The 57,671-nt window shown below is 70.4% G+C and carries 47 protein-coding genes (2 of these 47 only partly in view); 37 read left to right on the top strand and 10 right to left on the bottom strand.

What is annotated here, in order from left to right; translation table 11 throughout:
• Nucleotides 1–3,042: the 5' portion of an ATP-dependent helicase gene (locus QRN19_RS02410; RefSeq protein ID WP_285025016.1), read on the bottom strand. Its footprint begins 1,803 nt before the window's first position; 3,042 of the gene's 4,845 nt are visible here — the first part of the coding sequence; its start codon is at nt 3,040–3,042; its stop codon lies beyond the left edge, outside the window.
• Between the two features lie 152 nt (nt 3,043–3,194).
• Between QRN19_RS02410 and QRN19_RS02415 the strand changes: the two genes are divergently transcribed.
• Nucleotides 3,195–3,764, top strand: coding sequence for an NUDIX hydrolase family protein (locus QRN19_RS02415; RefSeq protein ID WP_064294286.1), 570 nt, complete (start codon nt 3,195–3,197; stop codon nt 3,762–3,764).
• Nucleotides 3,765–3,838: 74 nt separating this feature from the next.
• Here QRN19_RS02415 and QRN19_RS02420 read toward each other — a convergent pair whose 3' ends face one another.
• Nucleotides 3,839–4,333, bottom strand: coding sequence for a GNAT family N-acetyltransferase (locus QRN19_RS02420; RefSeq protein ID WP_285025017.1), 495 nt, complete (start codon nt 4,331–4,333; stop codon nt 3,839–3,841).
• Between the two features lie 111 nt (nt 4,334–4,444).
• Nucleotides 4,445–6,031, bottom strand: a complete 1,587-nt coding sequence (locus QRN19_RS02425; protein WP_285025019.1) for a DEAD/DEAH box helicase — start codon at nt 6,029–6,031, stop codon at nt 4,445–4,447.
• 478 nt (nt 6,032–6,509) lie between these two features.
• On the opposite strand from QRN19_RS02425, the gene QRN19_RS02430 reads away from it, so the two are divergent.
• The 15 genes from QRN19_RS02430 (at nt 6,510) to QRN19_RS02500 (ending at nt 24,290) form a co-directional block, all read left to right on the top strand.
• The gene (locus QRN19_RS02430; RefSeq protein WP_285025020.1) at nt 6,510–8,528 is read left to right on the top strand and encodes a glycoside hydrolase family 127 protein; all 2,019 of its coding nucleotides are present in this window, start codon (nt 6,510–6,512) and stop codon (nt 8,526–8,528) included.
• A 77-nt stretch (nt 8,529–8,605) separates the two neighbouring features.
• Nucleotides 8,606–10,300: an ABC transporter substrate-binding protein gene (locus QRN19_RS02435; protein WP_285025021.1), complete on the top strand. Its 1,695-nt coding sequence runs from the start codon at nt 8,606–8,608 to the stop codon at nt 10,298–10,300.
• Between the two features lie 45 nt (nt 10,301–10,345).
• Nucleotides 10,346–11,281, top strand: coding sequence for an ABC transporter permease (locus QRN19_RS02440; RefSeq protein ID WP_502928022.1), 936 nt, complete (start codon nt 10,346–10,348; stop codon nt 11,279–11,281).
• A complete protein-coding gene (locus QRN19_RS02445) occupies nt 11,278–12,273 on the top strand; it encodes an ABC transporter permease (RefSeq protein ID WP_079705218.1) in 996 nt (331 codons plus the stop codon). Before QRN19_RS02440 ends, QRN19_RS02445 begins: the two co-directional genes overlap by 4 nt.
• Nucleotides 12,270–13,151, top strand: coding sequence for an ABC transporter ATP-binding protein (locus QRN19_RS02450; protein ID WP_285025023.1), 882 nt, complete (start codon nt 12,270–12,272; stop codon nt 13,149–13,151). Before QRN19_RS02445 ends, QRN19_RS02450 begins: the two co-directional genes overlap by 4 nt.
• On the top strand, nt 13,148–14,026 hold the full coding sequence (locus tag QRN19_RS02455; RefSeq protein ID WP_285025024.1) for an ABC transporter ATP-binding protein: 879 nt from the start codon (nt 13,148–13,150) through the stop codon (nt 14,024–14,026). Before QRN19_RS02450 ends, QRN19_RS02455 begins: the two co-directional genes overlap by 4 nt.
• A complete protein-coding gene (locus tag QRN19_RS02460) occupies nt 14,023–15,336 on the top strand; it encodes an alpha/beta fold hydrolase (RefSeq protein WP_285025025.1) in 1,314 nt (437 codons plus the stop codon). The genes QRN19_RS02455 and QRN19_RS02460 overlap by 4 nt, the downstream gene beginning before the upstream one ends.
• On the top strand, nt 15,333–16,823 hold the full coding sequence (locus tag QRN19_RS02465; protein WP_350224023.1) for an aminopeptidase P family protein: 1,491 nt from the start codon (nt 15,333–15,335) through the stop codon (nt 16,821–16,823). The genes QRN19_RS02460 and QRN19_RS02465 overlap by 4 nt, the downstream gene beginning before the upstream one ends.
• A gap of 29 nt (nt 16,824–16,852) precedes the next feature.
• Nucleotides 16,853–17,542, top strand: coding sequence for a GntR family transcriptional regulator (locus QRN19_RS02470; protein WP_285025026.1), 690 nt, complete (start codon nt 16,853–16,855; stop codon nt 17,540–17,542).
• Between the two features lie 118 nt (nt 17,543–17,660).
• Nucleotides 17,661–18,857 (top strand): NAD(P)/FAD-dependent oxidoreductase, encoded by a 1,197-nt coding sequence (locus QRN19_RS02475; protein ID WP_285025027.1) that lies wholly within the window; start codon nt 17,661–17,663, stop codon nt 18,855–18,857.
• On the top strand, nt 18,857–19,207 hold the full coding sequence (locus QRN19_RS02480) for a (2Fe-2S)-binding protein (protein WP_194599211.1): 351 nt from the start codon (nt 18,857–18,859) through the stop codon (nt 19,205–19,207). The genes QRN19_RS02475 and QRN19_RS02480 overlap by 1 nt, the downstream gene beginning before the upstream one ends.
• Nucleotides 19,204–20,721 (top strand): FAD/NAD(P)-dependent oxidoreductase, encoded by a 1,518-nt coding sequence (locus QRN19_RS02485; protein WP_285025028.1) that lies wholly within the window; start codon nt 19,204–19,206, stop codon nt 20,719–20,721. Before QRN19_RS02480 ends, QRN19_RS02485 begins: the two co-directional genes overlap by 4 nt.
• 41 nt (nt 20,722–20,762) lie before the next feature.
• Complete coding sequence (locus tag QRN19_RS02490) at nt 20,763–21,677, top strand: dihydrodipicolinate synthase family protein (protein WP_064294275.1); 915 nt, start codon at nt 20,763–20,765, stop codon at nt 21,675–21,677.
• Between the two features lie 55 nt (nt 21,678–21,732).
• Nucleotides 21,733–22,734, top strand: coding sequence for a proline racemase family protein (locus tag QRN19_RS02495; protein ID WP_285025030.1), 1,002 nt, complete (start codon nt 21,733–21,735; stop codon nt 22,732–22,734).
• Nucleotides 22,735–22,760: 26 nt separating this feature from the next.
• Complete coding sequence (locus QRN19_RS02500) at nt 22,761–24,290, top strand: aldehyde dehydrogenase (NADP(+)) (RefSeq protein ID WP_285025032.1); 1,530 nt, start codon at nt 22,761–22,763, stop codon at nt 24,288–24,290.
• A gap of 34 nt (nt 24,291–24,324) precedes the next feature.
• On the opposite strand, the gene QRN19_RS02505 is transcribed toward QRN19_RS02500, so the two are convergent.
• Nucleotides 24,325–24,852, bottom strand: coding sequence for a hypothetical protein (locus tag QRN19_RS02505; protein WP_229940281.1), 528 nt, complete (start codon nt 24,850–24,852; stop codon nt 24,325–24,327).
• Nucleotides 24,853–24,925: 73 nt separating this feature from the next.
• Between QRN19_RS02505 and QRN19_RS02510 the strand changes: the two genes are divergently transcribed.
• From QRN19_RS02510 to QRN19_RS02525, 4 genes are all read left to right on the top strand, one after another.
• Nucleotides 24,926–25,399, top strand: coding sequence for an EVE domain-containing protein (locus QRN19_RS02510; protein ID WP_121289600.1), 474 nt, complete (start codon nt 24,926–24,928; stop codon nt 25,397–25,399).
• Between the two features lie 193 nt (nt 25,400–25,592).
• Entirely contained in the window at nt 25,593–26,243 is a 651-nt protein-coding gene (locus QRN19_RS02515) for a 2-phosphosulfolactate phosphatase (protein WP_285025034.1), read from the top strand.
• A 9-nt stretch (nt 26,244–26,252) separates the two neighbouring features.
• Nucleotides 26,253–26,555, top strand: a complete 303-nt coding sequence (locus QRN19_RS02520) for a DUF427 domain-containing protein (RefSeq protein WP_085510219.1) — start codon at nt 26,253–26,255, stop codon at nt 26,553–26,555.
• Nucleotides 26,555–27,058: a DinB family protein gene (locus QRN19_RS02525; protein ID WP_285025035.1), complete on the top strand. Its 504-nt coding sequence runs from the start codon at nt 26,555–26,557 to the stop codon at nt 27,056–27,058. Before QRN19_RS02520 ends, QRN19_RS02525 begins: the two co-directional genes overlap by 1 nt.
• A gap of 27 nt (nt 27,059–27,085) precedes the next feature.
• Here QRN19_RS02525 and QRN19_RS02530 read toward each other — a convergent pair whose 3' ends face one another.
• From QRN19_RS02530 to QRN19_RS02550, 5 genes are all read right to left on the bottom strand, one after another.
• Nucleotides 27,086–27,907: a TspO/MBR family protein gene (locus QRN19_RS02530; RefSeq protein WP_285025036.1), complete on the bottom strand. Its 822-nt coding sequence runs from the start codon at nt 27,905–27,907 to the stop codon at nt 27,086–27,088.
• Between the two features lie 100 nt (nt 27,908–28,007).
• Nucleotides 28,008–28,574 carry a DUF1697 domain-containing protein gene (locus QRN19_RS02535; protein WP_285025037.1) on the bottom strand — a complete coding sequence of 189 codons (567 nt, stop codon included), beginning with the start codon at nt 28,572–28,574 and terminating at the stop codon, nt 28,008–28,010.
• Entirely contained in the window at nt 28,571–29,095 is a 525-nt protein-coding gene (locus QRN19_RS02540; RefSeq protein ID WP_285025038.1) for a SprT-like domain-containing protein, read from the bottom strand. The genes QRN19_RS02535 and QRN19_RS02540 overlap by 4 nt, the downstream gene beginning before the upstream one ends.
• Before the next feature lie 73 nt (nt 29,096–29,168).
• Nucleotides 29,169–30,401 carry a PQQ-dependent sugar dehydrogenase gene (locus tag QRN19_RS02545; RefSeq protein ID WP_285025039.1) on the bottom strand — a complete coding sequence of 411 codons (1,233 nt, stop codon included), beginning with the start codon at nt 30,399–30,401 and terminating at the stop codon, nt 29,169–29,171.
• A gap of 2 nt (nt 30,402–30,403) precedes the next feature.
• A complete protein-coding gene (locus QRN19_RS02550; RefSeq protein ID WP_285025040.1) occupies nt 30,404–31,258 on the bottom strand; it encodes a spermidine synthase in 855 nt (284 codons plus the stop codon).
• Nucleotides 31,259–31,314: 56 nt separating this feature from the next.
• On the opposite strand from QRN19_RS02550, the gene QRN19_RS02555 reads away from it, so the two are divergent.
• From QRN19_RS02555 to QRN19_RS02580, 6 genes are all read left to right on the top strand, one after another.
• Nucleotides 31,315–32,103: a LamB/YcsF family protein gene (locus tag QRN19_RS02555; protein ID WP_285025041.1), complete on the top strand. Its 789-nt coding sequence runs from the start codon at nt 31,315–31,317 to the stop codon at nt 32,101–32,103.
• On the top strand, nt 32,097–32,792 hold the full coding sequence (locus QRN19_RS02560) for a 5-oxoprolinase subunit B family protein (protein WP_285025042.1): 696 nt from the start codon (nt 32,097–32,099) through the stop codon (nt 32,790–32,792). The genes QRN19_RS02555 and QRN19_RS02560 overlap by 7 nt, the downstream gene beginning before the upstream one ends.
• Nucleotides 32,789–33,658, top strand: a complete 870-nt coding sequence (locus tag QRN19_RS02565; protein ID WP_285025043.1) for a 5-oxoprolinase subunit C family protein — start codon at nt 32,789–32,791, stop codon at nt 33,656–33,658. Before QRN19_RS02560 ends, QRN19_RS02565 begins: the two co-directional genes overlap by 4 nt.
• 237 nt (nt 33,659–33,895) lie before the next feature.
• Nucleotides 33,896–37,387 (top strand): DNA-directed RNA polymerase subunit beta, encoded by a 3,492-nt coding sequence (rpoB, locus tag QRN19_RS02570; RefSeq protein ID WP_079705237.1) that lies wholly within the window; start codon nt 33,896–33,898, stop codon nt 37,385–37,387.
• A 45-nt stretch (nt 37,388–37,432) separates the two neighbouring features.
• On the top strand, nt 37,433–41,314 hold the full coding sequence (locus QRN19_RS02575) for a DNA-directed RNA polymerase subunit beta' (protein ID WP_285025044.1): 3,882 nt from the start codon (nt 37,433–37,435) through the stop codon (nt 41,312–41,314).
• Nucleotides 41,315–41,486: 172 nt separating this feature from the next.
• Entirely contained in the window at nt 41,487–42,254 is a 768-nt protein-coding gene (locus QRN19_RS02580; RefSeq protein WP_285025046.1) for a hypothetical protein, read from the top strand.
• A 222-nt stretch (nt 42,255–42,476) separates the two neighbouring features.
• Here QRN19_RS02580 and QRN19_RS02585 read toward each other — a convergent pair whose 3' ends face one another.
• The gene (locus tag QRN19_RS02585; RefSeq protein ID WP_285025047.1) at nt 42,477–43,472 is read right to left on the bottom strand and encodes an amidase domain-containing protein; all 996 of its coding nucleotides are present in this window, start codon (nt 43,470–43,472) and stop codon (nt 42,477–42,479) included.
• Between the two features lie 262 nt (nt 43,473–43,734).
• On the opposite strand from QRN19_RS02585, the gene QRN19_RS02590 reads away from it, so the two are divergent.
• The 11 genes from QRN19_RS02590 to QRN19_RS02640 form a co-directional block, all read left to right on the top strand.
• Nucleotides 43,735–44,772 (top strand): hypothetical protein, encoded by a 1,038-nt coding sequence (locus tag QRN19_RS02590; RefSeq protein WP_285025048.1) that lies wholly within the window; start codon nt 43,735–43,737, stop codon nt 44,770–44,772.
• A gap of 2 nt (nt 44,773–44,774) precedes the next feature.
• Nucleotides 44,775–45,263 carry a DUF6121 family protein gene (locus QRN19_RS02595; protein WP_285025049.1) on the top strand — a complete coding sequence of 163 codons (489 nt, stop codon included), beginning with the start codon at nt 44,775–44,777 and terminating at the stop codon, nt 45,261–45,263.
• Nucleotides 45,264–45,392: 129 nt separating this feature from the next.
• On the top strand, nt 45,393–46,706 hold the full coding sequence (locus tag QRN19_RS02600) for a hypothetical protein (RefSeq protein WP_285025050.1): 1,314 nt from the start codon (nt 45,393–45,395) through the stop codon (nt 46,704–46,706).
• A 135-nt stretch (nt 46,707–46,841) separates the two neighbouring features.
• A complete protein-coding gene (locus QRN19_RS02605) occupies nt 46,842–47,117 on the top strand; it encodes a hypothetical protein (protein ID WP_285025051.1) in 276 nt (91 codons plus the stop codon).
• Entirely contained in the window at nt 47,117–49,441 is a 2,325-nt protein-coding gene (locus QRN19_RS02610; RefSeq protein WP_285025052.1) for a hypothetical protein, read from the top strand. Before QRN19_RS02605 ends, QRN19_RS02610 begins: the two co-directional genes overlap by 1 nt.
• Nucleotides 49,441–50,124: a hypothetical protein gene (locus QRN19_RS02615; protein WP_285025053.1), complete on the top strand. Its 684-nt coding sequence runs from the start codon at nt 49,441–49,443 to the stop codon at nt 50,122–50,124. Before QRN19_RS02610 ends, QRN19_RS02615 begins: the two co-directional genes overlap by 1 nt.
• 65 nt (nt 50,125–50,189) lie before the next feature.
• Complete coding sequence (locus QRN19_RS02620; protein WP_285025055.1) at nt 50,190–54,710, top strand: type VII secretion EssC family protein; 4,521 nt, start codon at nt 50,190–50,192, stop codon at nt 54,708–54,710.
• A 121-nt stretch (nt 54,711–54,831) separates the two neighbouring features.
• Complete coding sequence (locus QRN19_RS02625; RefSeq protein ID WP_056008215.1) at nt 54,832–55,128, top strand: WXG100 family type VII secretion target; 297 nt, start codon at nt 54,832–54,834, stop codon at nt 55,126–55,128.
• 122 nt (nt 55,129–55,250) lie between these two features.
• Nucleotides 55,251–55,745: a WXG100 family type VII secretion target gene (locus QRN19_RS02630; RefSeq protein WP_285025056.1), complete on the top strand. Its 495-nt coding sequence runs from the start codon at nt 55,251–55,253 to the stop codon at nt 55,743–55,745.
• Nucleotides 55,745–56,689 carry a hypothetical protein gene (locus tag QRN19_RS02635; protein WP_285025057.1) on the top strand — a complete coding sequence of 315 codons (945 nt, stop codon included), beginning with the start codon at nt 55,745–55,747 and terminating at the stop codon, nt 56,687–56,689. Before QRN19_RS02630 ends, QRN19_RS02635 begins: the two co-directional genes overlap by 1 nt.
• Nucleotides 56,686–57,671: the 5' portion of a hypothetical protein gene (locus QRN19_RS02640; RefSeq protein ID WP_285025058.1), read on the top strand. It continues 664 nt past the right edge of the window; 986 of the gene's 1,650 nt are visible here — the first part of the coding sequence; it begins with the start codon at nt 56,686–56,688; its stop codon lies off the right edge, out of view. Before QRN19_RS02635 ends, QRN19_RS02640 begins: the two co-directional genes overlap by 4 nt.

Below are 57,671 nucleotides of genomic sequence, written 5' to 3' on the forward strand. Positions count from 1 at the left end.
ACCGTCGAAGGTCGTCCGGGCTGCGATCTCGTCGATGGTGAGTGGGCCGAGCATCCGCAGCGCGTCGGCGACGCCCTCGACCCCCTTGAGTCGACGCTCGGGGTCGAGACGCTGCAGCTCGAGCGCGGTCTGCTCGATGACGCCGGGGTCGAGGAGTTCGCGGAGTTCCACGCGGCCGAGGAGCTCGCCGAGCATGGTGCTGTCGACCGCGAGTGCGGCGGCCCGGCGCTCGGCCAGCGGGCTGTCGCCCTCGTACATGAACGCGCCGACGTAGCCGAACAGGAGCGAACGGGCGTAGGGCGAGGGCTGATCGGTCGTGGTCTCGACGATGCGGATCGCGCGCGACTGCAGCTCACGTGCGAGGTGGTCGAGGGCCGGGAGGTCGTAGACGTCCTGCAGACACTCGCGGAGCGTCTCGAGGATGATCGGGAACGTCGGGTACTGCTTCGCGACCTCGAGGAGCTGCGCCGAGCGCTGGCGCTGCTGCCAGAGCGGCGAGCGTTTCTGCGGCGAGTAGTTCGGCAGCAGCAGGGCACGGGCGGCGCACTCGCGGAACCGTGAGGCGAACAGCGCCGACCCGCCGACCTCTTGCGTCACGAGGGCGTCGAGCTCCTCCGGTTCGAAGACGAAGAGTTCGGCTCCCGGCGGCTCGCTCTCGGTGTCGGGCAGGCGGACGATGATGCCGTCGTCGCTCGCCACCGCCGAGCCGTCGACCCCGAGGCGCTCCTGTACCCGGGCGCCGACCGCGAGCGCCCAGGGGGCGTGCACCCGGAGTCCGTAGGGGGAGTGGAGGATGACCCGCCAGTCGCCGAGTTCGTCGCGCGAGCGTTCGACGACGAGGGTCGTGTCGTTGGGGACGACGCCCGTCGCCTCGCGCTGCTCGCGGACGTAGGCGACGAGGTTGCTGATGGCCCGCTCGTCGAGGCCGGCTGCTTCGAGACGTGGGGTGGAGCCCGTGCCGGTGGTGTCGAGCTCGCGCACGAAGGCGCCGATGGCGCGACCGAGCTCGGCCGGGCGACCGATGCCGTCGCCCTTCCAGAACGGCAGCCGGCCCGGCTGGCCGAACGCCGGCGTCACGAGCACGCGGTCGTGGGTGATCTCCTGGATGCGCCAGCTCGTGGCGCCGAGGGCGAAGACGTCGCCGACGCGGGACTCGTAGACCATCTCCTCGTCGAGCTCGCCGACGCGCGCGCCGGCGCCCGACTCGCCGACCATGAACACGCCGAAGAGCCCGCGGTCGGGGATGGTGCCGCCGCTCGTGACGGCCAGGCGTTGGGCCCCCGGCCGACCGGTCAGGACCCCGGCGTCGCGATCCCAGACGATCCGCGGCCGCAGCTCGGCGAAGGCGTCGGAGGGGTAGCGCCCGGCCAGGAGGTCGAGTGTCGCCTCGAAGGCCGAGCGGGGCAGGGAGGCGAACGGGGCACTGCGCTTGACCGTCTCGAACCAGTCCTCCACACCGAGTTCGTCGAGCGCGACCGCCGCGACCGTCTGCTGCGCGAGGATGTCGAGTGGGTTCGAGGGGACCTCGATCGCCTCGATGAGCCCGGCCTCCATCCGCTCGGTCGCGACCGTGGTGCTGATGAGGTCGGCGCGGTGCTTCGGGAACAGGACGCCTCGGGACACCTCGCCCACCTGGTGGCCGGCGCGGCCGACCCGCTGCAGGCCGCTCGCGACGCTCGGCGGGGACTCCACCTGGATGACGAGGTCGACCTCGCCCATGTCGATGCCGAGCTCGAGGCTCGAGGTCGCGACCACGCAGCGCAGGCGGCCGGACTTGAGGTCCTCCTCGATGCCCGCGCGCTGCTCCTTGGAGACGGATCCGTGGTGGGCGCGTGCGAGGAGGGGGATGTCGTCGTCGCTCTCCTCGGTTGCCGGCCGGGCAGCGGCGGCCGCGACGCTCGTCGAGCCGCGGGTCTGGCCGCTCTGGGCCATGAGCTGCGCGGGTGGACGCCCGGCACCCGGGGTCGTCAGGGTGGCGTCGCTGAGCCGGGCTTCGTTGATCTCGTTGAGCCGGGCCGTGAGCCGCTCCGCCAGCCGACGGGAGTTGGCGAACACGATGGTGGAGCGGTGCGCGAGCACGCGGTCGACGATCGCCTCCTCGACGTGCGGCCAGATGCTGCCGACGCGGTCCTCTCCACCGCCGTCGCTGTTCGGGGTGTAGCCGGTGAACCCACCACCGCTGCCGTCGTCGTCGGCCTCGCCGGGCGTCCGCATGCCGGCGTCGGGGTCGGTCATGTCGTCGACCGGGACGACGACGTGGAGGTCGAAGGTCTTCGCGGCCGGCGGGGCCACGATCTCGACCGGTGCGCGGCCCCCGAGGAACCGCGCGACCTCCTCGGCGGGACGCACCGTGGCGGAGAGCCCGATGCGCTGCACCGGCTTCTCGAGCATGGCGTCGAGCCGTTCGAGCGACACCGCGAGGTGCGCGCCGCGCTTCGTCGAGGCGACGGCGTGGATCTCGTCGATGATGACGGTGTCGACCGTGCGGAGGGTCTCCCGCGCCGCGCTCGTGAGCATGAGGAAGAGCGACTCGGGGGTGGTGATGAGGATGTCCGGTGGCTCTTTGGCCATCGCCCGGCGGTCGGCGGACGGGGTGTCGCCCGAGCGGACGCCGACACTGATGGTGGGTGGCTCGGTGCCGAGCCGACGCGCAGCCTGGGCGATGCCGACGAGCGGCGTGCGGAGGTTGCGCTCGACGTCGACGCCGAGGGCCTTCAGCGGCGAGATGTAGAGGACACGGGTGCCGCGGGAGCGCTCGCGCTGGGCGGCGGCGGCCTCCGCTTCGCCGGCCTCGAGTCCGGTGAGCGGGACGCCGCTGCGTGGCCGGACGGCGTGCTCGGCGATGGCTTCGGAGAGCAGACGGTCGATGGACCAGAGGAACGCCGACAGGGTCTTGCCCGAACCGGTCGGCGCGACGACGAGGGCGTTGGCGCCGCGGGAGATCGCGTCCCAGGCGCCCGCCTGCGCCGGCGTGGGCGCGACGAACGCCCCCTCGAACCAGTCGCGCGTCGCGGGGGAGAAGCGCTCGAGCACCTCGGTCATGGGTTCCATCATCCTGCACCCCACCGACACCGCGACCGACGTCGCGCGCGGTCGCATGGCCCCGTATGATCCCGCCGCGCGTCGGGTGCGGTGTCCGGTCGAACCGCCGCCCACCTGGATCGCCGCTCGGCTCCATACGGTATGAAGGAGCTATGAGCGTTCGCACCCCTGATCCCAACCCGGAACCCGATCTCCCCGGCAATTCCAATCCGGGCTGGCTGTCGGACGTCGAACTCGAGGAGATCCGCCGCCGGCTCCCGCTGCTGTACGTCGAGGCCGTGCCGGTCCGCGTCGACGGCTTCGGTGTCGTCACCGAGGTGGGCGTCCTGCTCCGGGCCACGGCGCTCGGCGAGATGACGCGCACGCTCGTCTCCGGTCGCGTCATGTACGGCGAGACGATCCGCGACGCGCTCTTCCGTCACCTGGAGAAGGACCTCGGTCCGATGGCGTTCCCGCTGCTCCCCGCGTCGCCCGTACCGTTCCAGGTGGCCGAGTACTTCCCGCTGCCGGGCCTGTCGCCGTACTCCGACGACCGGCAGCACGCCGTCGCGCTCGCGTACGTCGTCCCGGTGACCGGCACTTGCGAACCCCGCCAGGACGCGCTCGAACTCACCTGGATGACACCCGAGGCGGCGTCCTCCGACGCGATCGCCGCCGAGATGGAGGGTGGCCGAGGCACGCTGCTCCGCGCGGCCCTCGCCTCCGTCGGCCGCCTGCGCTAGCCCTTCGACAGGCTCAGGGACCGGGGGAGCGGCTCACGGACCGGCCCTTCGACAAGCTCAGGGACCGGGGCGCGTCAGCGGGTGTAGCGGACCTCGTCGATCATCTCGCCGAGGAACGGCTCGGTCTTGGCTGCGCCATCGAGCACGAAGCCGTTGCGCTGGTAGAAGCGGTGCGCGCGCGGGTTGTCCGCGGCGACCCACAGGAACGCGGGCTGGCCGTCGGGGATCGCGGCGTCGAAGAGCTGCTGACCGATCCCGGTGCCGTGCCACGCGTCCAGCAGGTAGATGAAGTACAGCTCGCGGTCGCGGGGTGCGTCCTCGTCACGGGCGGGACCCGAACCGGAGAACCCGACGATCTCGCCGTCGACGAGGGCCGCGAAGTGCGTGTACTCGGGGCCCTGTGCCGCCCAGTGGGTCCAGAGCTCGGCCATGCGGCGCGGCGACAGCTTCGCGAGCGTCGCTGCGCTGATGAGGTGGTCGTAGGTCTCGTGCCAGGTGGTTGCGTGGACGCGACCCAGGGACTCGGCATCGACGTCGCGGACGGGACGGACGACTGCGTTGACGTTCATGGTGGAACCGTATCCCGCGCGCCCCCGTCGCGCGAAATCGAGCGGGTCCGCGCGAACGGCGAAGCGCCGCCCACCCTGCGGTGGACGGCGCTTCGTTCGAGCGGTTCGCTGCTAGTTGCCGCTGGACGCGCGACGGTTGGTCCGGGGACGCGAGGACTCGGCGGGAGCGCCCGAGTTCGCGGCGTAGCCGGTGCTGTAGTGCGTGCGGCTGCCACCGGTGGCGGCACCGGCACCCGCACGGGCGCCGCCCGAGCGACCGGTGCCGGAGCGCTGTCCGCCCTGACCACCGTTGCCGCCTGCGGGACGACCGCCACGACGACCGCCGCCGCCCTGGCCGCCCTCGCGAGGAGCACTGTCGCGGCTCGCGCCGGCACGGGCGCCGTCGCGGTCGCGGTGACCGTTGCCGAGGCCGTTGCCGTCGCGGGCTGCGCGCTTGCGCTGCGCGTTGGCACCCTGCGAGCGACCGCCGCCACCACCCTGCTGCTGCACGGCCGCACGCGGCGCCGGCTTCACGTAGGCGGCGACGTCGCCGATGAGCTCGAGGACCGCGGGGGAGGTCGCGGTGACCGCCTGCGGGGTGACGGTGATCTCAGCCTTGCGGAGGAGCTTCTTGAGGTCGTCCATCTGGCCGGGGATCGCGAGGGTGACGACGTCACCGGCGCTGCCGGCACGAGCCGTGCGGCCCGAGCGGTGCAGGTACGCCTTGTGCTCGGTCGGCGGGTCGACGTGGATGACGAGCTCGACGTCGTCGACGTGCACACCGCGGGCAGCGACGTCGGTGGCGACGAGGACCTTCGCGGTCCCGGCGCTGAAGGCCGCGAGGTTGCGGTCGCGGGCCACCTGCGAGAGGTTGCCGTGCAGGTCGACCGCGGGGATGCCGGAGTCGGTGAGCTGCTTCGCGAGCTTCTTGGCGTGGTGCTTCGTGCGCATGAAGAGGATACGACGGCCGCTACCCGAGGCCAGGGCCTGGATGAGGTCCTTCTTCGACTCGACCGAGGGGGTCGTGAAGACGTGGTGGGTCATCGCGGCGACGGGCGAGTTCGCCTCGTCGACGGAGTGGAGCACCTCGTTCTGCAGGAACTTGCGGACGAGCTTGTCCACGCCGTTGTCGAGCGTCGCGGAGAACAGCAGACGCTGCCCGCCGCGAGGCGTCTTGTCGAGGATGCGCGTGACGACCGGCAGGAAGCCGAGGTCGGCCATATGGTCGGCCTCGTCGAGGACGGTGATCTCCACGGCGTCGAGGTTCACGAAGCCCTGCTTCATGAGGTCCTCGAGGCGGCCGGGGCAGGCGATGACGATGTCGACGCCGGCGCGGAGCGCCTCTTCCTGACGCTTCTGCGAGACGCCGCCGAAGATCGTCGTGGTCTTCAGCGAGTAGGCGTCGGCCAGCGGCTGCATGACCGCGGCGATCTGGGTGGCGAGCTCGCGCGTCGGTGCGAGGACGAGTCCGAGCGGGCGACCCGGGCGGCGCTTGCCACCGGCGAGGGCGCCGCCGAGACGGGCGACCATCGGGATGCTGAAGGCCAGGGTCTTGCCGGAGCCGGTCTTGCCTCGCCCGAGGACGTCGCGTCCGCCGAGGGTGTCGGGGAGCGTGTCGATCTGGATGGGGAACGCGCTCGTCTTGCCGTCCTTCGCGAGGGAGGCGACGAGCGGTGCCGGGACGCCGAGGGCGTCGAACGTGATGGGTGCTTCGGTCATGGGTGTGTGTCTCTTTCAGGCACGGCCACGAGCTTCGATGACGGCTGCCGGCGCACTCGTGTGCGGTAGCGGGCACTGCCGGGGTGACCATGCTCGTGATGACTCACGTGGATGGTACGGCGTGCTTCCGTCGGCGTCGTCGCTGGTGGGAGGTGGCGAAGGCGCAGGTCGCGCATCCGTTCGCCGTATGAAGTGTCATCGACCCTGGCATGCACCGCTGGGTGCCGCGCAGGGGAGAGAGGGAGCGTTCTACGACGCAAGCGAGTACCGCACCGGATGGCACGATCACACGCAAGTTGCTCCAGCGTAGCGCATCCGGCGAGGAGTCTGCTGGGAGTGGCGCGTTACGGCTGTGTTTCCATCTCCTGGAATCGGTCGTCGGCGCTTGACAGTCGGCTGGAGCGAGTGAGTAATGTGTCACCCACCACAACCCCGGATCCGTGTACTGTGTCACACGGTACAGAAAGGCCTGTCGCCCATGAGCTTCGATGAAGACGCCCGAGCAGCGAGCACCGTGGTGCACGCGGGAGGCCGGTACGCCGCCGTCGCACCGATCGCCGGAGTCCGCATCCCGCTGGGTGCCGGACAGGTCGCGCTGGGAGCCGGCGAACTCGGAGCGTGGCAGCGTCGGAACCGGGACGCCACCGTCCCGCATTCGATCGAGCAGCTCCGCCTCGCCGGCAACCTCGACAACCTCGCCCGGATCGCGGCACCCGGCGACGGCACGTCACGCTTCCGCGGGCGCTACCCGTTCCTCGACACCGACGTCTTCAAGACCCTGGAAGGCCTCGCCTATCTGCTCGCCGAGGACGAGATCGTCGGGGCGGCACCCGGCGCTGTCCGCGACTTCTACGAGGAGGCCGTCGGCGTCATCGAAGCCGCGCAGCGCGAGGACGGGTACCTCAACTCCTACTTCCAGGCTCCGGAGATCGAGAAGGAACCCTGGGAGGACCTCGCCTGGGGCCACGAGCTGTACAACCTCGGGCACCTCATCCAGGCGGCGATCGCCGCGAAGCGTCGACTCGGCGACGACCGTCTGCTGAACGTCGCCCGGGCGTTCGCCGACCTCGCCGTCGAACGGTTCGGACCGGAGGGCGACCCGCAGGTGTGCGGGCACCCCGAGGTCGAGATGGCCCTGGTCGAGCTGTTCCGTGAGACCGGCGTGCGGTCCTACCTCGAGCTCGCGACCGCGTTCGTCGACCGACGCGGCCACGGCACGGTCGAGCTCCGGGTCTTCCCCGCCGAGTACTTCCAGGACTCGGCGCCCCTCCGCGAGCTCGACTCCGTGACCGGACACGCCGTCCGCATGGCGTACCTGGCCGCCGGAGCGACCGACGTCGCCCTCGAAAGCGGCGACCAGGAGCTGCTCGCGTCGCTGCAGCGGCTCTGGGACGACATGGTGGAGACGAAGCTCTACCTCACGGGCGGCCTCGGGAGTCGACACTCCGACGAGGCGATCGGCGACCGCTACGAGTTGCCGTCCGAACGCTCCTACAGCGAGACGTGCGCCGCGATCGCCGTCATGCAGTGGGGCTGGCGCCTGTACCTCGCGACCGGGTCGGCGGCCGTCCTCGACACCGTCGAGACCGTCCTCTACAACGCGTACGCCGCAGGCCTCTCCGCGGACGGCACGGCCTTCTTCTACGACAACCCGCTGCAGCGTCGTCCTGACCACCTCCAGCGGTCGGGGGCTGAGGCGGACGGCGAACTCCTCAGGCGCAGCTGGTTCGGCTGCCCGTGCTGCCCGCCGAACATCGTGCGCTGGGCAGCGGAGCTGCAGGATCACCTCGCGACGTCGACCCCCGCCGGTATCGAAGTGGCCCACCTCACCGCGGCGTCGATCACGACCGAACGGCTGTCCGTCACCGTCGACACCGCGTATCCGTGGGACGGAGCGGTCACCGTGACGGTGGACACCGCCGCCGACGACGAGGTCGAGCTCGCGATCCGCATCCCCGCGTGGGTCGTCGGTGGTTCCATCCGCGTGAGCGGATCGACCGCGCCGCTCGAACCCGTCGACGGGTGGATCCGTGTCCGGCGGTGGTGGCGTGCCGGCGACACCCTGGAGCTCGACCTCCCGATGCCCGTCCGGGCGCACGGCGCGCACCCCTCCGTCGACGCCCTCCGCGGCTCGATCGCCTTCGCCCGCGGACCGATCGTCTCCTGCGCCGAGCAGCAGGACACGACGGCGGACCTCGACCTCCTCCGGTTCTCCGCAGCCGACGCGGATCGCGCGGTCGTCGAGCACCGTCGGATTCTGGACCGGGAGGGGATCGACGCCGTCGCGTTCCTCGTCCCTGCGACCGTCGACGCTCCCGCTCCGGCCGTGCTCTACCCGGTCCTGACCGGTGCGCCCGACGCCGAGCCGGCCGCGGCATCGCTCGCCGACATCGAGACGACGGCCTCGGTGATGCAGACCACCGCGACCCTCATCCCCTACGCCCTCTGGGGCAACCGCGAACCGGGCGCCATGCGCGTCTGGTTCCGCGCCCACTGACCTCCTTCCGTCCCCGACCCCGCTCCACCCTCTCCACCCGCGGGCGACCCGCCCGATCGACACGAAAGCAGAGCGTCATGAAGCAACGATTCTCCATCCCCGCCCTCGCGGCGGCGGCCGTCCTCCTCCTCGCGGGGTGTACCTCCGCGGGTTCGGGCTCAGGAGGTGACGGACCGTCCAGCACCCCGGTGAAGGGCGGCACCGTCGACGTCCTCCTGAACGCGGACTTCTCGCACCTCGACCCGGTCCAGGGCTTCGACGGCGGCGTGAACAACTTCTACCGCCTCATCTACCGCACGTTGACGACGCAGTCCACGGGCGAGGGCGCCAAAGGCACCGAGATGGTCCCCGACCTCGCGACCGACCTCGGCACGGTGAGCGACGACGGCCTCCAGTGGACGTTCACGCTCAAGGACGACCTCAAGTTCGAAGACGGCACGCCGATCACGAGCAAGGATGTGAAGTTCGGCGTCGAGCGCTCCTTCGACCCGGCCATCGCCGTCGGATCGCCCTACGCCCGCCTCACGATCGCCGGCACGGACGCGTACGAGGGCCCGTACATCTCGGGTGACCTGCCGTCCATCCAGACGCCGGACGACCAGACCATCGTGTTCACGCTCAAGGAGCCGTTCGCCGACTTCGCGAGCGTCGTCGGACAGAACAGCTTCACGCCCTTCCCGGCCGACACCGAGCGGGTGACGACGACGAGCCTCGACAAGATGCCGATCGCCTCCGGCCCCTACAAGGTCGACAGCTACGAGCGCGGTTCGCAGCTGAAGCTCGTCCGCAACGACTCGTGGGACCCGAAGACGGACGACGTCCGCAAGGCCTACCCGGACGGCTTCGACTTCACCTTCGGCCTCGACGCCTCGACCATCGACGAGCGCATGATCGCCGGCCAGGGTGACGATGCGAACGCGATCGCCGGGTCCGTCCAGGCTGCCTCCATCTCCCGGATCCAGACGCCGGCACTCAAGGCACGCACCATCGCCGGCCTCCAGGGCTGCACGACGTACATGGGTCTGAACACGACCAAGCCGAACATGGACAACCCGCTGGTCCGCCAGGCCATCGCCTACGCCATCGACCGCGAGTCGGTGAAGGACGCCTCGGGCGGATCGCAGCTCGCGGACATCGCGACCACCATGCTGCCGCCGACGGTCGCGGGTCAGACCGACTTCGACCTCTACCCGAGCAAGGACAACGCCGGTGACCCGGAGAAGGCCAAGGAACTCCTCGCCGAGGCGGGTCTGCCCGACGGCTTCTCCTTCACGCTCGACATCCGCAGTCAGCCCAAGATGCAGGCGCAGGCCGAGGCGGTGCAGCAGGCGCTCGCGAAGGCCGGCATCACGGTGAACTTCAACCTCATCGACACCTCGACCTACTACGAGGTCATCGGCACGACGTCGCAGCAGAACGACGCAGCCATCACCGGCTGGTGCCCGGACTGGGCCTCGGGCTCGACCTTCCTGCCGCCGCTCTTCGACGGTTCGCAGATCTTCCCGAAGGGCAACTCGAACATCGCGCAGCTGAACGACCCCGCCGTCAACGAGCGTATCGCCGAGATCCGCGCGATGACCGACACCGACGAGGCCAACGCCGCTTGGGGTGCGCTCGACGAGCAGATCCAGAAGCTCGTGCCGACGGTGCCGCTGCTGTTCGAGAAGACGGTCATGGTCGTCGGAGCCAACGTCGCCGGTGCGTACTCGCACGCCGGGTACTCCGGTGGCATCGACTACGTGTCCGTCGGCCTGTCCTCGGCCGGCAAGTAGTCGGAAAGCCGGTAGCCGCAGATGTCGTCGTCCGTTCCCAGTGAGCTGACCACCGTCGCCGAGGAGGTGGGTGCGCCGGTCGGTGCGCCCACCCCCGCGCGGCGGGTGATCGCCACCCTCCGCTCCAGCCCGCCGGTGCTGCTCAGCGTCGCGTTCATCGTGCTCGTCGTGCTGCTCGCGATCCTCGCCCCGCTGATCACCGCCATCAGCGACTGGGGTCCGTACACCTTCGACAAGTCGGCGGTGGACTCCGACCTCGGCGGCGTGCCGATCGGCAACCTCGGCGGGATCTCCGCCGAGCACTGGTTCGGGGTCGAACCCGGGAACGGACGCGACATCTTCGCGCGCATCGCCTTCGGTGCGCAGGTGTCGCTGTCGATCGCCGTCTCGGCGACGATCGTCACGACCGTGCTCGGCGTCGTGCTCGGCATGCTCGCCGGCTTCTACGGCGGGTGGGTCGACCAGGTCGTCTCCCGCGTCATGGACTTCCTCATGGCGTTCCCGTCGCTCATCTTCATGATCGCGCTCCTGTCGGCCCTGCCCGCCGGCAACCGACCGGTCCTGCTCGTCGTCGTGCTGAGTCTCTTCGGTTGGCCCTACACGGCTCGGGTGGTGCGCGGTCAGGCCATGTCGCTGCGGACGAGCGAGTTCGTCGAGTCGGCGCGCGCGTCGGGCGCCGGGGGCATCCGCATCGTCTTCCGCGAGATCCTGCCGAACCTCCGCGGCACCATCATCGTCCTGGCCACCCTCGCCGTTCCCGGCTACATCGGCACGGAGGCGGGCCTCTCCTTCCTCGGCGTCGGCGTCACCCCGCCCACGCCGAGCTGGGGCCAGATGATCGCGACCGCGGTCGGCTGGTACGCGGTCGACCCGATGTACTTCCTCATCCCCGGCACCTTCCTGTTCCTCACGGTGCTGTCCTTCACCGTGCTCGGCGACCGCCTGCGCAAGGCCCTCGACTCGGGAGACGCCGCCTCATGACCCTCTACCTCCTGCGCCGGATCGCGTCGGCGATCGGCATCCTGCTGCTCATCAGCCTCTTCACCTACGTCATCTTCTTCCTGCTGTCGCCCGACCCGGCGGTGCAGATCTGCGGCAAGACCTGCACCCCCGACCGCATCGACCAGATCCGGGCGCAGCTCGGGCTCGACCAGCCGTTCTGGCAGCAGTACCTCGAGTTCATCCGGGGGATCGTCATGGGTCGGAGCTACGGGGAGGGCGCGTCCGCGGTCTCCTGTGCCGCGCCGTGCCTCGGCTTCAGCTTCCAGACCAACGAGTCCGTCATGGACATGATCACCGCGCGCTTCCCCGTGACCGCGACGGTCGCGATCGGTGCAGCGGTCCTGTGGCTGCTCGTCGGCGTCAGCGGTGGCCTGCTCAGCGCCGTCAAGCAGGGGACCGGCTGGGACCGTGGGGCGATGATGGTCGCCCTCGCCGGCATCAGCCTGCCGAACTACTTCCTCGCGCTCCTCCTGCAGTACGTCCTCGTGGTGCAACTGCAGATCCTGCCGTTCCCGCAGGCCGTGCCCTTCGCCGAAGACCCGGTCCGCTGGTTCCAGAACTACCTCATGCCGTGGATCGTGCTCGCCCTCGGCTACGCGTCGATGTACGCGAGGCTCGTCCGCGCGAACGTCATCGACACCCTCGGCGAGAACTTCATGCGGACCGCCCGGGCGAAGGGCCTGCCCGCGCCCCTCATCCTGCGCCGCCACGCGCTGCGGCCGGCGCTCACCCCCGTCGTCACGCTCTTCGGCATGGACTTCGCGGGCCTCCTCGGTGGAGCCCTCATCACCGAGACGGTGTTCGGACTGAACGGTGTCGGCAAGCTCGCCGCCGACTCGATCGCGAAGAACGACCAGCCCGTCATCATGGGCGTCACCCTCCTGGCCGCGTTCTTCGTGGTCATCGGCAACGTCGTGGTCGACGTCGTGTACACGTTCCTCGACCCGAGAGTGAGAGTGAAGAGCGCATGAGCCCCACCGTCACCAGGACCATCTCCCTGCCCGTCCCCGGTGCAGCGCTGCTCGAGGTCGACGACCTCACGGTCACCTTCCCGACCACCTCCGGCGACGTCGACGTGGTGCGGAAGGCGTCGTTCGCGGTCCAGCACGGCCAGACCCTCGGCATCGTGGGCGAGTCCGGCTCCGGCAAGTCCATGACCTCGCTCGCGATCATGGGGCTGCTCCCGAACGGCGGGCGCACGACCGGCAGCGTCCGACTGAGCGGACACGAGCTCGTCGGGCGCAGCGACCGCGAGATGCGTCGCGTCCGTGGCGACCGGATCGCGATGGTCTTCCAGGACCCGCTCTCCTCGCTCAACCCGTACTACACCGTCGGGCTGCAGATCGAGGAGGCGTACCGCGCCCATCGCGGCGGTTCCCGGAAGGCCGCCAGGGCCGTCACGATCGAAGCCCTCGAACGGGTCCGCATCGCGGACGCCTCCCGGCGCGTCGACCACTACCCGCATCAGTTCTCGGGCGGCATGCGGCAGCGCATCATGATCGCCATGGCGCTCTGCCTGGAACCCGACCTGCTCATCGCGGACGAACCGACGACGGCGCTCGACGTCACCGTCCAGGCGCAGATCCTCGACCTCCTCTCCGAACTGCAACGGGAGACCGGCACCGGCATGATCTTCATCACCCACGACCTCGCCGTCGTCAGCCAGGTCGCCGACGACGTGCTCGTCATGCGCGGCGGCGACCCCGTCGAGATGGGGACCGCCGAGCAGATCTTCTCCCGACCGCAGGCGCCCTACACCCGCGCACTGCTCGACGCCCTCCCGCGGATCGACGACCCGTTCTCCGAGCGGCCGACGGCACCCGCCACGACCGGAGAGGGACAGGCATGAACGACGCACCAGTGCTCCTGCGGGCCACCGGGCTCACGAAGGACTTCACGACCAAGGGTGACGGGGCGTTCCGCGCACGGACCACGCAGTTCCGCGCCGTCGACGACGTCGGGTTCGCCGTCCGCGCCGGCGAGACGCTCGGCATCGTCGGGGAGTCGGGCAGCGGCAAGTCGACGACCGCACGGATGATCGCGAAGCTCATCGAACCCACCGCCGGAACGATCACCTTCGACGGCGAGGACGTCACCGCCGCGCGTGGGACGGCGCTCGCCGCGTTCCGGACGAAGGTGCAGGTCGTCTTCCAGGACCCGTTCTCCTCCCTCAACCCGCGGCACACCGTCGAGCGCATCGTGTCGGCACCGCTCGACTACCAGGGGATCACCCCGAAGCAGGGCAAGCGCGCCCTCGTGCGCGACCTGCTCGACCGCGTCGGCCTGAACCCCGACCACCTCCAGCGCTACCCGCGGCAGTTCTCCGGCGGCCAGGCCCAGCGCATCGGGATCGCCCGGGCGCTCGCCGTCTCCCCGAAGCTCGTGATCTGCGACGAGGCGGTGTCGGCGCTCGACGTGTCGGTGCAGGCACGCATCATCGACCTGCTGCGCGACCTGCAGGCCGAGCGCGGTCTGAGCTACCTGTTCATCGCGCACGACCTCGCCGTCGTGCGGCAGATCGCCCACGACGTCGCCGTCATGCACCGGGGCAAGGTGGTCGAGCAGGGGGACCGCGAGGCGATCTTCGACCACCCGCAGGACGACTACACGAAGACCCTGCTCGCCGCCGTGCCCACGATCGACCCGAGCTGGGAGGCCGCGCGTGCCACCATGCTCGAACAGGAGCGGACGCACGGATCGGCCGCCGGAAGGACAGAGGCATGACCCACCGCACCACCACCTCCCTGCTGCCGGGGATCCACGTGACCGACCACACGGTCGACGTCCCGCTGGACTGGCGGCGGCCCGACGACGGCCGCACGATCAGCCTGTTCGCGCGCGAACTCGTCGACCCCCTGCGCCGCGACGAGCCGCTCCCGGTGCTCGTGTTCCTCCAGGGCGGACCGGGTGGCAAGGGCCCGCGTCCGGTGTCCAGGGACGGCTGGATCGCCGAAGCTCTCCGCACCTTCCGCCTCGTGCTGCTCGACCAGCGCGGCACCGGTCGGAGCACCAGGATCGACGGGCGGTCCATCGCGGCCGTCGGTGACGCCGCGGCCCAGGCCGAGTACCTGGAACGCTTCCGGGCCGACTCGATCGTCGACGACGCCGAGTACCTGCGCCGCACCGTCTTCGGTGGCCGTCGCTGGTCGACGCTCGGTCAGAGCTACGGCGGGTTCCTCACCCTCACCTACCTCTCGCGAGCGCCGGAGGGACTGGCCGCCTGCTACGTCACCGGCGGTCTCGCGGGCATCCAGCCGTCGGCGGCGGAGGTCTACCGCCGCACCTATCCGCGTACCGAGCGCAAGAACCGGGCCTTCGCCGAGCGGTACCCCCAGGACGTCGAGACCGTCGCGCGGATCGCCGACCGACTCGCCGCCGACGAGGTCCTCCTGCCGGACCGCGATCGACTCACCGTGCGGCGCTTCCAGAACCTCGGGATCGACTTCGGGATGAAGCCCGGCTACGAGCGCCTCCACTGGCTCCTCGACGAGGCGTTCGACAGCGGCGACCGCCTGAGCGACACCTTCCTGGCGCAGGTCTGGGCGAGGACGTCCTACATCGACAACCCCCTCTTCATCGCGATGCAGGAGACCATCTACGGTGCCGCCGGCGCTGGCGCGACGGGCTGGGCCGCACAGGCCGAGCGCGATGCACGGCCGGCGTTCGCCGAGACGGCGAGGCCGCTGCTGTTCACCGGCGAGATGGTGTACCCGTGGATGTTCGAGGAGATCCGCTCGCTCCGGCCCTTCCAGGGGGCGGTGGAGCGACTGGCGGCGAAGACCGACTGGGACCCGCTGTACGACCCCGCGGTCCTGCAGTCGAGCAGGGTGCCGCTCGCCGCGGCCGTGTACTTCGACGACATGTACGTGGACGCGCAGCTGCAGTTGGAGACGGTCGACGCCGTCGGCGGGGCGACCGCCTGGGTCACGAACGAGTACGAGCACGACGGGATCCAGGACGCCGCCGTGGTGCGCCGCCTGTTTTCGATGGTGGACGAGCGCGGCGGCCGTCGCGCGGATGAGGAGCAGGCATGACCGACACGCAGCAGCAGTCGCCCGAGCAGACGGCGGGGCTCGCCCCGGCCACCACGGAGGCACCCGCCACGTCCATGCCACGCCCGGCGACCCCGGATCCGAAGCTGCCCCGCCTGGCAGAGGTGCCGGCGTTCCGCGAGTTCCTCGGCACCGGCTGGGGCACCCCCGACCGCACGCCGCCGGTCGAGCCCGGGATCGCCGCGGCCGCGGCCGAGCACCGTCGTCGGCTGAGCCAGGCGTTCGTCGGGCACGCGCTCGTCGTCGCCGCCGGTCGCGCGCCCGTCCGCGCCAACGACGCGAACTACGACTTCCGCCCCGACAGCGACTTCTTCTGGCTCACCGGCTGCTCCGCCGAGGACGCGGTCCTCGTGCTGTGTCCGAGCGGTGCCGGCCACGACGCGACGTTGTACATCCCGGCACCGGCGCACCCGGGCGAGACCGGGTTCTTCGCCGACGCCAACCACGGCGAGCTCTGGGTCGGCTCCGCGCCGGGGCCGGCCGACTGGTCGGCGGTCCTCGACCTCCGGGTCGAGGTGCTCGCCGCGCTGCCCGACGCGCTCCGAGGCGTCGAACGGCCGCTCCTCGCAGGAACCCTGACCTCGCGGCATCGCGCGCTCGAACCGCTGACGATCGCGCCGGAACTCGGCCGCGTGCTCTCGGAACTGCGCATGATCAAGGACGCGTGGGAGATCGCGGAGTTGCGGCGAGCGGTCGACGCGACCGTCGGCGGGTTCTCCGCCGTGATCCGGGAGCTGCCGACAGCCGTCGCCGGTGGCGGTGAGCGCTGGCTGCAGGGGACCTTCGACCGACACGCCCGCACCACCGGGAACGGCCCCGGCTACTCGACCATCGTCGGGAGCGGCGCGCACGCACCAACGCTCCACTGGGTGCGCTGCGACGGCCCGGTCCGCCCCGAGGACGCGATCTTGCTCGACATGGGCGTGGAGACGCGTGCGTTCTACACGGCGGACGTCACCCGGACCTTCCCCGTCTCGGGCACCTTCAGCCCGGAGCAGCGACGGGTCCACGACCTCGTCGAGGCGTCCCACCGCGCCGGGATGGCCGCCGTCCGCCCGGGCCGCGACTTCACCGACTTCCACCACGCGGCCATGGAGGTCATCGCGCAGGGACTCCACGACTGGGACCTCCTGCCGGTGTCCGTCGACGAGGCGCTCAGTCCCGCCGGCCAGCACCACCGTCGCTACCTCGTGTGCGGCATCGGTCACCACCTCGGCCTCGACGTCCATGACTGCGCGAAATCCTCCTACGAGGCCTACCAGGGTGGCTCGATGGCGCCCGGCATGGTGCTCACGGTCGAGCCGGGGTTGTACTTCCACGCCTTCGACGAGACCGTGCCGCCGGAACTGCGCGGCATCGGCGTCCGGCTCGAGGACGACCTCCTCGTGACCGCCGACGGCGTCGAAGTGCTGTCGGATGCGCTGCCGATCGACGCGTCGGGCATCGAAGCGTGGATGCGCGCCCAGTAACCTGAGCGGACCGTGGTGGGAGACGAAGGATGGGAGTCGCGATGGGCATGTCGGCGATCCGACCGGCCGAGGAACGGCTGAGCCTGCGGGCGCAGGTGGAGCGGGCGGTGTCCGCGGCGATCATCTCGGGTGAGCTCGCGCCGGGGACGATGATCTCGGTACCGACGCTCGCGGTGCAGTTCAACGTCTCGGCGACCCCGGTCCGCGAAGCAATGCTCGATCTCGAGAAGCGCGACTTCGTGGAGGCGGTCCGGAACAAGGGCTTCCGCGTCACGGTCGTCAGCGAGGCCTCGCTCCGCAACACGGCACAGATCCGCCAGCTGCTCGAGCCGCCCGCGATGGCGGACCTCGCCGAGGTCTTCGACCACGAGTCGCTGCCCGAGCTCCGGCAGCAGGCGGACGACATCGTCGCCGGTGCGCGCGACGGCGACCTGACCCGGTACCTCGAAGCCGACCAGGCCTTCCACCTCGCGCTCACCGCGAAACTCGGCAACCCGCTCCTCGTCGAGCTCGTCGCCGACCTCCGCGGACGCACCCGGCTCGTCGGGCTGGCCGCCATGCTCGACTCGCAGCAGCTCGACCGCTCGGCCGTGGAGCACCACGAGCTTCTCGACGCCCTCGAGCGGGGTGACGGGCCCGCCGCCCGCGAGCTCATGCATCGACACATCGGGCACACCACCGGCTGGTGGGCCGGCAAGCCCGAATCCGACGCCGAGTAGCCCCGGGCGTGCGTGCGCGGACCTCGACCAGGATCCGCGATCGTGCACGCTTGCCTGTTCAATGAATGTGTGACACATTACTGAGAGCCCTTCCCTGCACCGACCGAGAGGACCGCCCGTGACCCGCATCGTCATCGTCGGCGCCGGCATCGTCGGTGCGGCCTGCGCGCGGATCCTCGCCCGCCGTGGAGCCGAGGTCGTCGTGCTCGATCGTTCAGCTGCCGCCGGTGGCACGAGCGGCTCGGGGGAGGGGAACCTCCTCGTCTCCGACAAGGGGCCCGGCCCCGAACTCGACCTCGCCCGGTACGCCTCACGCCTCTGGCCAGTCGTCACCGCCGAACTGGCGGCCGAACTGGGACCGACCTTTCCGAGCATCGAGTTCGAGCGCAAGGGCGGCATCGTCGTCGCCACCACCGAGGCCGGCGCGCAGCCGCTGCTCGACTTCGCCGCCGCCCAGCGCGCCGCCGGTGTCGACGCCCGCCCCCTCACCGAGGACGAGCTGCTCGCTGCGGAGCCGTCGATCACCCGCTCGTCCACGGCGGCCGTCCACTATCCCGAGGACGCCCAGGTCCAGCCCGTCATCGCCACGGAGGCCCTGCTCGCCTCGGCCCGGCTGGCGGGCGCGATCGTGCGCACCGGCGTCACCGTGACGGGCGGCGTCCGGAGCGCGACCGGTCGCCTCACGGGTGTCCGGACCTCCGTGGGCGACGTCTCGGGTGACGCGGTCCTCGTCTCCGCCGGACCGTGGTCGGCCGAACTCGGGGACCTGCTCGGCGCACCCGTCCCGGTCCGTCCCCGTCGCGGCATGGTCCTCGTCACCACCCGCATGCCGCACCGCGTGCACCACAAGGTCTACGACGGCGACTACTTCGGGGCCACGCAGTCGAGCGACGCCTCGCTCCAGACCTCGAGCGTCGTCGAGTCGACCGCTGCTGGCACCGTCCTCATCGGCTCGAGCCGGCAGCAGATCGGGTTCGACGCGCGCCTCGACGTCGACGTGCTCCGCGAGGTGGCGGCCAAGTCGTTGCGCCTCTTCCCCTTCCTCCGCGACGCCTCGGTCATGCGCAGCTACGGTGGCTTCCGGCCGTACATGCTCGACCACCTCCCGGTCATCGGCCCCGACCACCGCGTGGACGGCCTGTGGCACGCGACGGGTCACGAGGGCGCCGGCATCGGACTGGCCCTCGCGACCGCTGAACTCATCGCCGCCCGCCTGCTCGGTGGATCCACCGACCTCGACGACGCCCCGTTCCAACTCGACCGCCCGGGCCTCGCCCCGCACCTGCGCGTCGACCGGCCGGCGGAGGTGGCCTGATGGTCTCGAGACGACTGCCCGCGACGGACGACCGCATCGTGCCCGGCACGGAGGACGCGCTGCGCATCGACCTCGACGGGACGCCCGTCGACGGACTCCGCGGCCAGACGATCGCCGGCGTCCTGTTGGGGTCCGGTGTCCTCGCCTGGCGCCGCACGAGCGGCTCCGGGAAGCCACGCGGCGTCTTCTGCGGCATCGGGGTCTGCTTCGACTGCATCGTCACGGTGAACGGCCAGCGGGACGTCCGCGCCTGCCAGCGTCGCGCCGCGGACGGCGACCGCATCGAGACGCAACACGACGCCCTTCCGGAACCCACGACGGAGAACGACCCGTTCGGGGACCGGACATGAGCGCCCGGCAGCGCGAGGTCGTCGTCGTCGGCGCAGGGCCAGCCGGGCTCCAGGCCGCGCTCGCCGCCCGGGCACTCGGTGCGTCCGTCACGCTGCTCGACGCCTCGGACGAGCTCGGCGGTCAGTACTGGCGGCACCTGCCGGCCAGCCGGCCGTCCGCGGCCGAAGCCTCGCTGCATCACGGGTTCGAGCGCTTCGTCGCCATGCGTGCGGCGCTCGACGCCGACGACGGCTGCTCGGTGATCACCGAGGCGCAGGTCTGGGCGATCGACGTCGACCGCGCCGCCACCGACCACGGCTCCGACGACACCTCCGGGGCGACCGGCTTGCGCCTGCACGTCCTCATCGGACCGCCGGACGGCACCGACCGCACGCCGCTCACCCTCCGGCCGGATGCGCTCGTCCTCGCGACCGGCGCACACGACCGCACGCTTCCGTTCCCCGGCTGGGACCTCCCCGGCGTCTTCTCGGCCGGTGCCGCCCAGGCACTCGCGAAGGGCGAGCGGGTCGCCGTCGGCCAGCGGGTCGTCGTGGCCGGTGCCGGACCGTTCCTCCTGCCGGTGGCCGCCTCCCTGACCGCGACCGGGTCACGCGTGCTCGGGGTCTACGAGGCCACGACCGTCGGCGGACTCGCCAAGGGCTGGCTCCCCAAGCCCTGGCAGCTGCTCGGCGTGACCGGGAAGGCCGGTGAGCTGCTCGGCTACGTCGGTGGCCACCTGCGGCACCGGATCCCGTACCGCGTCGGCCACGCGGTGGTCGCCGCGCACGGCACCGACCGGGTCGAGCGCGTGACCATCGCCGCCGTCGACGCCGACTGGTCGCCGATCCCCGGCACCGAGCGCACGGTCGAGGCGGACGCCGTCTGCGTCAGCCACGGGTTCACCCCGCGGCTCGAACTGCCCGTCGCGGTCGGCTGCGCGCTCACCGAAGCCCGGTTCGTCCAGGTCGACGCCGAGCAGCGCACGAGCGTCCCGACCGTCTTCGCGGCGGGGGAGATCACCGGGATCGGGGGCGTCGACGCCGCGCTCGCCGAGGGCGCGATCGCGGGACACGCTGCGGCCGGCGGACTCCCCGGTGCCTCCGGGATCCGTGCCGCCGTGAGCCGACGCGACACCTTCCTCGCCTTCGCCGACCGGCTCGAACGCGCCCACGGCATCGGGGCCGGCTGGAGCGACTGGCTCGAGGACGACACCACCATCTGCCGCTGCGAGGAGGTCGACTACGGCTCGTTGCGGACGACGGCGACCGCCACCTGCGCGACCGGCCTGCGCTCCCTCAAACTCAGCACGCGTGCCGGGCTCGGGATCTGCCAGGGCCGCATGTGCGGTCGCACCGTCGAGGAGCTCCTCCACCGTGTCGCCTCCGAATCCGGCGGCGACGGCCTCATCGACGGCGTCTCGAGCGACCGCCGGCCCATCGCCTCCCCGCTGCGCATCGGCGAACTCGCCGCGCAGGCACCGGGACACCCTCCCCACGAACCGCCGTCGACCCCGACGGCCGAACACCCAGGATGACCGACCGGTCTCCGCACCACTCCCTCGGAAAGGAACCACCCATGGCCAAGCAGTTCGACCTCGGCGGCGTCATCGTCGCGACCACCCTCGCGTTCAAGGAGGACGCCTCGGCGCCCGCAGGCCTCGCCGTCGACTACGACCGCTTCGCCGAGCACTGCAACTGGCTCATCGAGAACGGCTGCCGCGGCGTCGGCCCGAACGGCTCGCTCGGCGAGTACTCGTCGCTGACGGACGCCGAGCGTCGCAAGGTCATCCAGGTCGCGGTCGACACCGTCGGCGACCGCGGCCTCGTCGTCGCCGGGGTGCACGGCGTCGGCTGGCACCAGGCCCAGCAGTGGGCCGAGTACGCGAAGGAGGACGGCGCGGACGGCGTCCTCCTCCTGCCGCCCACCATCTACCGGGCGAACGACGACGAGGTCATCGAGCACTACAGCCGCGTGGACGAGGTCGGCCTGCCGATCATGGCCTACAACAACCCCATCGACACCAAGGTCGACCTCACGCCCGACCTGCTCGTCGAGCTCGCCAAGCTCGAGCACGTGGTCGCCGTGAAGGAGTTCTCGGCCGACATCCGTCGGGTGCTCGAGATCCAGGACAAGACCGACCTCGACGTCATCGCTGGGGCGGACGACCTCCTCTTCGAGTCCCTCGTCGCCGGCGCGGTCGGCTGGTTCGCCGGCTACCCGAACGCCTTCCCGCGCGAGGCCGTCGAGCTGTACACGCTCGTCACCTCCGGTCGCGTCGACGAGGCCCGCACCCTCTACCGCGAGCTCGTGCCGGTCTTCGGGTGGGACTCGAAGACGGAGTTCGTTCAGGCCATCAAGCTGTCGATCGACATCGCCGGCGAGAGCTACGGTGGTCCGACGCGTCCGCCGCGCGGTCCGCTGAACGCGCTCCAGACGGAGCAGGTCACGACGCAGACGCGTCGCGCGCTCGACTACCTCGCGGCACGCTGAGTCTGGCGGCCGACGCGACACCCCGACCACGACCACCAGTCCTGAGAGGCACACCATGAAGTCCTCCCGCATGATCAGTGCGGTCGACTCGCACACCGAGGGCATGCCGACCCGCGTCGTCACCGGCGGGGTCGGCGTGATCCCCGGCACGACCATGAACGAGAAGCGCCTCCACTTCATGGAGCACCTCGACGACCTGCGGCTCTTCCTCATGAACGAGCCCCGCGGCCACGCGGCGATGAGCGGGGCGATCCTGCAGCCGTCCACGCGTGCGGACTGCGACTGGGGCGTCGTGTACATCGAGGTGTCCGGTTGCCTGCCGATGTGCGGGCACGGCACCATCGGGGTCGCGACAGTCCTCGTGGAGACCGGCATGGTGGAGGTGGTCGAGCCGGTCACGACGATCCGGCTCGACACCCCCGCCGGACTCGTGATCGCGCGGGTCGACGTCAGCGACGGGCACGCCGACCGCGTGACGATCGAGAACGTCCCGAGCTACGTCGACCGCCTCGACGCCACGATCGAGGTGCCGGGCCTCGGCACCGTGCCGTACAGCCTCGCGTTCGGCGGCAACTTCTACGCGATGGTCGACCTCGACGACGTCGGCCTGCCCTTCGACCGCGACCGTCAGCAGGACATCCTCGACGCCGGCCTGCGCATCATGGCGGCGATCAACGAGCAGGCGCCGCCCGTGCACCCCGAGATCGCCGGCCTCGACCACTGCCACCACGTCGAGTTCATCGCGCCGGGATCCGACGCCGTGCTGTCCCGGCATGCGATGGCCATCTTCCCGGGGTGGTTCGACCGCTCGCCCTGTGGCACCGGCACCTCGGCGCGCATGGCCGAGCTCTGGGCCCGTGGTGAGCTGCTGCTCGACCAGGACTTCGTCAACGAGTCCTTCATCGGCAGCCGGTTCACCGGCCGGCTGATCGCCGAGACGACGGTGGCGGGCAGGCCGGCCGTCATCCCGACCATCTCCGGTCGGGCCTGGGTCACCGGTATCGGCTCCTACCTCCTCGACCCCGCCGATCCGTTCCCGACCGGCTTCCAGTTCTGAACCACACCACGATCCCGGAGGATCACATGACGACCACGCCAGCCCCCGACGCCACCATCGCTGAGACCACCCCCGAGCAGCTCGAGGAGGTCCTCCGGGGAGCCGCCGCGGCGGCACCCGCGTGGGCCGCGACGCCGGCGGACGCCCGTGCGCGCGCGCTCGTCGCCGTCGCCGACGCCCTGCAGACCCATGCGGACGAGCTCGTCCCGGTCGGCATGGTGGAGACGGGGCTCGCCGAGGCCCGGCTCCGTGGCGAGCTCCTCCGCACCGCCGTGCAGCTGCGGCTCTTCGCGGAGACGATCGTCGACGGCTCCTACCTCGACGTCCGGATCGACGAGGCCGACCCGGACTTCGCGCTCGGCGCGCGCCCGGAACTCCGCCGCGTCCTCGTGCCGCTCGGCCCGGTCGTGAACTTCGCGGCGAGCAACTTCCCGTTCGCCTTCTCCGTCGCCGGTGGCGACACCGCGTCGATCCTCGCGGCTGGATGTCCGGTGATCCTCAAGGTGCACGACGGGCACCCGCGGCTCTCGCTCGCGACGGCGGCCGTCGTCGAGGCCGCGCTCCACACCGCCGGGGCGCCCGACGGCGTGTTCCAGACGATCATCGGCCAGGAGGCCGGCGTCGTCGCCCTGCAGGACGAGCGCGTCCGGGCCGGTTCCTTCACGGGCTCGCTCCGGGCCGGCCGGATCCTCGCGGACCTCGCGGCGGCGCGCCCCGTCCCGATCCCGTTCTTCGGCGAGCTCGGCAGCGTCAATCCGGTGTTCGTGACGCAGACCGCCCTGGACGAGTCCGCAACGGCCATCGCGACGGGATTCGTCACGAGTGTCGCGGGTTCGGCGGGTCAGCTGTGCACGAAGCCCGGTTTCGTCTACCTGCCGGACGGCGCGGGGCTCGACGGGTCGATCCGCGAGGCTGCTGCCGCCGTTCCCGAGCACCGACTCCTGAACGACCGCATCACGGCCGGGTACCAGGCCAGGCGCGACACGATCCTCGGCACCGACGGCGTGCGGATCATCGCCGAGGGTTCGCTGCGGGTCGACGAGGACGGCGACGGCTGGGCGACCCCCACGATCGTCGCGGTCTCCCTCGACGCGCTGCGGGCCGGTCGGGACGCGCTGCTCGACGAGGCCTTCGGTCCGTTGTCGATCCTCGTCGAGGTCCCGGCCGGTACGGCGCTCGCACCGCTCGTGGCGGGGTTCTGCGAGGGCAACCTGACGGCCACCCTGCACGCGGGAGCGGAGGAGACGAGCGACGACCTCGTCGAGCTCGTCCAGCAGCTCTCGGCGCACGCCGGCCGGGTGCTGTTCGGCGGTTGGCCCACCGGCGTCGCGGTCACGCCCGCCATGCAGCACGGTGGACCGTGGCCGGCGACGACGAACGATTCGAGCACCTCGGTGGGGACGGCCGCGATCACCCGCTTCCTGCGGCCGGTCGCGTTCCAGAACATGCCGGACCGGTTCTTGCCGGAGGTGCTGCGGTCGTCGGCCACCGGTGTCCCGCGGACGATCGCCCCCGCGGGCGAGTCGACGCACTGGGGCGAGGCGGCTCAGCGCTGAAGCGCGACGGGGCGGGCCTTCGGCGGGCGAGGCGTCAGATGGCGCCCTCGACCGTGGCGCCGACCTCGTCGTCCTCCTCGTCGCCGGGGAGCGGCGGGTCGTAGGCCCAGCTCGGCGCGAGCGCCTTGATGCGGGCACCGCGCCACTGCCACGTCGCCCACAGCGGGTACCAGTAAAGCGGGGCGATCGCGCCGGTTATCACGAGTCGGTCGCGGTAGAGGGTCTTCGTCGGGTCGTGCTTGTCGCGGGCGACCGCCATCTGGTGGTCCCACCCGGCGAGCTTGCTGAGCGGCCCGCTGACCGGGTCGCCCTGGTCGTGGAGGATGCGGGTGCCGTCGCGGCGCTCGATGAACTCGAGGTCGATGATCTGGTCTCCGACCGGGATCGCGCCGGCGGCCTTCACACGGACGCGGTGCGCTCCCGGCTCCCAGATGGTGGGGAACCCGTCGGCGTCGAGCGCCTCGAGTCCCATGACGGGGCTGTAGAGCTCCCGCAGGACGGCCGGGGAGCGGAGTGCCCGCCAGGCGACGTCGACATCACAGTCCAGGACGAGTTTCAGCATCACGCGCATGCCTCAGTGTCGCATGTGCGGCTCGGCGGCTGCAGGGGGTGCGCCGGTAGGGAAGACTGTGCCTATGGCGATCCGGTACTGGCTGGGCGTGATCCAGCGGGATCACGTCGTCCTCGGCGTCCGGCAGGGCTTCGTGCAGATCAACCACGGGCAGCGCGGCGGTCTCGACCAGATGCGGGAGTCCGACGGCTTCGTGTACTACTCGCCGCGGGTCAGCACTCCGGACGGCGCGCCGCTCAAGGCGTTCACCGCGATCGGGCGGGTCTCCGACGACACCGTCTACCAGGCGGCCGTGCCGCGACCGGACGGTGCCGATTGGCGGCCCTGGCGGCGGAGTGTCGACTGGTACCCGGACGCGGTCGAGGCGCCCATCCGTCCGATGCTCGCGCTCCTCGACTTCACGAGCTTCACCCGGAACTGGGGTGTCCAGCTCCGACGGGGGTTCCTCGAGCTCAGTCGTCACGACTTCGAGCTCATCCGGAACGAGATGCGTCCGCCCCACCCCGACGACCGTCGTTTCCCCACCGCCTCCCGCTGACCCCTGCCCGTGCGCCAGCGCGGTGCGCTGACGTCAGCGCGGGTCTGGCGCATGAGCGCGCCCCTCCGGAGGCCCGCGCTCACGTCCAGTGACCCGCGCTCGCGTCAGCGCACCGCGCTGGCGCCCACCCCCACCGAGGTCTTCGGACGCAACAGTCGTGGGGTGGGTGGGTGCGCGTGGATACGATGAACGGGTGAGTACCGCAGCCGCCACACCGCCGCCCGTCCACCCGCCGTTCGCCCAGACGAAGTATCAGGTCAGGTTCGACTGGGGTGTGGCAGGAGCCGGGCGGATCGAGTCGGCGGACGTCGCGGTCGTCGTGGACGTGCTCCACGCGACGACCTCCGTCGAGCAGCGCGTCAGTGGCGGAGGGACCGTCGCCCTCGCCGAACTGGACGACCGCGGAGAGACGGCGCAGATCGCCACGCTCCTCGCCGACGCGGGTGCGACGGTCGTCGCCGGATGCCTGCGCAACCGGTCGGCGGTCGCGGACTGGATCATCGCGAAGCAGGCCGAGCTCGGTCGGCGCACGAGCATCGTCGTCATCGCGGTCGGTGAACTCGACGACACGGCCGAGACCCGGTTCGCCGTCGAGGACCTCTTCGGTGCCGGTGCCGTGATCGAGGCGCTGGGGCTCCGCGGCATCGACTTCACCTCACCGGAGGCGGCCGCCGCTGCCGCCGCGTACGAGGGGCTGCGCAACGGCGTCGGGCACCTGCTGTCCGCGTCCGCCACCGCCCAGCAGCTCGCGCAGGCGGGTGCCACACAGCACGTCCAAGCGGCACGCGAGGTCGACGTGTCAAGCGTCGTCCCGGTCCTGGACGGAGCCGTGTTCCGGGCGTAGTCTCGGCGCATGCGCGCACTCCTCGGAACCACCGTCCTCGCCGAAGCCCCCGAATCGGAGCTCATCAAGATCGAGGGCAACTGGTACTTCCCGCCGTCGAGCCTCAACCGTGAGCGCTTCGTCGAGACCGACACCCAGTACCACTGCCCGTGGAAGGGCGACGCCCAGTACTGGGGGGTCACCGACGGCGGCGAGGTCAAACCCGATGTCGCCTGGTCGTACCCGACCCCGTATCCGACCGCGTTCGACCGGGTCGGCAAGGACTTCTCCGGCTACGTCGCCTTCGGGAACGAGGTCGAGGTCGTCGACTGATGGCCGACTGGGGCGACCGCCCGCAGCCGCCTGAGCGCGGTGGCGAGCGCGAGACGATCGAGGGGTTCCTCGATCTGCAGCGCGCCAGCATCGTCTGGAAGGCGCGCGGACTCTCCGACGAGCTCGCGGCCAAGCGACTGCTGCCGAGCATCACGACCGTCTCGGGCGTCATCCGACACCTCGCCGATGTCGAGCGCAGCTGGTTCCGCGGGGACATGGACGGGCAGTCGGACGTCCCCGCACGGTGGACCGACGACGACCCCGACGGCGAATGGCGCGTCACGCCCGACGACAGCCTGGCCGAGATCATCGCCGACTACGAGGCTGCCTGTGCGGAGTCCCGCGAGGTGGCGTCGCGGTATCAGCTCGACGACGTCTGCCTCGGCAACGACCAGCGGTTCACGCTGCGGTGGATCGAGCTCCACATGATCGAGGAGACGGCCCGACATCTCGGGCACATCGACGTCCTCCGCGAACAGCTCGACGGTCGCACGGGCGAGTAGCGCCGCGGCCGTCGAGCGTGCGGGGCGTCAGGCGCCCACGAGCGCTGCGCGGTCGCGTCCCCGCGAGACGCGGACGACCACGGTGACGACGGCCACCACGACCGCGACGATCAGTGCCGTGACCCCGGCTTCGGTCGAGAGCAGTTCGCCGGTGAATCGGCCCACGGCCACCCACGCGAGCCCCCAGCAGAGCGACAGCATGGGGGCGATCCGTCCACGACCGACGACCGCGAGCAGGATCCCGACCGCTCCGGCGACCGCGAGGACGATGATCGCCCAGACACCGGCGGCCGGCCCGTCCGCGCTCCCGATCCCGGATCCGACGAGCGCAGCGGTGATGTTCGCCGCCGTCGCGACGCACACCCACCCGAGGTAGAGGCCCATCGTGCCGTCCGTGATGATCGCGTCGACCATGCTGGACGGCCTGGTCCGGAGCACGATCACGAAGATGCGGGCCAGGACACCGAGGAGGGCGATGATCACGAACACGCTGAGGATCAGGAAGCCCGCCTGCACCACGAGGATCCACGCCGCGTTCAGGAGCAGGCTCGCCACGACCCAGTAGCCGAGACGACGGTGGCGCTCGCGGGTCGTCTGCGAGGGCAGGAACTGCCAGACCGCATAGGCGACGAGCCCGAGGTAGATGATGCTCCAGATGGAGAACGCGGGCCCGTCCGGTGCGATCGGCGTCGACGAGGCGCTCAACGCGCCGTTCGCCGCGTTCTGGACCTGCGTCCCCCCGGCGGCTCCCGACCCGATGTAGGAGCCGATGATCGCGAGGACCGCGCTGATGGCGACGGCGATCTGCCGGACGCGGTCCGCGGTGGTGGGTGAATCGGTGCCGGTCATGACGCATGCCTCCAGAATTGTGCAGCTAGCTGATCAATTCAGCGTACGCCACCGTGGAACACCTCGCATGGGCTTGCGCCGGTGCCACGGAAGCGACTGCTCAGAGGAGCTTGCGCAGCGTCCGCAGGTTGCGCGTGGTGACGTGCGGTTTGAACCGGGCCTTCGAGGACTCCTTCGCGAAGGCGGTGTCGGTGCTCGACCCCTTCGGGACCTCCCAGTAGAGGACGCCGTCGCCGGATGCGACGCGGTCGGGCTGCTCCCCGGCTGCCGCCGAGAACGCGAGGAGGGCGTCGAGGGAGGTCTGTTCGGAGGAGAACATGACGTACGGCTGGACCTGCTCGGCCTCCGGCCAGGGGTAGGCCTCGATGATGCCGGTGAGAGCGTGCTGATGCGTCAGCACGATCCACGCCTCGTACCCGAAGGCGTCCGCGAGCGCCCGCTCGATGCGCCGTTTCAGCGCACCGCGTGCATCGTCTGCCGTCTCGCCGGGCTCGTGCTCGGGGTCGTCGAAGACGACGTTGCCGCTCGCGAGGACGGTGCGGACTCCCGTGAACCCGGCCGATCGGAACACCTCGGTGAGGTCGGCGGAGCGGATCGTGACGCCGCCGACGTTGACCCCGCGCAGGAGCGCGATCCAGCTGTCGGTGGGAACCGCGCCGCCGGTCATGACCCGGTGCCTGGCTCGGACGGGGTGGACCCGTCGAACGCGGCCGCCCGACGCCGCATGGCCGGCGTGACCTCCCGGTGCACCCAGCTGAGGAGGAAGCGTTCGTCCCAGGAGCGCGAGCACTTGCCACAGGAGGTCGCCCGGCTCGGGCGCCGGTGCCGGTAGAGGACATGGCCCGAGGGGCAGGTGCCGACCCAGGGCGCCAGTTCGTCGGCCGTCTGGCCCTCGTGGAGCCGCGAGCCCTCGTAGCCGAGCTCCTCGGCGACCTTGCGCCACTTGGGTCCGTGCCCGGCGCGCGCCCCGGCGAGGGCGTGCGCGACCTCGTGGAGGAGGATCTGGTGGATCTCGTCGTCGTCGTAGCGCGCCGCGAGATAGCGCGAGACGGTGATCCGCTTCGTCGTGAAGTTGCACAGGCCGGCGCGTCGCTTGGCGTTGTCGAAGCCGAAGGTCCACACCGTCGGGTCGAGGTGCAGCACGATGAGCGCCTGTGCCCACGCCGTGACCCGACTGAGTTCTGCCATGCCTGGATGGTACTCCCGGCGACCGACACCGGACCGCAGGCGCGAGATGTCCCACAGCTGTGGCGGTGGACCCTCAGCGGGCCGCGAGCGGGGCGAGGGGGAGTTCGACGATGTGATCGTCCTCGGCTCCGGGCGAACCGCGGCCGTCGGTGTTGTTCGTGAGGATCCAGGCGGTCCCCGGCGGACCGGCCACGACGTCGCGGATCCGTCCGAACTCGCCGACGAGGTAGGGCACCGCGTCGATCACGCCCACGAGCGCGCTGCTCCCCGGTGGGACGTGGACGCCGTCGGTGATGCCGTACAGGCGCTCGCCGCGGAGCGAGGCCATGAAGATCGTGTCGTCGATGATCGCGAGACCGCTCGGGCTCGCGTCCTCCGTGGCCCACTGCGCGACCGGGTCGATCATGTCCTGGGCTCCGGCGACGCCCTCGGCGACCGGCCAGCCGTAGTTGCCACCGGGGGTGATCCGGTTGAGCTCGTCCCAGGTGTTCTGCCCGAACTCGCTCGCCCACAGGCCGCCGTCGCGATCCCACGCGATGCCCTGCGGGTTGCGGTGGCCGAGGGAGTAGACGGGCGATCCCGGGAAGGGGTTGTCGCCCGGCACCGCGCCGTCGGGCGTGAGCCGCAGGATCTTCCCGCCGAGGCTGTCCACGTCCTGAGCCAGGCCGCGGTCACCGGCGTCACCCGCGGTGGCGTAGAGCATGCCGTCCGGTCCGAACGCGATGCGTCCGCCGTTGTGGTTCCCGGCCCGGGGGATGCCGACGAGGACCTCCTCGACGCCGCCGAGCGCGTACGACCCGGCCGCACCCGTGAGCGGGAACCGCACGATGCGGTTGTCGGACGACGTCGTCAGGTAGGCGTAGAGCCAGGTTCCCGCGGTCTCCGATCCCGCCGGCGCGAGGACGGCGAGCCCGAGCAGCCCGCCCTCGCCTCCTGCGGCCACCCCGGGGACCACGCCGACCTGCCGTACCGCGCCGCCGCTGACGACCTCGAGGACGTCGCCCGCGTCGCGCTGGCTCACCAGCGTGCTGCCCGAGGCGAGTCGGACCATCGACCAGGGCGCGTCGAGGCCGCCGACGACCGTGGTTGCCTCACCGGTCGGGGCGACCGGTCCGGTGGGAACCGCGGATGTGGGCGTCGACGCGGACGCGCTCGGCGTGGGGGAGGGCGAGAGGGAGGCCGTACCCGGTGATCGTGGCTCTCCGTCGGTGCAGGCCACGAGCGCCAGGGCGGCGGCGGCGAGCAGGGTGGCGAGCGAGGCGGGCGCACGCAGGCCCCGTCGTCGCGGCGTCTGCGTGGTGGCCAAGGTCAGCCCTTCGTCTGGAAGATGCCCTGGGCGGGGTTCGGGGAGGGGACGGCGGTCGTGTCCGTCACGACCTGCGCGCCCGCGATGAAGGCGCGCAGCTCGGCGCCCGCCACCGCCTTGGCGGGGTGGGGTCCGGCCGCGAGGAGCCTCGGCAGGAAGTCGAGTGGGAGGGCGGTGTTCGATCCGACGAGGACGACGTTGCCGAAGCGGCGGCCTTTGAGGATCTGCGTCTCCGCGAGGGCGGCGACGTGCGACACGGAGTCGGCGAGCGTCGCGGCCTGTCCGCGGGCGAACGCCAGTCCGCGGCCGTCGGCGACGTTCACGACGATGACGCCGGTCGGCGACAGCAGCTCGACCGCCGAGGCGTAGAACTCCGTGCTCGTGACATGGGCCGGCGTGTTGGCGCCGCTGAAGATGTCGACGACGACGAGGTCGACGGTGCCCCGCAGGCCGGGCGGCAGCTTCGCGACGATCTCGCGGGCGTCGCCGTATCGGACGCGGATCTGGGCGCGCTTCGACCAGGGGAGGTGCTCGCGCACGAGATCGATGAGTTCGCGCTCGAGTTCGACGACCTGCTGCCGCGAGCCCGGCCTCGTCGCCTCCACGTAACGGGGGAGGGTGAGCGCGCCGGCACCGAGGTGCACCGCCGTGATCGGTTGCCCGGGGTCGGCGATCTCATCGATGATGTGACCGATCCGCTGGACGTACTCGAAGAAGAGCTCCTCAGGCTGATCGAGGTTGACGTGCGACTGCGGCGTGCCGTCGACCACCAGCTGATAGGTGCCCGGCACGAAGCGGTCGGCCTCGATCCTGGCCAGGTATCCGCTGACGCCGAGTCGTACCTGTGCCTCGTCCATACCCCCACCCTAGACTTTCCCGCAGTGGTGGGAGGCGGAGCGGAAGGGGTGCGGCCGTGGCGCAGGTGGACCTCAACAGCGACCTCGGCGAGGTCTGGCGCGGTGTGCCGACCGCCGACGACGACGCCATGTTCGCCCTGATCACGAGCGCGAACATCGCTTGCGGCTTCCATGCCGGGGACGACGCGTCCATGCGCGATGCCGTCCGCCGCTCGACGGCCCACGGGGTGTCGCTCGGCGCCCATCCGTCCTACCGGGACGAGGCGGGCTTCGGGCGCCGCGACCAGGACGTACCCGTCGAGGTGCTCGAGACCGACGTCCTGGAGCAGCTCCGCGCCCTGCAGCGTGCGGTCGACGAGGTCGGCGAGGCCGACGGGGTCGGCGCACCTCTCGCTTACGTGAAGCCGCACGGCGCCCTCTACAACCGGATCGCGCACGACCGGGACCAGGCGCGCGCGGTCGTCCGCGCGGTGGTCACGGCGTCCGAGGAGCTCGGGCGACCACTACCCGTCCTCGGGATGCCCGGCTCCGTGATCGAACGGGAGACCCTCGCCGCCGGACTCCGCTTCGTCGCGGAGGCCTTCGTCGACCGCGGTTACCGCTCCGACGGCTCGCTCGTCCCGCGCGATGCCCCCGGGGCGCTGGTCACCGATGAGACGGCGGCCGTCGACCGGGCCGTCTCCCTCGTCCTCGACCGACGCATCAGCAGCGTCGACGGCGCAGACGTCGAACTCGACGCGGTCTCGCTCTGCGTGCACGGCGACACCCCCGGCGCCGTGTCGCTCGCCATGGCGGTCAGGGCCGCCCTGCTGGAGGCCGGCGTCGAACTGGTCGCGCCGTGGTGAACCCGGACACCTCCGCCGGTCCCGTGCTGCGAGCGATGGGGGCGGAGGCCGTGCTCCTCGAACTCGCATCGCTCGAGGACGTCCTGCTCGTGCACCGGGCGCTCGCCGCCTCGCGCCCGGCGGGGCTGGTCGACCTCGTCCCGGCCGCCCGGACCGTGCTCGCCGTGACGGACGTGCGGGGCCCGGCGCTCGCCGCGGTGGGGGCCTGGTTGCTCGCCACCGCGGAACGGGCGCTCGCACCCGGCGCGGGAGGCTCGACCGGCGCTGTCGACGAGGCGGGGAGACGGCCGGACACCGTCATCCACGTCCGCTACGACGGCCAGGACCTCGCCGAGACCGCGGCGCTGGTCGGCATGGACGCCGACGGTCTCATCGCCTGGCACACCGCTCACGCCTGGACCGTCGCCTTCAGCGGCTTCGCGCCGGGGTTCGCCTACCTCGTGCCGGAGCGGGAGGACGAGACGATCGGCCCGCCGCTCCAGATCCCTCGCCTGAGCGTGCCGCGGACGACCGTCCCCGCGGGTTCGGTGGCGCTCGCCGGATCGTTCAGCGGCGTCTACCCGCGTGCGTCCCCGGGTGGGTGGCGCATCATCGGGACGGCCGACGCCGTCCTCTGGGACGACGCAGCGGACCCACCCGCCCTCCTCGTCCCCGGCGGTCGGGTCCGGTTCGTGCAGGTCCCCGCATGATGGGCGGGACGCTGCTCGTGGAGGCGGCCGGACCGGCGACCACCGTGCAGGACCTGGGACGACCAGGCGCCGCGACCCTCGGCGTCAGCCCATCCGGCGCGCTCGACCGCGGTGCCCTGCGCCTCGCCAACCGTCTCGTCGGCAATCCGGAGGGCCGTGCGGCGCTCGAGGTGGTCCTGGGCCCGTTCGTGGCCGTCCCCGACGTCGACCTCTGGATCGCCGTGACCGGTGCGTGGGGTGCGATCACCGTCGACGGCCGACCGGTCGACGGACACCACGCCGTCCGTGTGCCGGCCGGTTCCCGGTTCGAGCTCGGCGCGGCGACCCACGGGCTCCGCTACGTCCTCGCCGTGCGCGGCGGCTTCGACGGCCCGCAACTCCTCGGCTCGAGGTCGTCCGACACTCTGGCGGGGCTCGGCCCGGCACCGGTCGTCGCCGGTGACCGGCTCGACGTCCTGCCGACGCCGCGTCGTCGTATCCCACCCCTCGACATCGCGCCCTGGACGCGACCCGACGCGGGGGAGCGGCTCGTGCGGGTCTCGCCGGGGCCCCGCCGCGACTGGTTCGACGCCGCCTCCCTGCAGCGTCTCGTCGAGCATCCGTGGACCGTGACGGCCGACGCCGACCGGATCGGGATGCGCCTCGACGGGACGCCGCTCGTGCGTCTCGAACCCGGTCGGGAACTGCCGAGTGAGGGCATGGTCGCCGGCGCGGTCCAGGTGCCGCCGAGCGGTCTGCCGACGATCCTCATGGCCGACCACCCCGTCACCGGCGGGTATCCGGTCGTCGCGGTCGTGCGCACCGCTGACCGCGACCTCCTGGCGCAACTCCGGCCCGGTCAGCGCCTGCGGTTCAGCACCGGCTGACGGGAACACCGGGGGCGGCCCGGCGGTTATACCGGAAAGTCGAAAACTCGTCAAGGAAAGAGTAGACACGCCGAAGATTCCGGCATATAGTTGTTCTTTGCGCTCCCAGAATCTCTATGCCTTCATATTGCGGTCGGCTGGTGTGCGGGTCCAACCCGCCACATGTTCTCTTTCTGGTGAGTAACTCCACTGACGACCAGTAACTCGGCCCCCAACAGGCCTCCGGAGGTTATCCCCTTGGCTGCTGCGCGCAACGCAACCACCAACTCACCCAAGAACGGCCGCGGAGCATCCCGCCTCTCGTTCGCGAAGATCACCGACACGCTCACGGTTCCAGACCTCCTGGCTCTGCAGACCGAGAGCTTCGACTGGCTGGTCGGCAACGACGTGTGGAAGGCACGCGTCGAAGAAGCCACCCAGGCCGGCCGACAGGACCTGCCCACGAAGAGCGGCCTCGACGAGATCTTCGAGGAGATCTCGCCCATCGAGGACCTCGGCGAGACGATGCAGCTCTCCTTCGCCAACCCGTACCTCGAGCCCGAGAAGTACTCCATCGACGAGTGCAAGGAACGCGGCAAGACGTACGCGGCCCCGCTCTACGTCGAGGCCGAGTTCATGAACCACCTCACCGGTGAGATCAAGACGCAGACGGTCTTCATGGGCGACTTCCCGCTCATGACCGAGCGCGGTACCTTCATCATCAACGGCACCGAGCGTGTCGTCGTCTCGCAGCTCGTCCGCAGCCCGGGCGTGTACTTCGAGTCGGCTCAGGAGAAGACCTCCGACAAGGACATCTTCTCCGCTCGCGTCATCCCGAGCCGCGGTGCCTGGCTCGAGTTCGAGATCGACAAGCGCGACCAGGTCGGCGTCCGCATCGACCGCAAGCGCAAGCAGTCCGTCACCGTGTTCCTCAAGGCGCTCGGCATGACGAGCGAGGAGATCCTCGAGGAGTTCAAGGGCTACGAGTCGATCGAGCTCACCCTCGAGAAGGACACGATCCTCACCAAGGAGGACGCGCTCCGCGACATCTACCGCAAGCTCCGTCCGGGCGAGCAGGTCGCAGCCGAGGCCGCACGTGCGCTCCTCGACAACTTCTACTTCAACTCGAAGCGCTACGACCTCGCGAAGGTCGGCCGGTACAAGATCAACAACAAGCTCGGTCTCGACAAGCCGCTCAGCGACTCCGTCCTGACGACCGACGACATCGTCGCCACGATCAAGTACCTCGTCGCCCTGCACCGCGGCACGGCCACCCTCCCGGGTGTCCGCAACGGCAAGCCCGTCGACCTCCGTCTCGACACGGACGACATCGACAACTTCGGCAACCGTCGCATCCGCGCCGTCGGCGAGCTCATCCAGAACCAGGTCCGCACCGGTCTGTCCCGCATGGAGCGCGTCGTCCGCGAGCGCATGACCACGCAGGACATCGAGGCCATCACGCCGCAGACCCTGATCAACGTGCGCCCCGTCGTCGCCGCGATCAAGGAGTTCTTCGGGACCTCGCAGCTGTCGCAGTTCATGGACCAGAACAACCCGCTCGCGGGTCTGACCCACAAGCGTCGTCTCTCGGCGCTCGGCCCCGGTGGTCTGTCGCGTGAGCGTGCAGGCGTCGAGGTGCGAGACGTCCACCCGTCGCACTACGGCCGCATGTGCCCGATCGAGACCCCGGAAGGCCCGAACATCGGCCTGATCGGTTCGCTCGCATCGTTCGCGCGGATCAACTCGTTCGGGTTCATCGAGACCCCGTACCGTCGCGTCGTCGACGGCCGGGTCACCGAGGACATCGACTACCTGACCGCGATGGAAGAGGACAACTACATCGTCGCGCAGGCCAACGCTCCGCTGAAGAGCGACGGCCACTTCCAGGAGGACCGCGTCCTCGCCCGGAAGAAGGGCGGCGAGGTCGACCTCATCCCGTCCGAGGAGATCGGCTACATGGACGTCTCCCCGCGCCAGATGGTGTCGGTCGCGACCTCCCTCATCCCGTTCCTCGAGCACGACGACGCGAACCGCGCACTCATGGGTGCCAACATGCAGCGTCAGGCCGTCCCACTCCTCATGTCGGACTCGCCGCTCGTCGGTACCGGTATGGAGGGCTACGCAGCCATCGACGCGGGTGACGTCGTCACCGCCGACAAGGCCGGCGTCGTCCAGGAGGTGTCGGCAGAGTCCGTCACCATCCAGCTCGACGAGGGTGGCACGCAGACCTACTACCTGCGCAAGTTCGACCGCTCCAACCAGGGCACGAGCTACAACAACCGCGTCATCGTCTCCGAGGGTGCACGCATCGAGGCCGGCGAGGTCATCGCCGACGGCCCCGCCACGGAGAACGGCGAGCTCGCGCTCGGCAAGAACCTCCTCGTCGCCTTCATGACGTGGGAGGGTCACAACTTCGAGGACGCGATCATCCTCAGCCAGAACCTGGTGAAGGACGACGTCCTCTCCTCGATCCACATCGAGGAGTACGAGGTCGACGCGCGCGACACCAAGCTCGGCAAGGAGGAGATCACCCGTGATCTCCCGAACGTCAGCCCGGAGCTGCTCAAGGACCTCGACGAGCGCGGCATCATCCGCATCGGTGCCGAGGTCCGCCCCGGCGACATCCTCGTCGGCAAGGTCACGCCGAAGGGTGAGACCGAGCTCTCCGCCGAGGAGCGCCTGCTCCGCGCGATCTTCAACGAGAAGAGCCGCGAAGTCCGCGACACCTCGCTGAAGGTTCCCCACGGTGAAGCCGGCACGATCATCGCCGTCAAGGTGTTCGACGCACAGGACGGCGACGACGAGCTCGGCTCGGGCGTCAACCAGCGTGTGGTCGTCTACATCGCCCAGAAGCGCAAGATCACCGAGGGCGACAAGCTCGCCGGCCGTCACGGCAACAAGGGTGTCATCGCGAAGATCCTGCCCGTCGAGGACATGCCGTTCCTCGAGGACGGCACGCCGGTCGACGTCATCCTCAACCCGCTCGGTATCCCCGGTCGAATGAACTTCGGTCAGGTCCTCGAGATCCACCTGGGGTGGATCGCGAAGCAGGGCTGGAACGTCGAGGGCAAGCCCAGCTGGGCCAAGAAGCTCCCGGCTGCCGCGCACTCGGCCGAGCCGAACACCAAGGTCGCGACCCCGGTGTTCGACGGCGCCTCCGAGGAGGAGATCGCCGGTCTGCTCGACTCGACCAACGTCACCCGCGACGGCGACCGCCTCATCGGTTCCTCCGGAAAGGCCCGTCTGTTCGACGGCCGCTCCGGCGAGCCGTTCCCGGCACCGGTCTCGGTCGGCTACATGTACATCCTCAAGCTGCACCACCTCGTGGACGACAAGATCCACGCGCGTTCGACGGGTCCGTACTCGATGATCACGCAGCAGCCGCTCGGTGGTAAGGCTCAGTTCGGTGGACAGCGCTTCGGTGAGATGGAGGTCTGGGCCCTCGAGGCCTATGGAGCCGCGTACGCGCTCCAGGAGCTCCTGACCATCAAGTCCGACGACATCCTCGGCCGCGTCAAGGTGTACGAGGCCATCGTCAAGGGCGAGAACATCCAGGAGCCGGGTATCCCCGAGAGCTTCAAGGTGCTCATCAAGGAGATGCAGTCGCTGTGCTTGAACGTCGAGGTCCTCTCGGCCGACGGCACCGCGGTGAGCCTGCGCGACACCGACGACGACGCGTTCCGCGCCGCCGAGGAGCTCGGGATCAACATTTCCTCCAGGTTCGAGTCGTCGTCCATCGACGAGATCTAAGCCTGACCACTGTAGAGACTGACGAAACCTTTCATAGGAGATACATTGCTCGACGTCACAACTTTTGACGAGCTTCGCATTGGTCTGGCCACCGCAGACGACATCCGTGCCTGGTCGCACGGAGAGGTCAAGAAGCCCGAGACCATCAACTACCGCACCCTCAAGCCCGAGAAGGACGGTCTGTTCGGTGAGCAGATCTTCGGTCCTTCCCGCGACTGGGAGTGCGCCTGCGGCAAGTACAAGCGGGTCCGCTTCAAGGGCATCGTGTGCGAGCGCTGCGGTGTCGAGGTCACGAAGTCGTCGGTGCGCCGTGAGCGCATGGGCCACATCGAACTCGCCGCCCCGGTCACGCACATCTGGTACTTCAAGGGTGTCCCCTCGCGCCTCGGCTACCTGCTGGACATGGCGCCCAAGGACCTCGAGAAGGTCATCTACTTCGCGGCCTACATGGTCATCGATGTGGACGAGGACGCACGTCACCAGGACATGCCCGGCCTTGAGAACGAGCTCCGTCTCGAGATCAAGACGCTCGGCGACCAGCGCGACTCGCGCATCGCAGACCGCCTGAAGAAGCTCGAGGACGACCTCGTCGCCCTCGAGGAGGAAGGCGCCAAGAGCGAGCAGAAGCGTCGCACCAAGGACGCCGCCGAGAAGGAGATGAGCCAGACCCGCAAGTCCTACGACGAGCAGATCGCTCACCTCGAGCGCGTCTGGGAGGACTTCCGCAACCTCAAGGTCGGCGACCTCAAGCCCGAGGACTCCGTGTTCCACGAGCTGCAGGACCGCTTCGGCCTGTACTTCGAGGCCTACATGGGTGCCGAGGCGGTCAAGAAGCGCCTGCTGTCCTTCGACCTCGCGGCCGAGTCCGAGCTGCTCCACCACCAGATCGCGGAGGGCAAGGGTCAGAAGAAGATCCGCGCCATCAAGCGTCTGCGCGTGGTCAACTCGTTCCTCATCACCGGCAACTCGCCGGCCGCGATGGTCCTCGACGTCGTCCCGGTCATCCCGCCGGAGCTTCGCCCGATGGTGCAGCTCGACGGTGGCCGCTTCGCGACCTCCGACCTCAACGACCTCTACCGTCGTGTGATCAACCGCAACAACCGTCTGCGTCGTCTGCTCGACCTCGGGGCTCCCGAGATCATCGTCAACAACGAGAAGCGGATGCTGCAGGAGGCCGTCGACGCACTGTTCGACAACGGTCGTCGTGGTCGTCCCGTCACCGGTACCGGCAACCGTGCCCTGAAGTCCCTCAGCGACATGCTGAAGGGCAAGCAGGGTCGATTCCGCCAGAACCTGCTCGGTAAGCGCGTCGACTACTCGGGCCGTTCGGTCATCATCGTCGGCCCGCAGCTGAAGCTGCACCAGTGTGGTCTGCCCAAGCAGATGGCGCTGGAGCTCTTCAAGCCGTTCGTCATCAAGCGCCTGATCGACCTGAGCCACGCTCAGAACATCAAGGCCGCGAAGCGCATGGTCGAGCGCAGCCGTCCCGAGGTCTGGGACGTGCTGGAGGAGATCATCCGCGAGCGTCCCGTGCTGCTGAACCGTGCGCCGACGCTGCACCGTCTCGGCATCCAGGCGTTCGAGCCTCAGCTCGTCGAGGGCAAGGCCATCCAGCTGCACCCGCTCGTCTGCGCCGCGTTCAACGCGGACTTCGACGGCGACCAGATGGCTGTCCACCTCCCGCTCTCCGTCGAGGCCCAGGCCGAGGCGCGCATCCTGATGCTCGCGTCGAACAACATCCTGAAGCCGTCCGACGGCCGTCCGGTCACCCTGCCCACGCAGGACATGATCATCGGTCTCCACCACCTGACCACCCTCAAGGAGGGTGTCGAGGGTGAGGGCCGTGCCTTCTCGTCCGTCGCCGAGGCCATCCTCGCGAAGGACCAGGGCTCGCTCGACCTCAACGCCAAGGTGCGCATCCGTCTGACCGACGTGACGTTCGCCGAGGGCACGGGTCCCGAGGGCTACGAGGGCTCGGGTGTCGCACTCGTCGAGACGACCCTCGGTCGCGCACTCTTCAACGAGGCGCTGCCGGCGGACTACCCCTACGTGGAAGACGTGGCGGACAAGGGCAAGCTGTCCTCGATCGTCAACGACCTCGCGGAGCGGTACCCGAAGACGGTCGTCGCCGCCACGCTCGACAACATCAAGGACGCCGGTTTCCACTGGGCGACGCGTTCCGGTGTGACCGTTGCGCTCAGCGACGTCCTGACCCCGCCGAACAAGCGCGAGATCGTGCAGGGCTACGAGAAGCAGGCCGCCAAGGTCCAGAGCCAGTTCGACAAGGGTCTGACCACGGATGCCGAGCGTCGTCAGGAGCTCATCAAGATCTGGACGGAGGCCACCGAGAAGGTCGCCGAGGCCATGCGCGCGAACTTCCCGGCGGACAACACCATCAACCGCATGGTGTCGTCGGGTGCTCGTGGTAACTGGCTGCAGATCCGCAACATCGCGGGTATGCGAGGCCTGGTGAACAACCCGAAGGGTGAGATCATCCCTCGCCCGATCATCTCCTCCTACCGTGAGGGCCTGTCGGTCGCGGAGTACTTCATCGCGACCCACGGTGCTCGTAAGGGTCTGGCCGACACGGCGCTCCGTACCGCCGACTCGGGATACCTCACGCGTCGTCTCGTCGACGTCTCGCAGGACGTCATCATCCGCGAAGACGACTGCGGCACGACCAAGGGTCTCGAGCTCGCGATCGCGAACGTCGACAGCTCCGGTGAGCTCGTCCGCGACCCGAACGTGGAGAACTCCGTGTTCGCCCGTTCGTTGGCCGCTGCCGCGGTCAACCCGAAGGGTGAGGTCGTCGCCGAGGCCGGCGAGGACGTCGGTGACGTGCTCATCGACAAGCTCGTCTCCGCGGGTGTCGAGAACATCAAGGTGCGCTCGGTCCTGACCTGCGAGTCGACCGTCGGTGTGTGTGCAGCCTGCTACGGCCGCTCGCTCGCCACGGGCAAGCTCGTCGACATCGGCGAGGCCGTCGGCATCATCGCGGCCCAGTCGATCGGTGAGCCCGGTACCCAGCTGACGATGCGTACCTTCCACACGGGTGGTTCGGCATCGGCGGACGACATCACGCAGGGTCTGCCCCGCGTGCAGGAGCTGTTCGAGGCTCGTACCCCTAAGGGTGCGACCCCGATCGCCGAGGCCGCCGGTCGCATCACGATCGACGAGAACGACAAGGCTCGGAAGGTCATCCTGACGCCCGACAACGGCGACGAGCCGGTCGTCTACCCGGTACTGAAGCGTGCGGTCCTCCTCGTCGAGGACGGACAGCACGTCGAGCTCGGTCAGAAGATCCACGTCGGTGCGGTCGACCCCAAGGAGGTCCTGCGCGTGCAGGGCGTCCGCGAGGTCCAGAAGCACCTCGTCGGTGGCGTCCAGGGCGTGTACCGCTCGCAGGGTGTCCCGATCCACGACAAGCACATCGAGGTCATCGTGCGCCAGATGCTGCGGAAGGTGACCGTGGTCGACCACGGCGACACCGACCTGCTGCCCGGCGAGCTCGTCGACCGCCTGCGCTACGCCGAGCTCAACCGCGCGGCCGTGTCGGAGGGTCAGCGCACCGCGTCGGCTCGCCAGGAGGTCATGGGTATCACCAAGGCGTCCCTCGCGACCGAGTCGTGGCTGTCGGCCGCTTCCTTCCAGGAGACCACGCGTGTCCTCACGCAGGCCGCCATGGAAGGCAAGAGCGACCCGCTGGTCGGCCTCAAGGAGAACGTCATCATCGGTAAGCTCATCCCGGCCGGTACCGGCCTGGCGCGCTACCGCAACGTGACGGTCGAGGCCACCGAGGAGGCGAAGGCGGAGCGTTACCCGAACCGCATCTTCGGTGAGGACGGCGCGTTCAACGAGTCCGACCTGAGCTTCGTCGACTTCGACAGCTTCAGCTCAGACGACTTCACCCCCGGTAACTACAACTAGGGCTGAACGACTCACCCGGAGGGCCCGTCCCGATCGTTTCTCGATCGGGACGGGCCCTCCGTCGTTCGTTCGCCCATTCCTGGGCGAGCGAACGCCGGTTCGCCCAGGAATGGGCGAACGAATCGAGCACCGGTGAGTTGTGTGGCCGGTCTCCGCACGACATGCTGGTCCGATGAGCGATCAGCCCGAGCAGCCCACCGGCCAGTTCCAGCCGCTGGAGCCGGACGCGACCCCGGGGCAACCGGACGTCCGTTATGGCGCCCCGGCTGCGAAGCGGAAGCGCAATCCGGTCGTCATCGGCTTGAGTGTGCTCGCCGGTGTGCTCGCGATCGCACTCGTCGCGGTCATCGGGCTCCTGGTCGCGGGCCCGGGCGGTACTCCCGCAGCCGACTCCACCCGCACGCCGAGCGCCACGGCGACCGCCGGCGCCACTCCTGCTCCGACCACGACGGACGCCGCTGAGACCCCTGCTGCGGTGCGCCCGACCGAGTGCACGCAGCTCTTCCCCGCCGGCTACATCGACTCACTCACCTCAGACGGCTTCCTCGCGTTGAATCCGGAATGGTCATTGCCGGAACTCGCCACCGACTTCTTCGGTTCGAACGACAGCGCACTCGTGGCCGTGATCTCCTCGAACACCGACCGTCTGAACTGCGCCCTGGTGAAGGCGAGCGGTGGCGGCGACGTCGGCATCACCACCAACGTCCTCTCCATCGACGCTGCGACCCAGGCGTCGGTGATCGCGCGGATGAACGAGGCAGGCTTCACCTGCTCCGAGGAGACCGGCGGAACGATGTGCTTCACCGAGGTCTCGGAGGACGCCGGTACGTACGGCGAACGTCACTTCGTGCGGGACGGTACCTGGATCGCCACGCGCTGGTCGAACACGACCATCAGCGGCTGGACGCAGGCGATCGTCTCGACGCTCTTCCCCGCCTGACGGCCGGGCGACCGGTTCACAATTCAGGACGAGTTCGGCGCGTCCCGCTCGGGCGAGTGCGAGCGGGGCCGACACGCTGACGACGTCCTGAATTATGGACACGCAGCCCGACGGCGGTGCTCCGTTCACAACTCAGGACGCGCGCGGCGTGTCCTGCCCGCGAGGCGGTGAGCCGGGTCGGCGCGCCGGCACGGTCCTGAGTTGTGAACCGGGCTGGAGCAGCTAGGCGATGCTCCAGTAGTACACGGCGGCGCCGGGGTGGAGGACGGTGATCGCCTCGTCGACGGTGCGGTAGTCGGTGTCGTCGGTGTGCCCCGCGTAGGAGACCTGGGTGCCGGCGTCGGTGGTCTCGACCTTGGACACGATGCCCGTGTGGTCGCGGTCGCCGCTGTTGTCCCAGTCGAACTGCACGATGTCGCCGACCTTGACCTGGTCGCGCTGGGTGTCGTCGAGGGCGGTGGCGAGTTCGGGGTGCTCCTCGACGTAGTTCATGAAGAACGTCGAGCTGACCCAGGCCTTCGAGAAGTCGAAGTCGTCGCCGGTCCCTTCGGCCCACCAGTCCTCGTCCATCGTCCAGCCGCGTTCCAGCAGACTCTGGCTGGCGAAGTTCGCGCAGTCGGTGTCGACGAGTGAACCGTATTCGGCCAGGTTGTAGTCGTTCCAGTGCGTGAACACGTAGGCCATCTGCGCGTCGACGGGGCTCGTGATGTCGTAGCTGTAGCTCAGCGCATCGCCGTCGACCCGGAGCTCGTCCGCGTAGACGGCGATGCCGACGTCGGCGGGGGAGAAGCCGGTGGCTGCGGGCACGGCGACGGTCACCTCGGTGCTCGTCGCCGACAGGATCCGGGCTTCCTGCTCGCCGAACAGGACGCGGGTCACGCCGTCGACGTCGACGCCGCTCACGGTGAGGGTGCTGCCGCCCGCGACGGATCCGGTCGTGGCGGAGATCGCGGTGACCGCCGTGGCGTTGACCGTGGAGGCCGGAACTGTCGACGTCGTCTCGTCCAGAGCCTGAGCGGCCGGCTCGGATCCGGTCCCGTCGGAGTGCTGCAGTGCGATCGGGGTGATGACCGCGGTGGCGAGCAGGAGGGCGGCTCCGGCAGCGGCGCCGGCGACCACACGTCGGCCGCGCAGGGGGAGGGCGCGGTAGCGGGAGGAGAGCCGCCTGACGGGGGACCCGGCATCGGCGTGACGGGCGTGGGGGAGTTGCTCGGGCATGGGGCCTTTCCGGGGGGATGCGCCGTGGGGGATCGGCGTCGCGGGATCGGCAGTGATCCGACAGATGTCTGTTAGGACTTCCACTCAACCGCGCGGAGCTGAGGAGACCGTTTCCTCCGGATATGAATCAGACCTGAATCGGGTCGACGGGAGTGAGCGAGTCCCGGCGAGGTTGCCGGGCATCCGTGCCCCGGCTTGCTACCGTGGCGAGCGGAGTGCCGTGAGGGCGCTCCTGAACTGGCTTCCGCCGAAGGAGTACGCGATGAGCACCCAGAACCCCGAGCCCGGATCGCCGACCGACCCGAGCACTCCGGAGGCTGCCCAGACCGCGTCTGGCTCCGCACGTCCCACGACCGCGTCCGAGCAGCCCGTGGCCGAGCGGCCGGCAGCCGAGCGGGACATCCTCTCCGAGGACACCGTGCAGCAGGACACCATCACCACGGCGGACGGCGTCGGAGCTGACCCGGTCGTCGACGACCGCCGGGTCGCCGACCGCGCCGACACGGCCTCGGACGCCGGGGTGCGCGAGACGCGTCCCTACCAGCCGCACACGCCGCAGCGCGCGTACTCGAACATCGACTTCGACGACGACGACACCTCCGGTACACCGACGTCGACGGCGACCACCCGGCAGGCCGACACCGGTGCCCACCCGTACCCCGCCGCAGCCTACGAGCCGGTCGCCCGCTCCAGTGCGACCGAGACCGCCGCCGCCGCGGAGACGGAGCAGCAGCAGCAGGCCTTCCCGCTCTATGTCCAGGCGCCGTCCGAGCCGGAGGTCCGCGGCAACCGTGGCTTCGGCATCCTCATCGGTCTCCTCGGCACCATCATCTTCGCCGGCCTCTACGCGGCAGCGGTCGCGGGCCTCCAGCTGGTACTGGAAGGCGACGGCACGTTCGTCGAGAACCTCATCCAGATCGCCACCAGCTGGCCGTTCCTCATGGCCACCGCAGGTTTCTTCCTGGCCTGGGTCGTGACCGCGACCATCGTGAACCGTTCCGGCTGGGTGCACTGGGTGCTCGGCGGCTTCATCATCGGCCTCGTCGTCTTCCTCGCGTGGGTCGGCGGGTTCCTGATCCAGGAGCGCGCTTGGACGCTCAGCGTCGACGAGATCCTCGCGGAGGTAACCGGGGTCGCCTTCACCTTCGGCCCGGTCCTCGCCTTCGTCGTCGCCCGCGAGATCCCCGTCTGGTTCGGTGGTTGGATCGCCGCCCGCGGCCGCAAGGTGCGCGAGGCGAACCTCGAGGCGCGTGCCGAGTACGAGCGCGTCCTCGAAGCCGGACCGACGACCGCCCGCTGAGCATGACCGGTGACGCGGACGGAGCACGCGGCCCCTGGTGGGTTGCCCCGTTCGCAGCGGTCACCTACGTGGCGCTCGTCGTCTGCGCCTTCGGGTTCATCAGCCTGCTGGCAGACCTCGACGTCGTGACCGACCCGGACGCCGGCCCGCTGACCGGTCCGCTCATGGTCGTGGTCGCCGCGATCGTGGTCCTCTGGGCGATCATCCGTGAGACGCGCCGCACCCCGCTGCGCGTCTCGGTCGGCTCGGCGGTCCTCGCAGGGCTCCTCGCCTGGCTCGCGTACGGCGTGAGCGGCGGCGTGTTCGACGCGATCGCCAGCCGGGACGGAGCGGACGCCGCCGCCTTCGCCGTGACGACGCTGACCGGGCCGTTCTCGGTCACCGTCGGCGTGCTGGCGCTCGTCATCGTCCTCGCGGCCGCCGCCGTCGCGACGTCGTCGACCGGACGGCGTCCGACCCCGCGCTGGCCGTGGGAGCACGACGCGCGGTGAGCCGATGCGACGTCCGCCCCGGGCCCGCCCGCGCGGTGCGCTGCCCGTCCCTCCCCACGAGGGCGACGGCGTAGGCGATAATCGATCCGTTGCCGTCGTCGGCCGACGGCGCTTGGGGAGGAACCACCGATGAGATCACCCGACCTGACCGACACCGGTCTGGATCTCGACCTCGCGGGGACCGCAGACGACGTCGTCGCGCTCGTCCAACGTGCGGTCGCCGCCTCCGGTGAGGATGCGCAGCAGACCAGGCATTACGTCGCGATCGACGGCGGGACGAGCGCGGACATCCGGTTGCGGGTCGTCTCGGTCGACGACCCGGCTCCGCTGCTCGCGTTCGCGATCACGACCGCCCCATCCGCACGAGGCACCGCCGCGGCGACGTTCATCATGCAACACGGCGTCCAGAAGCGTCGGCGTCAGCGCTCGCTGCTCGGGCAGGAGCCGTTCCTGAGCTTCCTGCGCGCGCTCGCCGAGCTGGTCGCGGAGTCCGATCCCGGCGCGTCCGCCACCCTGCGCGTGCACGGCACTCGGACCATCCTCGCTCCGCGTCCGGAGCAGTCCGCCGGGAGCACACAAGCGCCTCCTGCAGCGGCACCCGCCGACACGCCTGTGGCGGACGGCCCGGTCGCCGCGGGCTGGGCAGCGGCGACGGCCGAACCGCCGATGACGGCCCCGGTCCCCGACGCGTCGACCCCGACGCCCGACGAACCGGCTCCGGTCTTCGAGCCTCCGGCTGCCCAGGCGGTAGCGCCCGAACGCGCCGTTCCCGAGACTCCGGCCCCCGGGGCTCCGACTCCCGCACCGTCGTGGGCCGCCGCGGGTTCCGCCCCCGAAGTGACGCCGGTCGTCGTCGAGCCACCCGCTCCCGCTCCGCAGTTCCGGGAGCCATCGGTCGTGCCCGCCCAGACGCGTGCTCCAGCCGCATCGACGTCCTCGGTCCCGCCGGAGCTGCAGATCACCGTTCCCCCGGGCCTGATCGCCGGTGCACCGCCATCCCGGGGGGAGCCGGCGCCAGACGTGCCGGCGCCGGTCCAGCCAGCAGCGGACACCGTGATCCCGACGCCGGGAGCCGACCTCGGCGCGACGGTCGTCTCCGCATCACTGCGAGCGGGCGACTTCGCGCTCGAGCTGCCCGACGGCGAGCGCATCCCGCTGCGCGGGCCCCTCCTGCTCGGACGTAACCCCGCGGCGCGGCCCGAACAGCCCGACGCCGAGCTGCGCTCACTCGTCGACCCGCGCATGTCCGTCTCGAAGACGCACACGGTCGTCGTGCCCGGTCGGCGATCGCTCCGCGTGACGGACCTCCACTCCACGAACGGCACGACGATCACCGATGCGTCCGGCGCCGTCACCGTCTGCCAGCCAGGCGAGGCCTACGTTGCGGAAGCAGGGTCGACGATCGGGATCGGCGAGTTCCCGATCCGTGTCGTCGTCGGCTGAGAACGCCGTCGGGCATGGGGAGTGCTCCCCATCGTCGCGCCTCGTGCTCTCGGATACGCTGGTGGCCGGCGGGGCGAAACCCGCTGTCGGTGACTGTCAGACGGTCGCCGATACCGTGACGACCCAAGGGGAACTATGGCCGGGGATCAGCTCAGCGTCGACGTCGACACCATTCGGATGATCGCGTCCGGACTGGAGACGAGCGGTTACGCCCTCCCGACCGAGGTGCCCGTCGACCTGAGTGGGAGCTCCAGCTCGACCGTCTCAGGCGCCGCCGAGAGTTTCGCCATGTGGGCGACGGTGCAGACCATGCTCGCATCGGGTCAGATCACGAACGCCGCGCAGATCGCCAGGGACGCCGCGGCCACGTGGCAGGAGACCGAGGCATTGATGGCAGAAGGAGCCAACTGATGGGGAACTGGACGAGGGAGGATCCGGGACTCTTCGACGCCGGATCGCTCGGAACTGCCGCGACCGGCCTGCAGACCGTGGAGACGGCCCTCGGCGAGGCTCGGACGGCCGCGACCAACGCGCAGGCGGGTGTGACGCCCGAGGTGTGGGGCGGGGATGCTTCGACCACGTGGATCGCTTCGCTCGACACTCCGGCCGCGACGATCGATGCGGTCACCACAGCACTGAGCGCGGCCAGGACAGCCATCGGCGCGTACTCCGAGACCGTGTCCGGAATCGCAACCCGCGCGACGTCGGTGAAGCAGACCATGTTCGAGTCGAACCAGGTCATCAACCGACAGTACGCGGACCCCGCAGGTGGCCCGACTCCGGAGCAGGCTCAGCACCGCCAGCTGCAGGAGCAGGCGGCGATGGGCGACCTCACGCTGGCCCGCAACGCGCTCGAGGGGCTGGCCGACGAGCGCACCCTGGCTGACAGCACCCTGGTCCTCGCGCTGACCCCGCCGAACGCGACCGCGTGGGAGGCCCAGCGCCAGGCACTCGCCGCCATCGGCATCACCGACTCCGGCTCGCTGACACCGACCGCGGTCGCGCAGGCCATGGCCGAGCTCGGGAACCAGATCGCCTCCGGCGACTTCTCCGAGGCCGACGTCTCGAACCTGCAGACGCTCTACGACCTGTACGGCAAGAACCCGCAGGTCATGGCCCAGATGAACCTCGCGATGGGCGGCGAGAACGTCGTCAGCCTCATCGACGAGCTCGGCCGTGGCGTGGTGGACGGGAGCATCCCGGCCGCCGCGGCTCTCGCGCTGGCCCAGAGCGTGCGTGGCGGCTTGTCGGTCGGTTCGGAACGATGGTCTCCGCTGACGGGGCAGGGCTTCGCCGAGGAGATGATGGCGAACGCCAGCACGACGGTCGGCGGCGACCCCGCGGCGATCGGCTTCCTGTTCGGCGATCCGGCGAACGCCCCGATCGGTGTCACCACCACGCTCGCGCTGGCCGACATGATCGACCAGGAGGAGCGTGGGAACTACCACATCTGGCAGGACGGCTCCCCGCTCCCGGGCGGCACGACGCTCGCACTGCTCGAGGAGGAGCAGACGGGTGTCCCCGGGCTTCGTGTCATCGACCTGGCCGGGCGCGTGCTCGAGACCCTCGGACAGTACCCGGACGAGGCGCTCGACTGGTTGACCGACACTTCCGGAGACGACGTCACAGGCGAGGGCTCTCTCGGACAGAACCGTGTCGAATACTGGTACGGAGAGCGGGACTGGTCGCAGTACGACGAGTTCGCGGGACCAGCGGGTCTGTGGGCGGGCACGCAGTACGCAACAGGCGGGCCGGGCGCGACGACCGGTCAGCCGGTGGACACCACCGGCCCTGCATGGGTCGATGCCGCGACACTGTCGACGAAGATCATGGAGGAACTCGCCGGCAACGAGTCCTTCGAGGGGGAGAACGTCAGCAGCTACGCTTCGGTCGAGATCGTCCGGGCGCTCGCTCCGCAGATGCCCGGCCTCGTCGAGGCGCCCCTCTACTCGGAGACCAGCCAAGACGGTCCGACGCAGACGGTGAGCTTCTTCGGCATCAGCGACCAGGAGGGCGTCTACGCGAACGTGTCGCAGGACGTCCTGGCCAAGGTCCTGGGAGCCGCTGCCTCGGATCCCTATGGCCACTCGGCCCTGGAATCCGTCGTGTCGCAGTATCAAGATGCCCTGGTCGGCGCGGCGGCGAATGTCGAGGACACCTCGGTCCACGGTCTGGCGGAGCGGATCGCCGTTCTCCAGGGCATGGTCGACGGCGCCGGTTCCGGCGAACAGCTCGGCGAAGCGGCACGCGAGGATCAGGCGATCATGGATGCGATCGACGGTCTCGAGACGGCCGTGGGGCTCATCCCGATCCCCGGCCTCGGTGGGGTGGTCGGGGGCGCCGCCGGTGCGGCGATCGATGCCGGGCAGAGCTACGCGCTCGGCGAATTGATCGGGTGGGGTGGCGACACGCTCGACGGCGGGTTCGCGTCGAACCACGCGGCGCTGCTGGAGGAGCTCGAAGGCCAGCAGGACGCGAGCCTGGACGCAGTCCGCCTGCAGACGGCTCAACTCGTCTGGGAGCTCGAGCACGACACGCCAGGGGGTCCGCTGGCAGCAGTGCCGGATCCGAGCGGGCTGAACGCCACAGACCTGCAGACCTGGTTCGACGACTGGAACGACGAACTGCTCGACGCCCTCGATGAGGAGCGCGGTGGTTCCACCTTCGACTCGTTGGCCAGAGCGTACCGCGACGGCTCGGCCAACGCCCAGAGCGACAACGATTCGGAGCACTGATGACCGCTCGCGCTCATGATCGCCCCCGGATCGGACGTCTCGCCGGCATCCTTCCCGTCGTCGTGTCCGTTGTGGCGCTCGCCGGTTGCACCCCGAATCCGGCTCCAGTGGAACAGCCGTACCCGGAGGTGTCCTGGCCGGATGGCGAGCCGTCAGGGCCGTATGAAGCGGACGCGGCGGTGAAGGCCACGCGGGACGCTCTCGTCGCGATGGCCGTCGCCGCCAACCGCAACGACTTCCGTCTGCCCGAACTCGTCGACACGGTCGGCTACGAGGTGCGCACCGAGCTGTGGAGCGCCGCAGAGCAGCGCCTGCAGGACGGCGAGGCGACCGAGTTGTCCCCTGGCCCGCTGCCGTTCGAGGTCACGTCCGTGACCGCTGACGGCGAAGGATCGAGGGTACGTGGGTGCGCTCTCGACGACTGGACCTCGGCCGACGGAGCGCAGCCGTCGACGACGCCGGCGACTGGACCCATGAGCGGCAGGGAGTTCCGGGTGGTCGATGTCGACGGCCGGCTGAAGGTCGATGCGGTCATCGTCGCGCCGCAGGACGACTGCTCGTCGGCCGCGCCAGCGCAAGGATTCTTCAGTCCGGCACCGGTCCCGTCGAAGATCACGGACCCCGAGGACGTTCAGAAGCCCCTGACCGATGAGCAGAGCAAGGCTTCGCCCTCCGCCGGATAGCCGATACCCGTCGCTAGGCTGATCGAGGTCGCGTCGAGCGGCCCGCACTTCCAAGGGGATCCTGCATGCGCATCAAGCTGACGTTGACCAGGCCGTCGGGGTCGTCCGCCGACATCGTCGTGACGACGGACGCGGCGGCGAGCATCGCGGAGGTCGCGTCGACCATCGCGCGCGTCGACCCGCAGGGGCCGGACTCCGCGAACGCCGACTTCACGCTGCACGCGCGCCTGCCGGGATCCACCGAGACCCTGCCGCTCCCGCCCGAGGCCCCGATCGGCGAGGCGTGGGTCGGTTCGGGTGCCGTCATCGAGCTCGCCGACGCGGGGGTGTATTACTCCGCGGCGCGCACCGGCCAGGCGCCCGCCGTCGCCGTCGTGCGGGTCCTGTCCGGCGACGACGCCGGCCGTGAGTTCACCCTGCCGGCCGGCAGCTGGACCATCGGACGTGAGGCGAGCTGCGACATCGTCCTCGACGACCCGCTCGTCTCGAAGCGTCACGCACGCCTCGAGGTCGGCGGCGAGATCGAACTCGTCGACCTCGGCGCGGCCAACGGCATCGTCGTCGACGGCGGCATCGTGCCTCGACTCAAGGTCATCGAGCCGGAGCGCGTGCTCATCGGCGACACCGAGGTCGAGATCGGCTTCGCCGGGACCGTCGGTCGCGCGGGTGTCGTCCCGAAGGCCGGGCCGGTGTACTTCAACCGCTCGCCGCGCGTCGAACAGCGTTACGCGGGGGAGACCTTCCCCGCCCCCGAGCCGCCGACCGAGCGCGAGAACCAGCCGTTCCCGCTCCTCGGCATGCTCACGCCCATGCTCCTCGGTGGCGCGATGTACTTCTTCACGAAGAACCCGCTGTCGCTCATCTTCATCGCCATGACGCCGCTCATGCTCATCGGCAACTACTTCACCGGTCGCGGGCGCAACAAGCGCAAGCTCAAGCAGCAGATCAAGATCTTCGACGAGCGGCTCGAATCCCTCGGGAAGCAGCTCGCGGCGGAACGCGAGATCGAGCACGACGTCCGCATGCGTGAGGCACCGTCCACCTCGGAGGCGCTCAAGCACGCGCTCACGCGGGGGCCGCTGCTGTGGACCAGGCGCCCCGAGCACTGGTCCTTCCTGAACCTCCGGCTCGGCGTCGGCACCATGCCGTCCCGCAACGAGGTGTCGGCGAAGGCCCGCGACAGCTTCCTGCCGGAGTTCCAGGAACGTCTCGAGACACTCAAGGACCAGTACGCGACGGTCGCCGACGTCCCCATCATCGACAACCTCTACGACGCCGGCGCGCTCGGCATCGCCGGTTCACCGCAGACCGCCGGTGGAGCGGTGAACGGCATCCTCGTCCAGCTCACCGCCCTCCACTCGCCGGCCGAGGTCGTCGTCTCGGCGATCGTCTCGCCCGCCTGGTCGAACGCCCTCTCGTGGGTCAAGTGGCTCCCGCACGCGTCCTCGCCCAACAGCCCGCTCGACGTCGGCCACCTCGCCGACAGCGTGTCGAGCGGCAACCTGCTGTTGGCCGCGATCGAGGAACTCGTCCAGACCCGCCTGCAGGCGGCCCGGGCCGGCGACGCCCGACGTGGAGCCATCTCCGAGAAGCAGGCGGCGCAGGAGCGCGGCGCGGAGATCGGGACGAAGAGCTCCAACGACACCGGCACGAAGTCCCCGATCCCCGCGATCGTCCTGCTCATCTCCGACGACGTCGGCGTCGACCGCGCACGCCTCGTCCAGCTCGCCGAGATCGCGGCGGACGCGGGTGTCTTCCCGATCTGGATCGCCGACGACGTCGTCTCACTCCCCGCCGCCTGCCGCACCTTCCTGCAGGTACCGGAGGCCGGGGCCGGCGTCGACGCACCGGCGACGGTCGGCATGGTCCGCCTCGGCTACTCCGTCGACGACGCCCGCCCGGAGTTCGTCGACCCGGTGACGGCCCTCGATTACGCGCGACGCATGGCGTCCGTGATCGACGCCGGTGCCCTCGTCGAGGACTCGAGCGACCTCCCGCGCTCGGTGTCGATGGTGACGCTGCTCGGGCCGGAGCTCACGACCTCGAGCGACGCCGTGGTCGATCGCTGGCGACAGAACTCCTCGATCCACGACCGCACGCCCGGGCTCCCGCCGAAGCCCCGGCGGGCCGGCCAGCTGCGCGCGACCGTCGGATCGGGCGGTGTCGACGCCATGCACCTCGACCTCCGCGCCCAGGGCCCCCACGCCCTCGTCGGCGGGACGACGGGTGCCGGTAAGAGCGAGTTCCTGCAGGCCTGGGTGCTCGGGATGGCGGCCGAGTACAGCCCCGACCGCGTCTCGTTCCTCTTCGTCGACTACAAGGGCGGTTCGGCCTTCGCGGACTGCGTGACCCTCCCGCACTGCGTCGGACTCGTCACCGACCTCAGCCCGCACCTCGTCCGCCGCGCGCTCACGAGCCTCCGCGCCGAGCTGCACTTCCGCGAGCACCTGCTCAACCGGAAGAAGGCCAAGGACCTCCTCGAGCTCGAGAAGCGCGGCGACCCGGACTCGCCTCCAGCGCTCGTCCTCGTCATCGACGAGTTCGCGGCGCTCGTCGGCGAGGTCCCGGAGTTCGTGGACGGCGTCGTCGACATCGCCCAGCGCGGTCGCTCGCTCGGGATCCACCTCATCATGGCGACCCAGCGGCCCGCCGGCGTCATCAAGGACAACCTGCGCGCCAACACCAACCTCCGCGTCGCCCTGCGCATGGCCGACGAGTCCGACAGCCAGGACGTGGTCGGCGTCAAGGACGCGGCGCACTTCGACCCGGGTGTGCCCGGGCGAGGCATCGCGAAGACCGGTCCCGGCCGCCTGAGCATCTTCCAGTCCGGCTACGCGGGCGGCTGGACGAGCGACGAGCCCAAGCGCTCCGACATCGAGGTCCGCGAGCTGCGCTTCGGCGGTGAGACGCGCTGGGAGGAGCCCCGCGCGGCCGACGCCGAGGAGGAGCGCGACCTCGGCCCCACCGACCAGCAGCGGCTCGTCGCGAGCATCATCGCCGCAGCCGACCGCGCATCGATCCCCGCGCCGAGACGACCCTGGCTCGACGAGCTGGCGCCCGTCTACGACCTCAGCAAGCTCCGTCAGCGGTCCGACGCCGAACTACTCATCGGCGTCGCCGACCTGCCGGACTCGCAGGAGCAGCGCCCGGTCTATTTCCGCCCGGACGTCGACGGCCACATCGCCGTGTTCGGCACCGGCGGCTCGGGGAAGAGCACCGTGCTGCGGACCCTCGCCACGGCGGCGGGCATCACGCCGCGTGGCGGTCCGGTCGAGGTGTACGGCCTCGACTTCGGCGCGGGCAGCCTCCGCATGCTCGAGGCCTTGCCGCACGTCGGATCGATCATCCCCGGCGACGACCAGGAGCGCGTCATCCGACTGCTCCGCCGGATCAAGGAGATCATCGACGAGCGCAGTGTCCGGTACGCCGAGGCGAACGCGTCCTCGATCACCGACTACCGCCGCGTCTCGGGTCGCAACGACGAGCGCCGCATCCTGTTGCTCGTCGACGGGTTCCAGTCCTTCCGGCAGGAGTACGAGACGACCCTCGGCCTGTCCTCCTGGTACACGCTCTTCCAGCAGCTCATCACCGACGGCCGGCAGCTCGGCGTGAACATCGCGTTCTCGGCCGACCGCCCGGGCTCCGTCCCGACGAACATCAGCTCCGGTGTGCAGCGACGCGTGGTGCTGCGCCTCGCGGACGAGACCGGCTACCAGCTCCTCGGCGTGCCGAAGGACATCCTCGGCCCCGAGTCACCCGCCGGCCGGGCGATCGTCGACGGCCTCGAGGTCCAGGTCGCCATCCTCGGTGGCTCGCCGGTGCTCTCGGACCAGTCGGTGGCGACCGTCCGGCTCGCAGAGGCGATGTCGCGCGCGGGAGCCACGATCACGGCCCCGCCGATCGGTGCACTGCCGAAGGAGATCGAGGCGCGCGAACTGCCCGAGCGGGTCGGCGACCGCCCCGTACTCGGCATCGGCGACGCCGACCTCGCACCGATCGGGTTCGACCCGACCGGCGCGTTCCTCGTCGGCGGCCCTCCCGGCAGCGGTCGGACGAACGCCGTCGCATCCCTGGTCGGCGCCATGCGACGTTTCGATCCGGCGACGCGCTTCGTCTACTTCGGCTCCAAGCGCTCGGAACTGCTGCGGGAGCTGCGGTTCGACGAGTCGGCCGTCACCCCCGAGACGATCGCCGAGCAGGCGAAGGCGCTGTCCGCGGCGATCGCGGCCGAGACGGTGACCGGGCGGACGGTCGTCGTCATCGAGACGCTGTCGGACTACCTCAACGGCATCGCCGACCCGCCGCTCGTGGAACTCATCAAGGCCATCAAGCGCAGCGACCATCTCGTGATCGCCGAGAACGAGGTGTCGGGCTGGTCGTCGTCCTGGCCGCTCATGGGCGAGATCAAGAGCGCCAGGCGGGGCATCCTGTTGCAGCCGGAGCAGATGGAGGGCGACCTCGTCCTCCGGACGACCTTCCCCCGGCTCGCACGCAAGGACTTCCCGCAGGGCCGCGGGATGTACGCGAACCGCGGTGCACTGTCGCGCGTGCAGCTGCCGATCGCCCCCGAGTTCCCCGTCGTCTGACCGGCGTCGTCCCTGCGTGGGGACTGCATGGGGAGTGCTCCCCATGTGCTCCCGCGAGGCGTTGTGGTTACATGATGAAGGCACCGACGGTGCCGGTGACCACAACGAAGGAGCAAGACTCATGGCCAACATCAACGTCAACTACAGCGAGATCAAGCAGGCCGCCGTCAACCTGACGACGGGTAAGGGCGAGGTCGAGACCACGCTCAACCGCCTCCAGACCCTCATCAACAACCTCGTGTCCTCCGGGTTCCAGACCGACACCGCGTCCGGCACCTTCAACGAGACCTACACGGCCTTCACGCAGAGCGCGACGGTCACGATCCAGCACCTCGACAAGCTGTCGGGCTACCTCAACAACGCCGTGACCACGCTCGAGCAGACCGACGCAGCGCTCGCTGCCGGCGCCGGCCAGTAGTCACCACCGTCGGCTTCGCTCTGCGCGCCCTCCCGACCAGGTGTCGGTGAGGGCGCGCAGGTTTTCCGGCGAAGGCGACCCACGGCGACAGCGACGCAGCACCACGCGACGAGGAGCGAGCAGTGTACGGCGACACCCAACAGATCCGCCTCCGCGCGACGGAGCTCCGAACCCTCGCGACCGAGGTCCGCAGCCGGGCCGGCGACCTCCGCTCGGCCGCCGAGCTCGCATGGACCTCCACCGCGGCGGAGACCTTCATCGAGCAGCTCGGCACCCGGGCGGTCTCGCTCGAGAACTCGGCGACGCAGCTCGACGACGCGGCCGACAAGCTCGACGCCCACGCGACCGCCGTCGAACACGTGAAGCAGCTCATCGAGGACGCGGCCCGTTGGGTGGGCGACCGCTGGAACGACGCGGTGAACCTCGTCTCCGGTGCGGTCGAGACCGTGAAGGACGGCGCCGCGAAGGTCTTCGAGTTCTTCGGCCGGGAGATCCCGGACTTCCTCGTGCACCAGGCCAAGGACATCGTCGCCTCCACGCCATCGTTGCCGACACCCGGTGACCGCAGCTGGTTGGACCTTGCCGACCTCTACCGCAGCCGAGGATGGACCCCCTGATGCCCATGACCCGTACCCGTCCGGCTCCGGCCGCCGCAGCCTTCCTGCTGACCGCGGACGAGCTCCACGTGCTGGAGCACCGCACGCCGCACATCGTGCTACCGCCCGCCTTCCACACCGAATGGGGCCCGGAGGTGTCGCCCGCCGAAGTCAGCGAGCGCGAGCAGCGAGCCGTCGCGCGGCTCCGTGAGCGGCGACTCCTCGCCCGCGGCGACGACAGCCTCCCGGACGACCTCACCGCTGACGTCGATCCCGATTTCGCCGCCTTCCTGTCGATGCCGCAGTTCGCGACGGCGGCCGTCGACGCCTCCTGCTGGACCCTCGACCGGACGGCGATCCAGTCCGTCTCGGTGATCGGTGCGCACGCCCTGGCGCTGCTGCGGACGCAGCGGGTCGACCACTCGGACGCGTCCGTCGCCGAGCACGGCGCGGCGGCGCGCGACGAGGACGCCGTCGAGATCCGCGCCTTCGACACCGCCGGCCTGGCGCAGCAACTCCTGCGCCCCCTCTCCGCGCTCCATGACGTCCCCGACTCACGGGGCCGTTCCACGGACGTCGTCGTCCTCCCGCTCGCCGATGCCGAGGCGCTCGTCCTGGCGCTCCGCCAGGACCGACCGGACGTCGTCGGCGCGGTCGTCGAGCAGCTCCACAGCCCGCGGGCCGCAGTGTTGCTCGGCGGCGTCGCCCAGCGGATCGACGGCGGCTTCCGGCTCGACGCGCTGTCCCGGACCGGTGAGCCCCTGCGGCGGTGGACGGACACCTGGCTCCGCGGCGCGGACGGCTGGGTCGCCGTGTCGGTCGACGCGCCGGACCTCGATGCGACGGGCATGGACGCGTCCACCGTCGCCGAGGGGACCCGGGTCTCGCTTCGAGCCGTCCGTCGAGCGGACATCGTCGCTGAAGTGCTGGCGATCGCCGCGACCATCCAGGGAGCACGGTCGTGAGCGGGATCACGGTCTCCGGCGGAGCCGGGGGTGTCGGCGCGAAGCTCGACGACATGCGGCTGCAGGCCCAGCAACTCGCCACGTTGTCGACCGAGCTGATCGGGCGTTCGGGTACGGCCGCTGCGAAGGCGGTCGACGGCGACCTGCTCGAATCCATGATCCTGTCGCCGGTGACCGGGGCGGCTGCGGAAGGCGCCATCGTCCTCGCCTCCGGTTCCCTCCTCCTCGTGGCGACCGAGACCGGCGTCTCCGCCGTCTTCCTCGAGGGCGCCGTCGTCGCCTACGAGACCGCCGACCAGCTGATCGCCGCGGCGACGGTCGCCCTCCACAACGGGGTCGCCTTCGTCATCGGCGTGCTCGCGGTGCCGGTCGGCCTCGTCGCAGCGGCGGGCGTGGCGGTGGTGGGCGGGGCGTGGATGCTCACCGTCGCCGGCGTCAACATCGTGGTCGAGGGCGTCGACTCGCTGGTCGAGGGTGCCGAGCAGACGCTGGACCAGATCGGCGACAACCCCTGGCTGCTGCTGTCACCGGCCGGTGTCGCAGGACTCTTCACCGCCAACTCGATCGCCGCCTACTCGCCGCAGGAGGTCATCGACCGGACCGCCGCGACGTATGCGGATGCACTCGCGAGACTGCAGGAGCTCGCCCCGGTCGCGGCCCAGGCGGCCAACGAGTGGCTGGGCGACAACGCGTGGATCGAGGACATCCTCACCGACGGTGCCCCAGGCCTGCTGGCCGGCCTCACCTTCCTCCCCGGGCTGTTGCCCGGCTTCAACGGACTCATGTCGGTCGTCACCGGGCAGGGCTGGCCGCCGCTCACCTATGAGCAGGCGATCGACGCCATCGCCACCGGTGGCGGCCGGTTCGGCCTCTTCGACGATGGGCAGGGCGGCCTCGCCATGGATCCCGACGACCCCTCACAACCGCTCGCCGTGCCTCGAGACCGAACCGTCACCGACCTCGGCGACCTCCTGCAGGGTTC

It is taken from the genome of Plantibacter sp. ME-Dv--P-122b, from assembly GCF_030209375.1.
GTDB lineage: Bacteria > Actinomycetota > Actinomycetes > Actinomycetales > Microbacteriaceae > Plantibacter.

What these genes read in the sequence shown, in the direction of transcription:
- QRN19_RS02415 (WP_064294286.1), top strand. Translation starts at nt 3,195, where the DNA reads ATGAGCGTTCGCACCCCTGATCCCAACCCGGAACCCGATCTCCCCGGC.
- QRN19_RS02420 (WP_285025017.1), bottom strand. Translation starts at nt 4,333, where the DNA reads ATGAACGTCAACGCAGTCGTCCGTCCCGTCCGCGACGTCGATGCCGAG.
- QRN19_RS02425 (WP_285025019.1), bottom strand. Translation starts at nt 6,031, where the DNA reads ATGACCGAAGCACCCATCACGTTCGACGCCCTCGGCGTCCCGGCACCG.
- QRN19_RS02430 (WP_285025020.1), top strand. Translation starts at nt 6,510, where the DNA reads ATGAGCTTCGATGAAGACGCCCGAGCAGCGAGCACCGTGGTGCACGCG.
- QRN19_RS02435 (WP_285025021.1), top strand. Translation starts at nt 8,606, where the DNA reads ATGAAGCAACGATTCTCCATCCCCGCCCTCGCGGCGGCGGCCGTCCTC.
- QRN19_RS02445 (WP_079705218.1), top strand. Translation starts at nt 11,278, where the DNA reads ATGACCCTCTACCTCCTGCGCCGGATCGCGTCGGCGATCGGCATCCTG.
- QRN19_RS02450 (WP_285025023.1), top strand. Translation starts at nt 12,270, where the DNA reads ATGAGCCCCACCGTCACCAGGACCATCTCCCTGCCCGTCCCCGGTGCA.
- QRN19_RS02455 (WP_285025024.1), top strand. Translation starts at nt 13,148, where the DNA reads ATGAACGACGCACCAGTGCTCCTGCGGGCCACCGGGCTCACGAAGGAC.
- QRN19_RS02460 (WP_285025025.1), top strand. Translation starts at nt 14,023, where the DNA reads ATGACCCACCGCACCACCACCTCCCTGCTGCCGGGGATCCACGTGACC.
- QRN19_RS02465 (WP_350224023.1), top strand. Translation starts at nt 15,333, where the DNA reads ATGACCGACACGCAGCAGCAGTCGCCCGAGCAGACGGCGGGGCTCGCC.
- QRN19_RS02470 (WP_285025026.1), top strand. Translation starts at nt 16,853, where the DNA reads ATGGGAGTCGCGATGGGCATGTCGGCGATCCGACCGGCCGAGGAACGG.
- QRN19_RS02480 (WP_194599211.1), top strand. Translation starts at nt 18,857, where the DNA reads ATGGTCTCGAGACGACTGCCCGCGACGGACGACCGCATCGTGCCCGGC.
- QRN19_RS02485 (WP_285025028.1), top strand. Translation starts at nt 19,204, where the DNA reads ATGAGCGCCCGGCAGCGCGAGGTCGTCGTCGTCGGCGCAGGGCCAGCC.
- QRN19_RS02490 (WP_064294275.1), top strand. Translation starts at nt 20,763, where the DNA reads ATGGCCAAGCAGTTCGACCTCGGCGGCGTCATCGTCGCGACCACCCTC.
- QRN19_RS02495 (WP_285025030.1), top strand. Translation starts at nt 21,733, where the DNA reads ATGAAGTCCTCCCGCATGATCAGTGCGGTCGACTCGCACACCGAGGGC.
- QRN19_RS02500 (WP_285025032.1), top strand. Translation starts at nt 22,761, where the DNA reads ATGACGACCACGCCAGCCCCCGACGCCACCATCGCTGAGACCACCCCC.
- QRN19_RS02505 (WP_229940281.1), bottom strand. Translation starts at nt 24,852, where the DNA reads ATGCTGAAACTCGTCCTGGACTGTGATGTCGACGTCGCCTGGCGGGCA.
- QRN19_RS02510 (WP_121289600.1), top strand. Translation starts at nt 24,926, where the DNA reads ATGGCGATCCGGTACTGGCTGGGCGTGATCCAGCGGGATCACGTCGTC.
- QRN19_RS02520 (WP_085510219.1), top strand. Translation starts at nt 26,253, where the DNA reads ATGCGCGCACTCCTCGGAACCACCGTCCTCGCCGAAGCCCCCGAATCG.
- QRN19_RS02525 (WP_285025035.1), top strand. Translation starts at nt 26,555, where the DNA reads ATGGCCGACTGGGGCGACCGCCCGCAGCCGCCTGAGCGCGGTGGCGAG.
- QRN19_RS02530 (WP_285025036.1), bottom strand. Translation starts at nt 27,907, where the DNA reads ATGACCGGCACCGATTCACCCACCACCGCGGACCGCGTCCGGCAGATC.
- QRN19_RS02535 (WP_285025037.1), bottom strand. Translation starts at nt 28,574, where the DNA reads ATGACCGGCGGCGCGGTTCCCACCGACAGCTGGATCGCGCTCCTGCGC.
- QRN19_RS02540 (WP_285025038.1), bottom strand. Translation starts at nt 29,095, where the DNA reads ATGGCAGAACTCAGTCGGGTCACGGCGTGGGCACAGGCGCTCATCGTG.
- QRN19_RS02550 (WP_285025040.1), bottom strand. Translation starts at nt 31,258, where the DNA reads ATGGACGAGGCACAGGTACGACTCGGCGTCAGCGGATACCTGGCCAGG.
- QRN19_RS02565 (WP_285025043.1), top strand. Translation starts at nt 32,789, where the DNA reads ATGATGGGCGGGACGCTGCTCGTGGAGGCGGCCGGACCGGCGACCACC.
- QRN19_RS02580 (WP_285025046.1), top strand. Translation starts at nt 41,487, where the DNA reads ATGAGCGATCAGCCCGAGCAGCCCACCGGCCAGTTCCAGCCGCTGGAG.
- QRN19_RS02585 (WP_285025047.1), bottom strand. Translation starts at nt 43,472, where the DNA reads ATGCCCGAGCAACTCCCCCACGCCCGTCACGCCGATGCCGGGTCCCCC.
- QRN19_RS02590 (WP_285025048.1), top strand. Translation starts at nt 43,735, where the DNA reads ATGAGCACCCAGAACCCCGAGCCCGGATCGCCGACCGACCCGAGCACT.
- QRN19_RS02595 (WP_285025049.1), top strand. Translation starts at nt 44,775, where the DNA reads ATGACCGGTGACGCGGACGGAGCACGCGGCCCCTGGTGGGTTGCCCCG.
- QRN19_RS02600 (WP_285025050.1), top strand. Translation starts at nt 45,393, where the DNA reads ATGAGATCACCCGACCTGACCGACACCGGTCTGGATCTCGACCTCGCG.
- QRN19_RS02605 (WP_285025051.1), top strand. Translation starts at nt 46,842, where the DNA reads ATGGCCGGGGATCAGCTCAGCGTCGACGTCGACACCATTCGGATGATC.
- QRN19_RS02610 (WP_285025052.1), top strand. Translation starts at nt 47,117, where the DNA reads ATGGGGAACTGGACGAGGGAGGATCCGGGACTCTTCGACGCCGGATCG.
- QRN19_RS02615 (WP_285025053.1), top strand. Translation starts at nt 49,441, where the DNA reads ATGACCGCTCGCGCTCATGATCGCCCCCGGATCGGACGTCTCGCCGGC.
- QRN19_RS02620 (WP_285025055.1), top strand. Translation starts at nt 50,190, where the DNA reads ATGCGCATCAAGCTGACGTTGACCAGGCCGTCGGGGTCGTCCGCCGAC.
- QRN19_RS02625 (WP_056008215.1), top strand. Translation starts at nt 54,832, where the DNA reads ATGGCCAACATCAACGTCAACTACAGCGAGATCAAGCAGGCCGCCGTC.
- QRN19_RS02635 (WP_285025057.1), top strand. Translation starts at nt 55,745, where the DNA reads ATGCCCATGACCCGTACCCGTCCGGCTCCGGCCGCCGCAGCCTTCCTG.